Source organism: Actinosynnema sp. NPDC037264 (assembly GCF_055603705.1).
The window spans coordinates 1-40,996 of the sequence record NZ_JBVJVK010000068.1 but is presented as its reverse complement, the minus strand read 5'-3'; the positions used below and the strand labels follow the sequence as shown (position 1 = coordinate 40,996).

The 40,996-nt window shown below is 71.0% G+C and carries 42 protein-coding genes, 2 tRNA genes, 1 rRNA gene, 1 other RNA gene and 1 pseudogene; 19 read left to right on the top strand and 28 right to left on the bottom strand.

Annotated elements, in window-relative coordinates; translation table 11 throughout:
• The 3 genes from ACZ7GX_RS39465 to ACZ7GX_RS39455 form a co-directional block, all read left to right on the top strand.
• Positions 1-1,142 (top strand): ATP-dependent helicase C-terminal domain-containing protein (locus ACZ7GX_RS39465; RefSeq protein WP_498784808.1); only part of this gene is annotated, 1,142 nt, incomplete at its 5' end.
• 55 nt (positions 1,143-1,197) lie between these two features.
• Positions 1,198-1,623 (top strand): hypothetical protein, encoded by a 426-nt coding sequence (locus ACZ7GX_RS39460; protein WP_498784806.1) that lies wholly within the window; start codon positions 1,198-1,200, stop codon positions 1,621-1,623.
• Complete coding sequence (locus ACZ7GX_RS39455) at positions 1,620-2,231, top strand: alpha/beta fold hydrolase (protein ID WP_498784804.1); 612 nt, start codon at positions 1,620-1,622, stop codon at positions 2,229-2,231. Before ACZ7GX_RS39460 ends, ACZ7GX_RS39455 begins: the two co-directional genes overlap by 4 nt.
• Before the next feature lie 132 nt (positions 2,232-2,363).
• On the opposite strand, the gene ssrA is transcribed toward ACZ7GX_RS39455, so the two are convergent.
• Positions 2,364-2,736, bottom strand: a transfer-messenger RNA (tmRNA) gene (ssrA, locus tag ACZ7GX_RS39450).
• A gap of 167 nt (positions 2,737-2,903) precedes the next feature.
• Here ssrA and ACZ7GX_RS39445 point away from each other — a divergent pair.
• Positions 2,904-4,151, top strand: coding sequence for a sensor histidine kinase (locus tag ACZ7GX_RS39445; RefSeq protein WP_498784802.1), 1,248 nt, complete (start codon positions 2,904-2,906; stop codon positions 4,149-4,151).
• The gene (locus ACZ7GX_RS39440) at positions 4,139-4,783 is read left to right on the top strand and encodes a response regulator transcription factor (RefSeq protein WP_498784800.1); all 645 of its coding nucleotides are present in this window, start codon (positions 4,139-4,141) and stop codon (positions 4,781-4,783) included. The genes ACZ7GX_RS39445 and ACZ7GX_RS39440 overlap by 13 nt, the downstream gene beginning before the upstream one ends.
• Here ACZ7GX_RS39440 and ACZ7GX_RS39435 read toward each other — a convergent pair.
• The 6 genes and pseudogenes from ACZ7GX_RS39435 to ACZ7GX_RS39410 form a co-directional block, all read right to left on the bottom strand.
• Positions 4,770-5,583: pseudogene (locus ACZ7GX_RS39435) on the bottom strand (amidohydrolase family protein). The gene ACZ7GX_RS39440 and the pseudogene ACZ7GX_RS39435 overlap by 14 nt on opposite strands.
• Positions 5,584-5,624: 41 nt before the next feature.
• Positions 5,625-6,101 (bottom strand): SsrA-binding protein SmpB, encoded by a 477-nt coding sequence (gene smpB, locus ACZ7GX_RS39430; protein ID WP_498784798.1) that lies wholly within the window; start codon positions 6,099-6,101, stop codon positions 5,625-5,627.
• Between the two features lie 30 nt (positions 6,102-6,131).
• On the bottom strand, positions 6,132-7,034 hold the full coding sequence (ftsX, locus tag ACZ7GX_RS39425) for a permease-like cell division protein FtsX (protein ID WP_123743905.1): 903 nt from the start codon (positions 7,032-7,034) through the stop codon (positions 6,132-6,134).
• Positions 7,035-7,087: 53 nt separating this feature from the next.
• The gene (gene ftsE / locus ACZ7GX_RS39420) at positions 7,088-7,777 is read right to left on the bottom strand and encodes a cell division ATP-binding protein FtsE (protein WP_230572826.1); all 690 of its coding nucleotides are present in this window, start codon (positions 7,775-7,777) and stop codon (positions 7,088-7,090) included.
• A gap of 67 nt (positions 7,778-7,844) precedes the next feature.
• Complete coding sequence (prfB, locus tag ACZ7GX_RS39415) at positions 7,845-8,945, bottom strand: peptide chain release factor 2 (protein WP_498784796.1); 1,101 nt, start codon at positions 8,943-8,945, stop codon at positions 7,845-7,847.
• A gap of 51 nt (positions 8,946-8,996) precedes the next feature.
• Positions 8,997-9,497, bottom strand: a complete 501-nt coding sequence (locus tag ACZ7GX_RS39410) for a PadR family transcriptional regulator (RefSeq protein WP_077004179.1) — start codon at positions 9,495-9,497, stop codon at positions 8,997-8,999.
• A 378-nt stretch (positions 9,498-9,875) separates the two neighbouring features.
• On the opposite strand from ACZ7GX_RS39410, the gene ACZ7GX_RS39405 reads away from it, so the two are divergent.
• A complete protein-coding gene (locus tag ACZ7GX_RS39405; protein ID WP_053717392.1) occupies positions 9,876-10,073 on the top strand; it encodes a hypothetical protein in 198 nt (65 codons plus the stop codon).
• Between the two features lie 54 nt (positions 10,074-10,127).
• Here the strand turns inward: ACZ7GX_RS39405 and ACZ7GX_RS39400 are convergent.
• The 3 genes from ACZ7GX_RS39400 to ACZ7GX_RS39390 form a co-directional block, all read right to left on the bottom strand.
• Positions 10,128-10,201, bottom strand: a tRNA-Met gene (locus ACZ7GX_RS39400).
• 272 nt (positions 10,202-10,473) lie between these two features.
• Positions 10,474-10,547, bottom strand: a tRNA-Met gene (locus ACZ7GX_RS39395).
• Between the two features lie 94 nt (positions 10,548-10,641).
• Positions 10,642-13,623, bottom strand: a complete 2,982-nt coding sequence (locus ACZ7GX_RS39390; RefSeq protein WP_498784793.1) for a UPF0182 family protein — start codon at positions 13,621-13,623, stop codon at positions 10,642-10,644.
• A gap of 105 nt (positions 13,624-13,728) precedes the next feature.
• Between ACZ7GX_RS39390 and ACZ7GX_RS39385 the strand changes: the two genes are divergently transcribed.
• Positions 13,729-14,271, top strand: a complete 543-nt coding sequence (locus tag ACZ7GX_RS39385) for a PPA1309 family protein (protein WP_498784791.1) — start codon at positions 13,729-13,731, stop codon at positions 14,269-14,271.
• Positions 14,272-14,472: 201 nt separating this feature from the next.
• Here ACZ7GX_RS39385 and ACZ7GX_RS39380 read toward each other — a convergent pair whose 3' ends face one another.
• Positions 14,473-15,558: a YlbL family protein gene (locus ACZ7GX_RS39380; RefSeq protein ID WP_498784789.1), complete on the bottom strand. Its 1,086-nt coding sequence runs from the start codon at positions 15,556-15,558 to the stop codon at positions 14,473-14,475.
• An 81-nt stretch (positions 15,559-15,639) separates the two neighbouring features.
• On the opposite strand from ACZ7GX_RS39380, the gene ACZ7GX_RS39375 reads away from it, so the two are divergent.
• Complete coding sequence (locus ACZ7GX_RS39375) at positions 15,640-16,986, top strand: zinc-dependent metalloprotease (protein ID WP_498784787.1); 1,347 nt, start codon at positions 15,640-15,642, stop codon at positions 16,984-16,986.
• A gap of 58 nt (positions 16,987-17,044) precedes the next feature.
• Here ACZ7GX_RS39375 and ACZ7GX_RS39370 read toward each other — a convergent pair whose 3' ends face one another.
• Entirely contained in the window at positions 17,045-17,572 is a 528-nt protein-coding gene (locus tag ACZ7GX_RS39370) for a M48 metallopeptidase family protein (RefSeq protein ID WP_230572832.1), read from the bottom strand.
• Positions 17,573-17,775: 203 nt separating this feature from the next.
• Between ACZ7GX_RS39370 and ACZ7GX_RS39365 the strand changes: the two genes are divergently transcribed.
• From ACZ7GX_RS39365 to ACZ7GX_RS39350, 4 genes are all read left to right on the top strand, one after another.
• Complete coding sequence (locus tag ACZ7GX_RS39365) at positions 17,776-17,931, top strand: DUF5679 domain-containing protein (protein ID WP_015098458.1); 156 nt, start codon at positions 17,776-17,778, stop codon at positions 17,929-17,931.
• 131 nt (positions 17,932-18,062) lie between these two features.
• On the top strand, positions 18,063-19,073 hold the full coding sequence (locus ACZ7GX_RS39360; RefSeq protein WP_498784784.1) for a thiamine biosynthesis protein ThiF: 1,011 nt from the start codon (positions 18,063-18,065) through the stop codon (positions 19,071-19,073).
• Between the two features lie 86 nt (positions 19,074-19,159).
• On the top strand, positions 19,160-20,470 hold the full coding sequence (locus tag ACZ7GX_RS39355) for an ABC1 kinase family protein (protein WP_498784782.1): 1,311 nt from the start codon (positions 19,160-19,162) through the stop codon (positions 20,468-20,470).
• 81 nt (positions 20,471-20,551) lie between these two features.
• The gene (locus ACZ7GX_RS39350; protein ID WP_498784780.1) at positions 20,552-21,106 is read left to right on the top strand and encodes a hypothetical protein; all 555 of its coding nucleotides are present in this window, start codon (positions 20,552-20,554) and stop codon (positions 21,104-21,106) included.
• Between the two features lie 656 nt (positions 21,107-21,762).
• Here the strand turns inward: ACZ7GX_RS39350 and ACZ7GX_RS39345 are convergent.
• From ACZ7GX_RS39345 to ACZ7GX_RS39325, 5 genes are all read right to left on the bottom strand, one after another.
• Positions 21,763-21,945, bottom strand: coding sequence for a hypothetical protein (locus ACZ7GX_RS39345; RefSeq protein ID WP_498784778.1), 183 nt, complete (start codon positions 21,943-21,945; stop codon positions 21,763-21,765).
• Positions 21,942-22,865, bottom strand: a complete 924-nt coding sequence (locus ACZ7GX_RS39340) for a class I SAM-dependent methyltransferase (protein ID WP_498784776.1) — start codon at positions 22,863-22,865, stop codon at positions 21,942-21,944. The genes ACZ7GX_RS39345 and ACZ7GX_RS39340 overlap by 4 nt, the downstream gene beginning before the upstream one ends.
• Before the next feature lie 291 nt (positions 22,866-23,156).
• A complete protein-coding gene (locus ACZ7GX_RS39335; protein WP_498784774.1) occupies positions 23,157-23,381 on the bottom strand; it encodes a hypothetical protein in 225 nt (74 codons plus the stop codon).
• Positions 23,378-23,776 carry a WhiB family transcriptional regulator gene (locus ACZ7GX_RS39330; RefSeq protein ID WP_498784772.1) on the bottom strand — a complete coding sequence of 133 codons (399 nt, stop codon included), beginning with the start codon at positions 23,774-23,776 and terminating at the stop codon, positions 23,378-23,380. The genes ACZ7GX_RS39335 and ACZ7GX_RS39330 overlap by 4 nt, the downstream gene beginning before the upstream one ends.
• Positions 23,777-24,488: 712 nt before the next feature.
• Positions 24,489-26,546, bottom strand: a complete 2,058-nt coding sequence (locus tag ACZ7GX_RS39325) for an ATP-dependent DNA helicase UvrD2 (protein ID WP_498784770.1) — start codon at positions 26,544-26,546, stop codon at positions 24,489-24,491.
• A 72-nt stretch (positions 26,547-26,618) separates the two neighbouring features.
• On the opposite strand from ACZ7GX_RS39325, the gene ACZ7GX_RS39320 reads away from it, so the two are divergent.
• Positions 26,619-27,359 (top strand): DUF4191 domain-containing protein, encoded by a 741-nt coding sequence (locus tag ACZ7GX_RS39320; protein ID WP_498784768.1) that lies wholly within the window; start codon positions 26,619-26,621, stop codon positions 27,357-27,359.
• 134 nt (positions 27,360-27,493) lie between these two features.
• On the opposite strand, the gene ACZ7GX_RS39315 is transcribed toward ACZ7GX_RS39320, so the two are convergent.
• Complete coding sequence (locus ACZ7GX_RS39315) at positions 27,494-27,967, bottom strand: RDD family protein (RefSeq protein WP_498784766.1); 474 nt, start codon at positions 27,965-27,967, stop codon at positions 27,494-27,496.
• A 194-nt stretch (positions 27,968-28,161) separates the two neighbouring features.
• On the opposite strand from ACZ7GX_RS39315, the gene glnA reads away from it, so the two are divergent.
• The gene (gene glnA / locus ACZ7GX_RS39310; protein ID WP_498784764.1) at positions 28,162-29,586 is read left to right on the top strand and encodes a type I glutamate--ammonia ligase; all 1,425 of its coding nucleotides are present in this window, start codon (positions 28,162-28,164) and stop codon (positions 29,584-29,586) included.
• 280 nt (positions 29,587-29,866) lie between these two features.
• Here the strand turns inward: glnA and ACZ7GX_RS39305 are convergent, their stop codons facing one another.
• Together ACZ7GX_RS39305 and ACZ7GX_RS39300 are read right to left on the bottom strand one after the other, a co-directional pair.
• Positions 29,867-30,280 carry a YkvA family protein gene (locus tag ACZ7GX_RS39305; protein ID WP_498784761.1) on the bottom strand — a complete coding sequence of 138 codons (414 nt, stop codon included), beginning with the start codon at positions 30,278-30,280 and terminating at the stop codon, positions 29,867-29,869.
• A complete protein-coding gene (locus ACZ7GX_RS39300; protein WP_498784759.1) occupies positions 30,281-30,910 on the bottom strand; it encodes a hypothetical protein in 630 nt (209 codons plus the stop codon). It abuts the gene before it with no gap.
• Between the two features lie 189 nt (positions 30,911-31,099).
• Between ACZ7GX_RS39300 and ACZ7GX_RS39295 the strand changes: the two genes are divergently transcribed.
• The gene (locus ACZ7GX_RS39295; protein WP_053717413.1) at positions 31,100-31,315 is read left to right on the top strand and encodes a hypothetical protein; all 216 of its coding nucleotides are present in this window, start codon (positions 31,100-31,102) and stop codon (positions 31,313-31,315) included.
• Positions 31,316-31,360: 45 nt separating this feature from the next.
• On the opposite strand, the gene ACZ7GX_RS39290 is transcribed toward ACZ7GX_RS39295, so the two are convergent.
• The 6 genes from ACZ7GX_RS39290 to ACZ7GX_RS39265 all read right to left on the bottom strand — a co-directional run bounded on the left by ACZ7GX_RS39290 (position 31,361) and on the right by ACZ7GX_RS39265 (position 37,995).
• Positions 31,361-32,290, bottom strand: a complete 930-nt coding sequence (locus ACZ7GX_RS39290) for an NADP-dependent oxidoreductase (protein WP_498784757.1) — start codon at positions 32,288-32,290, stop codon at positions 31,361-31,363.
• A gap of 12 nt (positions 32,291-32,302) precedes the next feature.
• Positions 32,303-35,245 (bottom strand): bifunctional [glutamine synthetase] adenylyltransferase/[glutamine synthetase]-adenylyl-L-tyrosine phosphorylase, encoded by a 2,943-nt coding sequence (locus ACZ7GX_RS39285; RefSeq protein WP_498784755.1) that lies wholly within the window; start codon positions 35,243-35,245, stop codon positions 32,303-32,305.
• Positions 35,246-35,284: 39 nt separating this feature from the next.
• A complete protein-coding gene (locus ACZ7GX_RS39280) occupies positions 35,285-35,509 on the bottom strand; it encodes a hypothetical protein (RefSeq protein WP_498784753.1) in 225 nt (74 codons plus the stop codon).
• Positions 35,506-36,639, bottom strand: coding sequence for an inorganic phosphate transporter (locus ACZ7GX_RS39275; RefSeq protein ID WP_498784751.1), 1,134 nt, complete (start codon positions 36,637-36,639; stop codon positions 35,506-35,508). The genes ACZ7GX_RS39280 and ACZ7GX_RS39275 overlap by 4 nt, the downstream gene beginning before the upstream one ends.
• Positions 36,640-36,765: 126 nt before the next feature.
• Positions 36,766-37,503, bottom strand: a complete 738-nt coding sequence (locus tag ACZ7GX_RS39270; protein ID WP_498784749.1) for a type 1 glutamine amidotransferase — start codon at positions 37,501-37,503, stop codon at positions 36,766-36,768.
• Positions 37,504-37,518: 15 nt separating this feature from the next.
• Positions 37,519-37,995 carry a rhodanese-like domain-containing protein gene (locus ACZ7GX_RS39265; RefSeq protein WP_498784747.1) on the bottom strand — a complete coding sequence of 159 codons (477 nt, stop codon included), beginning with the start codon at positions 37,993-37,995 and terminating at the stop codon, positions 37,519-37,521.
• 79 nt (positions 37,996-38,074) lie between these two features.
• Here ACZ7GX_RS39265 and ACZ7GX_RS39260 point away from each other — a divergent pair, with 79 nt between their 5' ends.
• From ACZ7GX_RS39260 to ACZ7GX_RS39245, 4 genes are read left to right on the top strand one after another with little or no spacing between them, the layout of a single operon-like run.
• The gene (locus tag ACZ7GX_RS39260) at positions 38,075-38,539 is read left to right on the top strand and encodes an Lrp/AsnC family transcriptional regulator (RefSeq protein WP_053717420.1); all 465 of its coding nucleotides are present in this window, start codon (positions 38,075-38,077) and stop codon (positions 38,537-38,539) included.
• Positions 38,540-38,569: 30 nt separating this feature from the next.
• Positions 38,570-39,172 (top strand): hypothetical protein, encoded by a 603-nt coding sequence (locus ACZ7GX_RS39255; protein WP_498784745.1) that lies wholly within the window; start codon positions 38,570-38,572, stop codon positions 39,170-39,172.
• Between the two features lie 2 nt (positions 39,173-39,174).
• Positions 39,175-39,783, top strand: a complete 609-nt coding sequence (locus tag ACZ7GX_RS39250) for a hypothetical protein (protein WP_498784743.1) — start codon at positions 39,175-39,177, stop codon at positions 39,781-39,783.
• On the top strand, positions 39,780-39,986 hold the full coding sequence (locus ACZ7GX_RS39245; RefSeq protein ID WP_053717423.1) for a helix-turn-helix domain-containing protein: 207 nt from the start codon (positions 39,780-39,782) through the stop codon (positions 39,984-39,986). The genes ACZ7GX_RS39250 and ACZ7GX_RS39245 overlap by 4 nt, the downstream gene beginning before the upstream one ends.
• On the opposite strand, the gene ACZ7GX_RS39240 is transcribed toward ACZ7GX_RS39245, so the two are convergent.
• Positions 39,967-40,830 carry a GNAT family N-acetyltransferase gene (locus ACZ7GX_RS39240; RefSeq protein WP_498784741.1) on the bottom strand — a complete coding sequence of 288 codons (864 nt, stop codon included), beginning with the start codon at positions 40,828-40,830 and terminating at the stop codon, positions 39,967-39,969. The two genes, ACZ7GX_RS39245 and ACZ7GX_RS39240, sit on opposite strands and share 20 nt — an antisense overlap.
• A 69-nt stretch (positions 40,831-40,899) precedes the next feature.
• Positions 40,900-40,996: ribosomal RNA gene (rrf, locus tag ACZ7GX_RS39235) — 5S ribosomal RNA — on the bottom strand; the annotation flags it as partial.

The window sequence follows — 40,996 nt, the reverse complement described above, 5'->3', positions numbered from 1 at the left end:
ACCGGGGCCGCCGGATGGCCGACCTCGGCCTGCACCCCCGGCTGGCGCGGGCGTTGCTGGACGGCGCGGCGGCCGTGGGCGCGCGCAAGGCCGCCGAGGTGGTGGCGCTGCTGGACGACGACCGCGCGAGCTCCGGGGTCGAGCTGGCCACCCGTGACGCCGACCCGCGCGAGGTCCGCCGCCTGGCCGCGATGGTCGGCGGCACGGGCTCCGGTCCGGGCGACCCGGCCCTGGTGGTCGCCCTCGCCTACCCGGAACGGCTGGCGCGCAGGCGTTCCCCCGGCTCGCCGGTGTACCTGATGGCCGGCGGCACGGCCGCGGAGCTGCCGCCGGGCAGCGGGTTGGCCGACGCCGAGTGGCTCGCCGTGGCCGTCGCCGACCGCGAGGCCGGCCGCGCGCACGGCCGCATCCGGTTGGCCGCGCGGGCGGACGAGGAGCTCGCCGTGACCGCCGCGTCGGCCCTGCTGAGGACCGAGGACGACGTCCGGTGGGACGGCGACGTGGTGGCGAACCGGCTGCGCAAGCTGGGCGGGATCACGTTGTCCAGCAAGCCGTTGCACGACCGTGAGGCGATCCGCGCCGCCCTCCTGGAAGGCCTGCGCACGGAGGGCGTCGGCCTGCTGAGGTGGGACGCGGACGGTCTGCGCACGCGGGAGCGGATGGCCTTCCTGCACCGCGTGATCGGCGACCCGTGGCCCTCGGTGGACGACGAGGCGCTGCTCGCCGTGGTCGACGTGGGCGACGCGCGCCGCAAGGCGGACCTGGCCCGCATCAGCGGCGAGCAGGTCGTGCGGCAACTCCTGCCCTGGCCCGCCGCCGCGCGGTTCGACGACCTCGCCCCGGACCGGCTCGAAGTGCCTTCGGGTTCACGCATCCGGGTGGACTACTCCGCGTCCGGGCCGGTGCTGCCGGTGAAGGTGCAGGAGGTGTTCGGCTGGACCGAGACGCCCCGCCTGGCCGACGGCCGCGTGCCGGTCGTCCTGCACCTGCTCTCCCCCGCCGGTCGCCCGACCGCCGTGACCGGCGACCTGGCGTCGTTCTGGCGGACCGGCTACCCGCAGGTCAGGTCGGAGCTGCGGGGTCGATACCCGAAGCACCGCTGGCCGGAGGACCCGATGACCGCCCGCCCGGCCCGCCGCTAGCTACTTGACGGCGCGCGTCAAGTACTTGACGATGGTCGTCAAGGAGGTGACGCGAGTGCTCGCAGAACAGCTCGCCACGATCATCCGCACGCGGTTGCTCGACCCGTTGGAGATCCTCTTCGACGACGTCGGCGACCTGCCGTCGCGCGCCGACGAGGTGGCACGGCGGATGGCCGCGACCATGCAGGGCGACGACGACTCCGCGGCCGTGCACGCCATCGCACGGCTCATCGGCGCGCTGTACCCCGGCGACGCGCCGTTCGACCCGCCCGCCGACTGGTGGCGCACGCCGCTCGGCCAGGTCGTGGCACGTCGGATGGGGCACCCGGCCGCGCGAGCGGTCTCGTACTCGGTGGCCGGCGCGATGCTCGGCGTCACCAAGCAGGGCGTCCACGACCTGGTGCGACGCGGGAAGTTGACCCGGAACACGGACGGCGGCGGCGTGACCGTCGCCTCGGTACGAGCGAGGTTGAACGCATGAAGGTACTGGCCCTGCACGGCGCGGGCGGTTCACCGGCCGACTGGGACGAGGTGATCGCGGCCATGGGTGGTGAGCACGAGGTCGTCGCCTTACCGCTGACCGGCCCGTGGGGCTGGGACTCGGTCCTGGACCGGATCGAACCACACGCCACCGACAACCCCGCCGTGCTGGGGACGTCCCTGGGCGGCATGATCGCCGCGCTCTGGGGACGGCGGCACCCCGAGTGCCCGGCTCTGATCAACATCGACGGCCACGGCGTGCCGACCCAGGCCCAGCGCTACCTGGACCCCACCGCCGTCGCACCGAAGATCGCAGCGCTCCGCGAGCAGTTCCGCGCCTTCGGCCAACCCGAACTGCAACAGGCCCTGGAGGACCTCGACTGCTTCGACGTCTTCCGCGACCTCCGCTGCCCGATGCTGCTGGCCGTTGCCACCAAACCGCTGCCCGGACACCCCCTGTTCGAGGAGTACCAGGAGGGCCTGACCCGGGACCTCGCGACCCTGCCGCCGAACGTCGAGGTGGTCCGCGTGGACGCCGCGCACTCCGTCGTCGCCGACGACCCGGCCCTCGTCGCCACCCTGGTGAACGACTACCTGGCCACCCGCTGACCAACCCGACCAACCCGAGCACCACGGATGGGGGTCCGGGGGCAACGCCCGCCGGGCGGGGCCCGGGGGTTGCACCCCCGGAAAAAAATACGGAGCGAGGTGGTCCGCGTGTTCCGCGGACACACCTCGCCCGAGTGGAGGTGCCGGGAATCGAACCCGGGTCCTCTGCCGGCTCATCAAGGCTTCTCCGTGCGCAGTCCGCTACATCTCTACTCGGCCCCGGTGATCACGCGGACAAGTCACCGTGATGAGCCCAGCCACTGTGGGTGTCCCGACCGTTCCCCGTGGCCGGGAACGGTGGTGAGCCTCCTAGCTGATGCCGGCGACCGGGGCGGAGGCGCCCCCGGGCCGACAGCGTCGCTCCTAGCCTCAGGCGGCGAGGGCGAACGCGCGCTGGTCGTTAGACTCGGCGCTTATTGGTTTGCGATGACGCTTGCGGTGGTCTCTCGCCTGCACCGGCACGCTTCCCTTGAATCAACGCACAAAGTCGAAACCGTTCACCCCCGTGTCGTGGGTCCTGCTCCGCACAGCATAACGCGCCGCCGACCCGGGTTCATTCCCATTACGTTGGTAGGGCTGTCCCCACCCCACGCCGGCCGGCGGACCTGATGGTCCCAGCCACCCGATCGAGCGATGCTGGTCGGGGCAACATCCGGCGTGAAGGTGGGAAACATGACGACGCGGGTCAACCCGAACATCGGCCGGGTCAGCGGGTACTTCCTGCTGAACCTGGTCACAGGGCTCTTCTGGTTCGTCCTGCTGGTGACGCTGGGCGCGGTGAGCATCGGCACCGCGGTGATCTGGGTCGGCGTGCCGCTGGGCGTGCTGACGCTGGTCCTGGCGCGCGGCGCGGCGTCGGCCGAACGGGCCTGGTTGCGGGTGACCCTCGGCGTGGACATCCCCCGGCCGTACCGGGAGCTGCCGGTCGGCGCCACCGCCCGGGCGAAGGCCATCGCGAGGGACCCGGCGACGTGGCGCGACCTGTCCTACTGGCTGCTCATGCTGCCGCTGGGCGCGGTCGAGTTCGCCCTCACGGTGGCGCTGTGGTCGGCCGTGGCGGGCGCCGTGTTCCTGCCCTTCTACCAGCACTGGCTCCCGGTGACGTGGGAGGTCACGTTCAGCGAGGGCAACGTGTGGCTGATCGACTCGTTCGCCAAGGCGCTCCCGGTGAGCGTCCTCGGCCTGGTGCTCGGCTACCTGGTGTACCGGCTGCTCAAGGCCCTGGGCCGGGGTCACGCGCTGCTCGCCCAGTCCCTGCTCGGCCCCTCCCGCTACGGCGTGCTGTCGGCCAAGGCGGAGCAGCTGTCCGCCAGCCGGGCCCGCGGCGTGGAAGCCGCCGAGGCGGAACGCCGGCGCATCGAGCGCGACCTGCACGACGGCGCGCAGCAACGCCTGGTCGCCGTGGCCATGGGCCTCGGCCGGGCCCGCAGCAAGATGGAGTCCGACCCGGACGGCGCGCGCGAGCTCATCGCCGAGGCGCACGCCGACGCCAAGCTCGCCATCTCCGAGCTGCGCGACCTGGCCCGCGGCATCTACCCGTCGGTGCTGGGCGACCGCGGGCTGGACCCGGCGCTGTCGTCGCTGGCCGCCCGGTCCCCGATCCCGGTCGACGTGGAGGTGGACGTCGAGCCGCGCCCGCCGACGGCCGTGGAGAGCGCCGCCTACTTCACCGTCGCCGAGACGCTGACCAACGTCGCCAAGCACTCGGGCGCGACCCGGGCGCACGTGAAGGTGTCCCGCACCGAGAACTCCGTGGTCGTGGAGGTCACCGACAACGGGCACGGCGGCGCGGAGATCCGTCCGGGTGGTGGGCTCGCCGGGCTCGCGGACCGTGCTGCGACGATTGACGGCGTGGTCGTCGTGGTGAGCCCGATCGGCGGGCCGACCGTGATCCGGACGGAGCTGCCGTGCGCGTGGTGATCGCGGAGGACTCGGTCCTCCTGCGGGTCGGGGTGGAACGCCTGCTGGCCGACGAGGGCATCGAGACGGTCGCGGCGGTGGAGGACGGCGACGCGCTGCTCGCCGCGATCGACGAGCACCGCCCCGACCTGGCCCTGGTGGACGTGCGGATGCCGCCGACGTTCACCGACGAGGGCCTGCGGGCGGCGATCGAGGCGCGCAAGCGCATCCCCAACCTGCCGGTGCTGGTCCTCTCGCAGTACGTGGAGGAGCGGTACGCGGTGGAGCTGCTGGCCGGCGGCGCGAACGGCGTCGGCTACCTGCTCAAGGAGCGCGTGGCGGACGTGTCGGAGTTCGTGTCCGCGCTCCGCCGGGTGGCCGACGGCGGCACGAGCATCGACCACGAGGTCATCACCCAGCTGATGGTCCGGTCCAAGCGCAACCCGGTCGACTCGCTCACCCAGCGTGAGCGCGAGGTGCTCGCGCTGATGGCGCAGGGCCTGTCGAACGCCGCCATCGCGGCCTCGCTGGTCGTCTCCGACGGCGCGGTGGAGAAGCACGTGGGCAACATCTTCGCCAAGCTCGGCCTGGAGCCCAGCACGAGCGAGCACCGCCGCGTGCGCGCCGTGCTCGCCTACCTCAACCTGGGCTGAGGCCGAGCAGCCTGGCGCCGTTGTCGTGCAGCACGGCCCGCAGGAACGGCTCGCCGAGCCGGTCGTCGGCCGCGGCCCAGCCCTCGATCGCGTCCAGCTGCGCCGAGTAGTCGTACGGGATGTTCGGGAAGTCCGAGCCGAGCACGACCCGATCGGCCACGTCGACCAGCCGCGCCGCCCAGTCGCGCGGCAGCGCCGCCATCACCTCGGTGAACGGCACGCCGACCATCGTGGTGTCCAGGTGCACCCCGTCGTACCGGTGGACCAGGTCCAACGCGCCCAGGTAGTCGGGCATCCCGGCGTGCGCCAGCACCGCCACCAGCGACGGGTGCCTGCGCAGCACGTCCTCGAACACGTCCAGCCCGGTGTGCGCGCCCGGCGCCGGCCCGTGCCCGCAGTGCACCACCACGGGCACCCGCGCCTCGGCCAGCAGGCCCCCACGCGCCGTCGAGCGAACGCGGGTCGTAGTCGCCCACCTGCACGTGCGCCTTGAAGCACCGCGCACCGGCCGTCAACGCCCGCGTCACGTACGCCTCGACGCCCGGCTCCGGGTACAGCGTCGCGGTCGGCACGGCGCCGTCCACGCGCGAGCCGAAGTCCAGCGCCCAGTCCGTCAGCCACTCGCCCATGCCGGGCTTGTGCGGGTACACCAGGGGCGCGAACCCGACCACGCCGAACGACCGCAGCACGGCCAGCCGCTCCGCCTCCGGCAGCCGGTACCGGATCGACCAGTCGACGCCGTAGTGCCGCGACGCCTCGTCGAAGAACGCCCACACCTTGTCCAGCACGCGCTGCGGCATGAAGTGCACGTGCACGTCGACCAGGCCGGGCACGGCGGCGTTCAGTAGCGGCCCTTCAACGCGCGGCCGTGCGCCTTCTGGATCTCCCGCTCGGCGTCCCGCTTGGCCAGGTCCTGCCGCTTGTCGTAGGACTTCTTGCCGCGCGCCAGCGCGAGCTCGACCTTGACGTACCCGTCCTTGAAGTACATCGACAGCGGGATCAGCGACAGACCGCTCTCCTTGGTCTTGCCGATCAGCCGCTCGATCTCGCCCTTGTGCAGCAGGAGCTTGCGCTTGCGCCGCACCTCGTGGTTGGTCCAGGTGCCCGCCACGTACTCCGGGATGTGCAGCGCGTGCAGCCAGATCTCGCCGTCGTCCACCTGGGCGAAGGCGTCCACGAGGGACGCCCGGCCCATGCGGAGGCTCTTCACCTCGGTGCCGACGAGCACGACACCGGCTTCGTAGGTGTCGAGGATGGTGTAGTCGTGCCGAGCCTTGCGGTTCGACGCGATCACCTTCTGACCGCGTTCCTTGACCATGACGGAAACCTTACGTGAGCACGCCAGCGGTTATAGGCGCACGTAGAGGCGCAGCGTGACGTAGCCGGTCAGCGCCGAGATCGCGATGGCCACGCCGACCAGGATCGGCGAGAGGAAGAGGATCTCCACCATGCTCACCTCCGGGATGATGTTGGCCGCGAACAGCTCGCCGAGCACCCGGTTGAGCAGGAAGAGCTTCGTCACCACGAGCAACCCGATCGAGGCGACGGCGCCGATGACGCCCGCGACCACCGCCTCGATGAGGAACGGCAGCTGGGTGTACCAGCGGGTGGCGCCGACCAGCCGCATGATGCCGACCTCCGTGCGCCGGGTGAACGCCGACACCTGGATCGTGTTGGAGATCAACATCAGCGCCGCGAACGCCTGGAGCAGCGCCAGCGCCAGCGCCGCGTCGCGCACGCCGTTGAGGAAGCCGAACAGCCGGTCCAGGTCCTCGCGCTGGTCGTCGACCTTCTTGACGCCCGCCTTGCCGGTGAACGCCTGCACGATCACGTCGGACCGCTGCGCGTCCTCCAGCTTGACCCGGAACATCGCCGGGATCGCCTCGGGACGGGCCAGCTTCGCCAGCTCCGGCTGCGACTCGAAGACCTTCTTGAACCGCTCGAAGCCCTTGTCGCGGTTCTCGTAGACGACCGTCTCGACCCCGGACGTGGTCTCCAGCTGGCTGCGCAGGCTCGAGCAGGGCTGCTGCGTGCAGTCCTTGTCGTTCACGCTGATGTCGTTGGTGAGCATGACCGCCACCTCGAGCTGGCCGAGGTAGTCGTCCTGCATCTTGCCCACCATGTTGACGACCAGCAGGCCGACACCGAGCAGGAAGAGCGAGATCGCGGTCGTGAGGATCATCGCGATGGTCATCGTGACGTTCCGGCGCAGGCCGGTGACGACCTCGCTGAACACGAAGCTGGTACGCATCGGGGGGAACGTTCCTCAGGGTCGGGGGATGAGGGGGTCCGGCGTCCTCGGGCTCAGCGGCCCACGCCGTAAACACCCCGTGCGTCGTCGCGGATGATGCGGCCGTTGTCCAGCTCGACCACCCGGCGGCGCATGGAGTCGACGATGGAGTGGTCGTGGGTGGCCATCAGCACCGTCGTGCCGGTGCGGTTGATCCGCTCCAGCAGCAACATGATGTCCTGGCTGGTGTCGGGGTCCAGGTTCCCGGTCGGCTCGTCGGCCAGCAGCACCAGCGGCCGGTTGACGAACGCGCGGGCGATCGCCACCCGCTGCTGCTCGCCGCCGGACAGCTCGTGCGGCATCCGGTCGGCCTTGCCGTCGAGGCCGACCAGCTGGAGCACCTCGGGCACCACCTTGACGATGGTGTTGCGCGGCTTGCCGATCACCTCCAACGCGAACGCGACGTTCTCCGCCACGGTCTTGTTGGTCAGCAGCCGGAAGTCCTGGAACACGCAGCCGATGGACTGGCGCAGGCGGGGGACCCTGCGCCGGGACATCTTGGCCACGTCGAAGTTCGACACGTACACGCGGCCCTTGCTGGGCACTTCCTCCCGCAGCAGGAGCCGCAGGAACGTGGACTTCCCGGAACCGGAAGGCCCGATGAGGAACACGAACTCACCCTTGTCCATCTCGACCGATACGTTGTCGAGAGCGGGACGCGCGGAGCTCTTGTAGACCTTGGACACGTGTTCGAGGCGAATCACGAGGCGCGAGTGTACTCGTGGCCTGGGTAAAGCCCTCGTCTCGCCCGTCGCACGGCGGCTTGACCGATCAGGACTGGTGCTGCTTGCGCCAGCGGATGCCCGCTTCCAGGAAGTCGTCGATCTCGCCGTCGAGCACCGCGGACGGGTTGCCGACCTCGTGCTCCGTGCGCAGGTCCTTGACCATCTGGTACGGGTGCAGCACGTAGGAGCGCATCTGGTTGCCCCAGCTCGACCCGGTGTCCTTGAGGGCGTCCATCTTCGCCTGCTCCTCCTGCCGCTGCCGCTCCAGCAGCTTGGCCTGGAGCACGGCCATCGCGGTGGCCTTGTTCTGCAGCTGGGAGCGCTCGTTCTGGCAGGAGACCACGATGCCGGTCGGGATGTGCGTCAGGCGCACCGCCGAGTCGGTCGTGTTGACGCCCTGGCCACCGGGGCCGGACGAGCGGTAGACGTCGACCCTCAGGTCCTTCTCGTCGATGTCGACGTGGTCGGTCTGCTCGACCACGGGCACCACCTCGACGCCCGCGAACGACGTCTGCCGGCGGCCCTGGTTGTCGAACGGCGAGATGCGCACGAGGCGGTGCGTGCCCTGTTCGACACTGAGCGTGCCGTAGGCGTACGGGGCCGTGACGCGGAACGTGGCGGACTTGATGCCCGCCTCCTCGGCGTAGGACGTGTCGAACACGTCGACGCCGTAGCCGTGCCGCTCGGCCCACCGCGAGTACATCCGCAGGAGCATCTCGGCGAAGTCGGCCGCGTCGATGCCGCCCGCCTCTGCGCGGATGGTGACCAGCGCGTTGCGCTCGTCGTACTCGCCGGACAGCAGCGTGCGGACCTCGAGGGAGGAGATCTCCTCGCGGAGCTTCGCGCGCTCGGTGTCGGCCTCGGCGAGACTGCCCGCGTCACCCTCGTCCTCGGCCAGCTCGTACATGATCGACAGGTCGTCGAGGCGCTCGCGCAGGGTCGTGATGCGGCGCAGCTCGCCCTGCTTGTGCGAGAGCTGGCTGGTGACCTTCTGCGCCTTCTCCTGGTCGTCCCAGAGGTCGGGCCGGGCCGCCGCCTGCTCCAGCTCCGCGACCTGGGCGCGCAGCGCATCGAGGTCCATCACCGCCTCGATGCTCGTGAGCGTGGCGGAGAGGTCCTTGATGTCTGCTTCGACGTCGGGATTCACGTCCCAAGATTACGCCGGCACCGGTCGCGGAGTGCGACCGGTGGGCGCGACTCAGGCCGTCGGGATGGCGTCGAGCAGCTTGAGCACGGCCTTGGCGTGCGCCAAGCCGAACTCGGCGACCGCCTTGGCGTAGGCGTCCTCGGCGGTTTTCACCGCCGTCTTGGCGGCCTCCTGCTCGGCGCCGTAGCTCGCGCGGGCGGAGTCCACGAGCCCCTGCCGCTGCTTGGCGGTCAGGGAGCCCGCGTGCACCAGCCGCAGGATCAACGGGCTGCGCAGGTGGTCCGGCCCCGGCTCGGAGAGCAGCCAGTTCTTGAACGCCTTCTTGCCCGCCGCGGTCAGCACGTACTGCTGGCTGGAACGCGGGCCCTGCTTGCCGAGGCGCAGCAGGCCTGCGTCCGCCAACGCGGGCAGCTCGCGGTAGACCTGGCTGCGGGTGACGCTGAAGAACGCGCCGAAGCGCTCTCCGGCCTCAGCCACGAGCTGGCCACCGGTCTTGGGTCCGTCGTGCAGCAGCCCGAGCAGGGCCGCCGCCGTCGCATTCAGGTCCGACACACCACCAACGGTGCCACGCTCACCGGTCGCTGTCCACAATGGTCAGCCGTTCTGTCCACTGTGGCTGATCACGGGCTAGTGGAGTTGGGCCAAGCGGAGCAACGCAAACATCGCTGCGTAACCGCCCGCTGATCAACGCCACGCGTTCGGCCTCTTGACCCGGCCTGTCCACGCGAAGTGGAAATCCATTGAGGCGCAAGGGAAACCGCACTTTTGCGTTCACTCGAACGGCAGCGCGGCGTCACGCGCCGCTGCCACCCCGCCCCGGCGGCCCCATCGGGCGATAGCACAACCCGGTGATGTCCGGCTCTCGACGTGGCAAACACGTCGGGTGGTGGGACCATTACCACGGGTGTTCGTACGACTGGGAGGTCAGCTGTGGGCATCAAATGGACGACGGGAACGAAGGTAGTCCGCAACGCCCGCGCCTGGGCGTCCGGCACGATCCCGGAGCAGGCGGGCAAGGACGAGTGCATGGTGTGCGGCAAGCAGATCCGCAGGCACCGCACGGTCAGCGGCGAAGGCCGGGTGTGCTCCCTCACGTGCGCCCAGTACTGGGCCGAGAACATGACCTGAGCACGCGCAAGCGAAAGGCCCCCGGAGTCGTGACTCCGGGGGCCTTTCACGTAGTAGCGGGGACAGGATTTGAACCTGCGACCTCTGGGTTATGAGCCCAGCGAGCTACCGAGCTGCTCCACCCCGCGCTGCTAAGTACAACTATACACGCCCCGAAAACCCCTTTTCACCGGGGCCCCTTAACCCACATATCCCCAGGTCCCGACCGGTTCTCACGCTCGCGACCCACTCGAACGCCACCACCCGCACTACCGGCACCGCCGGGGGGTCCAGGGGCAACGCCCCCGGTCGGGGGTGCAGGGGGCGAAGCCCTCCTGCCCGGGGTCCGGGGGCCGGGCCCCCGGTATAAATGCGAAAAAGCCGCGTTCACGTTCTCCGTGAACACGGCTTTCCCACTTTGTAGCGGGGACAGGATTTGAACCTGCGACCTCTGGGTTATGAGCCCAGCGAGCTACCGAGCTGCTCCACCCCGCGCTGCATTTAGAACTGTACGCCTGGGGTTAACCGGAATGCAAATCGGGTGGCCCGGAACGTGTCCCAGGCCACCCGATGGCGATATCAGTGCAGGTCAGCCGGTCGGTGTCGGTGACGGCTGGGTCGTCGACGGCTGGGTCGTCGACGTGCCCGCGGCCGTGTTGAACCTCTTCGTCGCGTCGTCGAGCGCCTTGTAGGCGTTGCCGAGCTCGACGAAGTCACCGCTGGACTGCGCCGCCTTGATGCGCGACAGGGCCGACTGGATGTCCCGCACGGCCTGCTGCAGCTCCGTGCCGCCCTGACCGTCGTTCGGCGCCGTCGGCGTCGTGGTCGGGGTGGAGGTCGGCGGCTGGCCGTTCGGGTCCGTGGGCGGCACCTGGGCCGACGAGCCGGACAGGACCTCCTCCATCGCCTCGGCCAACGTCGGCGCGTAGCCCACCTTGTCGCCGAAGCTCACCAGGACCTTGAACAACTGCGGGAACTGGGTGTTCTGACTGGCCCGTTCGATGTAGATGGGCTCCACGTAGAGCAGGCCGCCGCCCACCGGAAGGGTCAGCAGGTTGCCGTAGACGACCTTCGTCTGCCGCTGGGCGAGCAGGTTCAGCTCACCGCTGACCTCGCCGTTGGTCAGGAAGGTGGTCTGGATCTGCTGCGGGCCCTTGACCTCGTTGTTCAACGTCAGGACGCTCATCTTGCCGTAGTTGTCCGGGTCTGATCTGACCGTCACGTACGACGCCATGAACTCCCGGTTCAACCGCACCAGGGCGCTGGTCAGCTGGAAGCTCACCTTGTTCGCGTCGCCGGTCGGGTCGCCCGCCAGCACGTAGAACGGCGGCTGCCGGTCCCGCTGCTGCTGCACGCCCTGCTGCTGCGCCTCGACGGTGGTGGCGTTGTCGATGGTCGGGTCGGACGGCACGTCCCAGAACGAGACGCCGGAGTAGAAGTCGCGCGGGTTGTCCACGTGGTACTCCGACAGCATCTCCCGCTGGACCTTGAACAGGTCCTCGGGGTAGCGCAGGTGCTCCTTCAGCGACTGCGACATCTCGCTGTTGGCCTTCACCGTGCCCGGGAAGACGCCCATCCAGGCCTTCAGCACCGGGTCCTGCGCGTCCATCTCGTACAGCGTCACCGTGCCGTCGTAGGCGTCCACAGTGGCCTTGACCGAGTTGCGGATGTAGCTGATCTCCCGGTTCGGCTGCTGCGCGACGCCCGGCAGCGAGTCGTTCGTGGCGTCGCCCAGCGCCGTGCGGCGCGCGTACGGGTAGTTGTCGAGCGTGGTGTAGCCGTCGACGATCCACGTGATGCGGCCGTCCACCACGGCCGGGTACGGGTCGCCGTCCACGGTCAGCCACGGCGCCACGGCCTCGACGCGGTCGCGCGGGTGGCGGTTGAAGATGATCCGCGAGTCGTCGCCGATGGCCGAGTTGAACAGGATGTTCCGCTCGCCGTAGGCGGCGGCGAAGACCATCTTGTTGAACAGGCCGCCGATGCGGACGCCGCCCTTCCCGGTGTAGGTGTAGGACGAGCCGTCGGTGTCGTACTCGCCGGGCGCGCCCTCGCCGCGGCCGCCGACGATGGCGTAGTCGGCCGGGCTGCCCAGCTCACCGAAGTAGGTGCGCGGCTGCTCGACGCCGAACGGGCCGGGCTGGACCTTGCCGTCCTGGCCGACCTGCGCCACCTCGAACACCGGGTAGCCGCCGTCACCGTCGTCGTCCGCGGTCGAGTTCACCTTGCTGGCCTCGGCGAACACCATGCCGTTGCCGTGGGTGTAGATGAGGTGCTGGTTGATCCAGTCGCGCTGGCCCTGCGGGATGCCCGCGGTGTTGAGCTCGCGGACCGCGACGATGTAGTCCTGGAGCTGCTGGTCCTTTGTGTACCGGTCGACGTCCAGCTTCTCCGGGAACGCGTAGAACGGCCGCAGCTGCTGGAACTGGGTGAACGTCTTGGAGATGACGGCCGGGTCGAGCAGCCGCACGTTGCCCACCGTCGCCTGGTCGTTCTTCAGCTCGTCCAGCGAGACGTTCTGCTTGCCCGCGTACGGCTTGCTCTCCACCTTGTCCGCGGTCAACCCGAAGGCCTGCCGGGTGGCTTCGATGTTGCGGCCGATGGGTTCGGCTTCCTTCTCGATGGCGTTCGGCCGCACCGAGAACTGCTCCAGCACGGCGGGCCACGCAGCGCCGACCAGGATGGAGGACAGCACCAGCAGCACGGTCGCGATCGCCGGCAGCTGGAGGTTGCGCAACACCGCGCCCGCGAAGAACGCGATGGCGCAGAAGACCGCGATGAACAGCAGGATCAGCTTGGCGGGCAGCACCGCGTTGAGGTCGGTGTAGCTCGCGCCGTCGAACTTGTCGTTGCGGTCGGAGAACAGCAGCGTGTACCGGTCGAAGAAGTACGCGACCGCCTTGAGCAGGATGAACACGCCGGCCACGATGGCCAGGTGGGTCCGCGCGGGCCCGGAGAGCTGGCCGCCGCGGCCCGCCAGCCGGATGCCGCCGAACAGGTAGTGCGCCACGACCGCGGCCACGAACGCGACCGCCGTGGCGATGAACAGCCACGACAGCACCCACGTGTAGAACGGCAGCTCGAACGCGTAGAAGCCGATGTCGTGGCCGAACTCGGGGTCGTTCACGCCGAACGAGGTGGCGTTGAGGAACAGCTGGAGCTCTTGCCAGTTGCCCTGCGCCGAGGTGCCGGCGATGAGGCCGACCAGCACCGGCAGGCCGATGGCGAACAGCTTCATCCGCCTGCTGACGACGGCGCGGTAGCGGGCCACCGGGTCGTCGGGCCCGGACACCGGCACGAAGACCGGCCGGGACCGGTAGGCGATGATCAGGTTGATCGCGACGAGACCGCCGACCAGCAGACCCACGGCGAAGAACAACCCGAACCGGGTCGCGAGCACCGTGCCGTAGACGCTGCGGAAGCCGACCTCGCCGAACCAGAGCCAGTTGACGTAGGTGCCGAGCAGCCTTGAGCCGGTGATCAGACCGACCAGGACCACCGCACCGACGATGAGCAGAATCCGGCTGCGACGGGACAGCCTGGGCAGTCCGACCGGGGGCCGTGTGGCCACGGGGCACGCTCCTGGATCGCGGTAGTGGCGTTCGTACGTTCTGTCCAACTCTACGGAGGCCGCCCGGGGTTCCCCGTTCGGTCTTGTCTTTACCCAGATGCGACCATGGCGCACGTGTCAGCCAGTGAAACGCCACCCGTGGTGCTGCCCGAGGTCGCCCGCGAGGTCGAGGAGTTCGTGTCCACCGCCGGGTGGAACCAGCCGACCCAGCTGTTCGCGCTGGTACCGACGGCCGAGCTGCTGGTGCGGCAGCCGGAGCTGGCGGGCCAGCTCGACCCCGACGCCTCGCCGTTGACGCCGATCGCGCAGGACTCGCTGCCCGACGACGAGCTGGACCGGGCGCTGGCGGGCATCGTGTGGCCCGACGTCGTGCACGGGTGCGCGTTGGCGCAGGAGATCGTCGTGCTGCCGCCGGACGCCGAGGCCCAGCTGACCGAGCAGGAGCTGGACGACGAGCAGGCGCGCAAGTTCGCCGCCGAGCACCCCCAGCGGCGGGAGGCGCGACTGGTGGCGGCGGTGCTGCGGGACGGCTCGGCGGCTTGCGTGCTGCGGCTCCGGGGCAGCGTGGAGGTGCCCGAGGAGGTCGTGGCCCACCCCGAACTGGCCCCGAACCTGACCCGCGCCCTCCTCGAGACCCTCCGGCAGTGACATGGCCGCTGCTCGAAACGCTCAGGGATTGACGTTGCCGCTGCTCGTAGGCCTGCACCCCTGACCCGCGAGGTCGCGTCGGTCGTTCGCGACTCATTTCCCGGCGATCACGCTTTTCGATCGTCGGGAAATCAGGCGCGAGCGGTCGACTTCCAGGCGACCTCGCCCGCCGTCTGCGGAGCAGCGGCAATCCAACACCGCCTAACAACTGGGCGCGTCGCCGCCCTTGCTCAGCGATTCGAGCGACCGCACGGCGTCGTCCAGCTTCTCGACCTTGACCAGCCGCAGGCCCTCCGGGGCGTGCTGCTTCGCCTCGTCGCAGTTGCCCGCGGGCACGAGGAACACGGTGGCGCCGCCTTCGCGGGCGGCGACCATCTTGAACCCGATGCCGCCGATGCGGCCGACCTCGCCCCGGTCGTTGATCTCGCCGGTGCCCGCGACGGACTTGCCGCCGTTCAGCTCGCCCGGCGTGAGCTTGTCGACGATCGACAGCGCGAACAGCAGGCCCGCGGACGGTCCGCCGACGTCGGACAGGCTGATCTTGATCTCGAACGGCACGTCCGCGCGGTCCAGCGGCAGCACGCCGAGGAAGCCGGTCTCACGGCCCTCCGTGCGGCCGAGGGTGACGGTGGCGGTCTTGCGCTCGGACCCGCGTTCGAAGGTCAGCGTGATCCGGTCGCCCGGCTTGGTGCTCTCCAGCGCCGCGCGCACGTCGTCGGCGCTGGAGACCTGCTTGCCGTTGACCTCCAGCAGCCGGTCGTTCGGCTCCAGCACGGTGGCGGCCGCGGTGTCGTTGGTGATCTCGGCGGCGACGACCTTCATCGGGTAGTCCAGGTAGCTCAGCGCGGCCACCTCGGCGCTGCTCTGCGAGTCCTGGAACGCCTTCACGTTCTGGTCGCGGACCTGCTGCTCGGACTCGCCGGGCCGGAAGAACTCCTCGCGCGGCGCCAGCGCGTACCGGCCGCTGATCCACAGGCCGAGCGCGCCGAACAGCGACACGTCGTCGGTGAGCGACACCGTGGTCATGGTGAGGTTGCCGCCGGTCGGGAAGGTCTCCTGACCTTCGACCGACACCACGTCACCCCCGTTGACCTGGCCCAACGTGTCGTAGGTCGGTCCGGGGCCGAGGGCGACGTACGGCACGCGGGCGAATCCGCCGAGCAGGCCGAGCGCCAGCACGACCGTGAGGCTGACCACGAGGGTCCACGTCCGCCGGGTCAGGCCGCGCCGCGGCGCGTGCGGTGGGGGTGGTGCCTGGTCCACGACGGTGTCGGTGCCTTCGGTCACGCCAGACAGGGTACGACCACGGCGTCACGCTGCCGGCGAACCGGTCCCACGCGGGGCTGCCGTGCCGCGTACCGTGGACCCATGAGTGACCTGCCCTTCGGGTTCAGCCCGCAGGACCCCGACGACCGCAACCGCAAACCCGGGGACCAAGGGGAGAACCCCTTCGACTTCAACCAGCTCGGCGCGATGCTGAGCCAGCTCGGTGCGATGTTCAGCAACGCGGGCACGTCGTCCGGGCCGGTCAACTACGACCTCGCGAAGCAGATCGCGCTCCAGCAGCTCGCCGGCAAGGGCGGCACCGGCTTCGGCCCCGACCAGAGCGGCGCGGTGGCCGACGCCGTGCACCTGGCGGAGATGTGGCTCGACCCCGTGACGTCGCTGCCCGCGGGCGCGCGCACGTCCCAGAGCTGGAGCGCGCGCGACTGGGTGGAGCGCACGTTGCCGACGTGGCAGCGGCTGTGCGACCCGGTGGCCCAACGCGTGTCCGGCGCCTGGGTCGACGCGATGCCGGCCGAGGCCAAGGAGGCGGCCGGACCGCTGCTGTCGATGCTCGGCCAGATGGGCGGCATGGCGTTCGGCTCGCAGCTGGGCGGCGCGCTGGCGCAGCTCGGCGCCGAGGTGCTGACGTCGACCGACGTGGGGCTGCCGCTCGGGCCGGAGGGCACGGCGGCGCTGCTGCCGGACAACATCGAGAAGTTCACCGAGGGCCTGGAGCGGCCGACCAGCGAGGTGCTGGTGTTCCTGGCCGCGCGCGAGGCGGCGCACCAGCGGCTGTTCAGCCACGTGCCGTGGTTGCGGCAGCGGCTGCTGGACACGGTGGAGGAGTTCGCCCGCGGCATCACCGTCGACACCTCGGCGCTGGAGCAGCTGGCCGGCCAGATCGACCCGGCGAACCCGGCGAGCATCGAAGAGGCGATGAAGTCGGGGATGCTCGAACCCCAGACCACGCCCGAGCAGAAGGCCGCGCTGACCCGCCTGGAGACGTTGCTGGCCCTGGTCGAGGGCTGGGTGGACGTGGTGGTGAACGAGGCGGTCGGCGAGCGGCTGCCCGGCGCCGACGCGCTGCGGGAGACGCTGCGCAGGCGGCGGGCGTCCGGCGGGCCGGCGGAGCAGACGTTCGCCACGCTGGTCGGCCTGGAGCTGCGGCCACGCCGGCACCGCTCGGCGGCGGCGCTGTGGAAGCTGCTCACCGACCAGCACGGCGTCGAGCAGCGCGACAGCGTCTGGGAGCACCCCGACCTGGTGCCGACGGCCGAGGACCTGGACGACCCGATGGAGTTCGCCGAGCGGTTCGGCCAGACGCGCAAGGCGCTGGAGGACCCGATGGCGGAGCTGGAGCGCACCCTGCGCGACGAGGGCGCGTCCGGTGAGCAGGCCAAGGGCGACGACGCGCCCGAGGACGACCAGGACAAGCCCAAGGACGCCTGACAGCCGGTCTCCCCGCGAGGTCGCGCCCGTCGACGACCTCGCCGGGTCCGGCCGGGTCTCAATCCTCCTCGGTGATGCCCAGCCCGGCCGCGGCCGAGAGGCCCTCCAGGTACCCGATGGCGCGTTCCGCCTTCGGGTACCTGTGCACGAGCAGCCAGAAGTCCTTGCCGTGCCCCGGCACCTCCAGGTGCGCCAGCTCGTGCACCAGCACGTAGTCGAGCACCCACGCGGGCACGTCCCGCAGCCGTTCGCTGATCCTGATCGTGCCCTCGCTCGGCGTGCACGACGCCCACCTCGTGCGCATCGGCGGCACCCACCGCACGCTGCTCGGCTGCACGCCGTCCAGGTACCTGTCCGCCAGCTCCTCGCACCGGGCCAGCAGGGCGGCGTCCGACGTGCGCGTCGGCGAGCGCCTGCGGGTCTCGCTGCGCTGCAGGCGGCTGAGCATCTCCGCCACCCAGTGCTTCTCCTCGCTCTTGCTCATGCGAGCCGGCAGCAGGACCACGACCGTGTCCCCCTCGCGGTACGCGCTCACCATGCGACGGCGCCGGGCGCTGCGCCGCACCTCCACCTGCGGTTCGGGCATGGCGTTCACGGTAAGGCCAGGGACCGACAATCCGCGGCGGCCAAGCGGCGGTCTGTGGAAGGACGGACCAGCAGGTTCCACCGAAAGGCGGCTGGACACGCTCGACGCGGCGTGCAGCGGAGGGGCGTTCCCGGAGGTAGCGTTCAGCGCAACCCCCGAGTGTGGCGCAGATCGCTCCGCACTCTCGAAGCGAGGAGGAAGCCGTGGCCGAGACCTACAACGGCTACTGCGTCAAGTGCCGTGAGAAGCGCGACTTCACGGGCGAGGTGCACGAGAGCAACAACCGCAGGATGGCCAAGGGCAAGTGCCCGGTCTGCGGAACCACGGTGACCCGGATCCTCGGCAAGGCGAAGGTCTGATCGAGGACGGGCGGCCGGGCCCCTCGCGGGCGTCCGGCCGCTCGTCAAGGCCATTCACGGCCTCTGTGGACAACCGGCAAGCCTGTGGACAGGCGTTTTGCCGGACCGGCCGTCACGGGCAGGCTGCCGGTGTGGATCTCCCCAACCGCCCCAGGGTCCTGCCCGGCCTGCCGCTGCTGCGCCGCCGGGACGACGTGGTGCAGATCGGCACGGACCCGCGGCACGCCATGCTGGTCGAGGACGTGCCGGAGCCGATGGCCTCCCTCCTGCTCGGCCTCAACGGTCGACACACCCTCACCGACCTGCGGGAACGCCTCGCCGGTCACGGTCGGCAGGCAGCCGAGTTCGCCGGCGTGCTGCACGGCCTGGCGCAGGCCGGGCTGGTCGAGGACACCGTGCCCGTGCCGCACCCGCGGCTGGCCGCCGAGGTGACCGGGTGGGCGCTGCGGACCCGTCGTCGTGCCGTTCGACTGCCCGCCGACCGGGCCGCCCGATCCGTCGTGGTGCACGGCGAGGGACGGCTCGCGGTCACCGTCGCCGCGCTTCTGGGCGCCTCCGGAGTGGCACACGTTCGGGTGGTCGCGCGGGGTCGGGTCGGGCCGGAGGACACCGGATCGGGGTACGTCGAGGCGGACGTCGGCCGACCGCGTGCCGAGGCCGCCCAGGACGCCGTGCGGCGGGCGTGCGGGACCGTGCGCCCGGTGGGGCGCGCCGTGGACCTCGTGGTGCTGGCCGACGCGTTGGTGCCCGCCCCGGAGGTGCTGCACCGGCTCGTCGCGGACGGCACGCCGCACCTGGCCGTGCGGGTCCGGGAAGGGCTCGGCGTGGTCGGACCGCTGGTCGTGCCGGGTCGCAGCAGCTGCCTGAGGTGCGCGGACCGGCACGCGGCCGACGAGGACCCGGCGTGGCCGATGATCGCCGCGCAGCTGGTCGACCGCGCCCAGCACGCCGACCTGGCCACCGTCACGGCGACCGCCGGGGTGGCGGTCGGGCAGGCGCTGCTGGCGCTCGACCGGACCGAGCCGGCCGCGACCAGGCCGCCCACCTGGGACGCGACCCTGGAGGTGGACGCGTTCGCCGGGGCGGTCGAGCACCGGATCGCGCCGGTGCACCCGCGCTGCGAGTGCCGTTCCGCGACGTGATCCACCCTCAGGTAGGGCTGTGTAGGTTTTGTGGCAGGGGCGTGCACCACTGCGACCACGTGAACGGGCGGGAGGAGAATCACCGGGTGAGCGAGATCCCGCGCAAGGCCGTGCAGCGCACCGCCAAGCTGGCCAGCCTCCCGCTCGGGGTGGCGGGCCGGGTGGTGGGCGGCTGGGGCAAGCGCCTGGCAGGCCGCAGCTCCGAGGAGGTCAGCGCCGAGGTGTCCGCGAAGACCGCGGAGCAGGTGTTCGCCGTGCTCGGGCAGCTCAAGGGCGGCGCGATGAAGTTCGGCCAGGCCCTGAGCGTGTTCGAGGCGGCGGTGCCGGACGAGCTGGCCGAGCCGTACCGCGAGGCGTTGACCAAGTTGCAGACGGCCGCGCCGCCGATGCCCGCGCGCACCGTGCACCGCGTGCTGGCCGAGCAGCTCGGCGCGGGGTGGGCGAAGCGGTTCACGTCGTTCGACGACTCGCCCGCGGCGTCGGCGAGCATCGGTCAGGTGCACCGGGCGGTGTGGCACGACGGCCGCGACGTGGCGGTGAAGGTGCAGTACCCGGGGGCGGACGAGGCGTTGCAGAGCGACCTCAGCACGTTGCTGCGGTTCAGCCGGGTGTTGCAGGCGGTGATGCCCGGCGCCGAGGTCAAGCCGCTGTTGGAGGAGCTGCGGGACCGGTACCTGGAGGAGTTGGACTACCGGACCGAGGCGGACAACCAGCGGGTCTTCGCGAAGGCGTTCGACGGCGACGACCGCGTGCTCGTGCCGCGGGTGGTGGCCAGCTCGCCGAAGGTGATGGTCACCGAGTGGACCGAGGGCACGCCGCTGTCGAAGATCATCCGTGAGGGTGAGCGCGACGAGCGCGACCTGGCCGGGCAGCTGCTGTCGGAGTTCCACTTCTCCGCGCCGAGCCGGTCCGGGCTGCTGCACGCCGACCCGCACCCCGGCAACTTCATGCTGGGCGCGGACGGCCGGTTGCGCGTGCTCGACTTCGGCGCGGTGGCGCGGCTGCCCGACGGGTTGCCCAAGACGTTGGGCCTGATGACCAGGCTGGCGCTGGACGGGCGGTCGGCGGACCTGGTGGAGCTGCTGCGGTCGGAGCGGTTCATCCGTCCCGGGACCGAACTGCACGCCGAGGACGTGCTGAACTATTTGGGGCCGTTCGTCGAGCCGCTGCGGACGGAGACGTTCCACTTCACCCGGCGGTGGTTGCAGCAGCAGGCGGAGCGCGTCGGCGACCTCCGCAGCCCGGATTCGCAGACGGGACGGTCCCTGAACCTCCCGCCGCAGTACCTACTTATCCACAGGGTGACGCTGGGCGCGACCGGCATCCTCTGCCAGCTGGACGCGAACGTGCAGGCCAGAGCCATCGTCGCCCAGTGGCAGCCGGGCTTCGACGACTGAGTTGTCCACAGGTCTCCGACTTATCCACAGATCACGAACACCCCGTGGCAAGCCCTCCGGAACCACCGGAAGATCGACCCCATGGACCAAGTGATCAAGGCAGCGGACCTGCGAGCAGCCGGCGTGCCGGGCTACGTCATCGACCTCAAGTGCCGCCCCGGCGGGCCGTGGCAGCGCATCCTGCCGGGAGTGGTGCTGCTCGGCGCGAGCCCACCGACCCGTGCCCAGCGACTGCAGGCCGCGCTGGCTTACGCCGGGCCGAAGGCCGTGGTCACCGGCTTCGACGCCCTGCACGCCCACGGCCTGCACACCCTGCCTCCCCCACCCCGCATACACCTGCTGCAACCAGCCACCACCCGCCGCTCGTGCGCCGACCACGTGCTGCTGGAACGCACCACCCGCCCACCGAAGGTGGTGGTGGAAGCCGGCCTGCCCGTCGCCGAGCCGACGAGAGCCGTCCTGGACGCCGCCCGCCACGAACCGGACCCCCTGCGCCAACACCACCTACTGGCCACCGCCGTCCGCTCCGGGATGTGCACGCTCACCGGCCTGACCAGGGAACTGGACGCGGGCAGCAAACGCGGCACCGCCACCCCCAGAGCCACCCTGAAACTCCTCTCCACCCTCCTCCGCTAACCACCCACCACCCACCAACCACCCCTTCCCTTCCCCGCCGTTCCCGCGCACCACCCACCGCGCACCACCTACCGCACCTCACCCACTCCCCACACCTGTCACCAAGCACGCCGCTCTACCGAGCCGCAGCAACCAGCCTGGGCCGCCCCACCCCCGCAGCCCAAAATCGTGCGACGACCCGTCCTCCCCTGCTCTTCCCTCGCACCCCACACCCCACACCGCACACCCCGCACCGCGCACCCGCACCGCGCACCTCACCCGGTGCCCGCACCCGCCACCAAGCACACCGCCCCACCTACCGGCAGCGACCAACCTGAGCCGCCCCACCCCACAGCCCAGCAACCGTGCGACGACCCACCCCTCCCCGCCCTGCTCTTCCCCGCCTGCTCCTCCTCCACTCCGCACCCCGCACCCCGCACCGCGCACCCCGCACCGCCCACCGCGCACCTCACCCGCCACCAAGCACACCGCCTACCTAGCGGCAGCAACCACCCTGAGCCGCCCCACCCCCCGGCCCAGCACCGAACCCACGCCGACCAACTCCAATCCCGACCACTCGATGCACCGATCGCACCCCGGCCCCTACCGCCGCAGCAGCACGCCGCCGACCCAGCGGAGGCAGCCGGGCTCCGACCGCCGCCGCCCTACCCGGTGCCCTACCCGACGCCCCAGTAGTCGGACGGGAGCTTGCCTTCGATGTCCCGGACGTGCGTCCGCGCACAGGCGTGGCACAACCACTGGTCGACGCCGCGCTCCCGCTCCCGCACCCACGCCAAGAGCTGGGCCGGGTCCGTGACCGACGAACGCGTCCGTCCACAGCGGGCGCACGTGTCGGTCACGGCTTGCGGCCCAGGTACACGGTGTTGGCGATCAGCAGGAACACGTCGTCGCGCAGCCCTAGGAACGCGGGGTCCTGAGGGTCGAGCAGTTGCTTCACCGTGCGGCGGTCGGCGGGGTGGAGCGCGTCGCCGGCGACCTCGTTGAACCACGCCAGCTGGTTGACCGCCCAATCGCGCACCGCCTGCTTGGGCGGCGCCGGGTGGTCGATCAGGTAGCTGAACGCGGTCACGTCCACCAGACCGGCCTCGGAGAGCACGAGGTTCCAGCCACCGTGCATGCGAACGGCGCCCGCCGTGTTCTCCCGCATCCGCACGAACCACTGGTCGCGCGCGGCGGTCAGTCGTTCCTGCAAGCCCGGCTCACCGATGCCCAAGTCGAACGGGAGGAACTTGCCACTCAACCCACCCTCGGCGAGCGCCAACCACCCACCGGGCGCGACCGCCTCGATCAACCCCACCACAGCCGCGCGCTGATCAGGGAGGTGATGCACGACGTTCGAAGCCCACACCAACTGCGCGGGCCCGGCGATCTCCACCGGCCGTTCGGTGGCCAGGTCGGCGAGCACCGGCCGGACGCGCACCGTCGCCGTGGTCGTGTCGGTCTCGTAGTTGGCCGCCGACCGGGCAGCGCTGGTGGCCGCGTCCAGCAGTTCGGGCACGGCGTCGACCAGCACGACCGTCCCGCCGCCACGCGCCGACAGGGCCTCGACCAGCGCCACGCTCATCCCGCCCGCGCCGGACCCGACATCCAGGACGGTCGGCTTGTCGGGCAGCGTGCGGACGAGTCTGCGCGCGACGACGCGCCGCGCCTCGGCGTCCAACTCGTCGGCCTGCCGCAGGAAGTTCAACCGGGACGACCAGTCGATCCCGTCGTGAGTGTGGGCATGGGAACGGGCATGGTTGTGAGAGTGAGCTGCCACACGTCGAACGGTACCGACGCCGAGCCGAACCCTCCTATCGAAAATCCCCTCCGCGCGGTCGGAGGCCTGGACTCGCGGTCACCGGGCCCATGGTCGCCGGGCCCATGGTCGCCGGGCCCATGGTCGCCGGGCCCGTGGTCGCCGGGGCGGCGAGGAGGTGGTCTGTGGCTCGGTCTCGAAGTACTCCCTTCCGGGTCCGAGCGCGGGTGCGGGGCCGGGTGCGGGTGCGGGTGCGGATGCGGCGAGGCCCGCCCCCCGTCGCACGACGGGTAGGGCGGGCCTCTCCGAGCATCAGATCGCGCGGGCCTTCATGGCAGCCCTGCGCTGGGCCCAACCGGCCAGTCGCCCCCACCTGCGGGCGGCGACGAGACGGTGGGCCAGCCGATGCTGTCGCGCGAATATCTCCGCGTCATGCATTCGGGATCTGGCGAGATTTTCTTCGAGCAGCATGGGGTTCCCCTTGGGATTGACCTCGATCAGCATGGATTCGTCTGCGGTGGATCGGTACGTGGTCACGCGGCGGCCTCCTGGTCGTTAGCCCCCCGGACAACGGTCGCGGCGGGTGCCGCGGGTACAACAGGTGCCGCGTCCTTGCGGGGGCGCCCACGGGGGCGCTTCCGCGCGATCACGGTTCCGCGCTCGAAGATCTCGCCGCCCCAGACCCCCCAGGGCTCGTGACGAGCAAGCGCACCGGCCAGGCACTCCGCGATGACGGGGCAGGTGGCGCAGAACCTCTTCGCCTCCTCCAGCTCCGCCGGCGCGTCGGCGAACCACAGGTCGGGGTTGTTGGTACGGCAAGGAAGTTCCAAGCCGGCGTCCGGCGCGGTGTCGATCAAGTTGGCGACACCCGCCCCGGAGAGCTCCGGCTCGGTGGACAACGTCCCGTTTATGGGGACGGTCGCGGTCAACATCAGGTGGACTCCTGTCAAGGGTCTTGCATGGGGTTTGTTTGTCGTTCGAACCGCAAAACGGGTCGGGACAGCACGAAGGCCGCGGATCCGGTTACGGGTCCGCGGCCTTCGTGAGCTTGGTGGCCTGACTACAAGGTGGTCAGGTACTTCGCTCGTGCGCGGACGGCGCAACGTTCTGAGTCGGGATAACGGTCGACGCGTGCGGCGTCGGCACCTGGATCAGCTGAACTCGCTCAGCGCCCCACTTGAGGGCGTGGCGATCGCGGGCAGACTTCTCCCCCGCGACACGAGCAGCGCCTGAAGCCAAGACCACCCCGGTCATCAGGTAACCGGGCGTCTCGAAGCACGTGGGAGTGTTCACGACCGGTCACCTCCTCGGGTGGCTCGTACTCGACTGCTAGCTCTTGAATCCCCAGCGGGCGCTTCGCGCCCGGCCTGAGCAGGTTATGACCCCGCGCAGGACGCGTGCAACAGGTTTTTCCAAATACCTGTCGATTGAGTGAAAATTCAGCGTTTGCCCTGCACAGAGCGCTAGCGGCCGACCACCCGTACGGACCAGACCGCCCGCAGGCGGGCCTGGCGCGGTCACCGGCCGCGGATCATCGCGAGATCAACGCCAGCTCGACGACGGGCCGACGACGGGTCGGCACGGCCTCGACCCGGCCACGGCGGCGAGCGCAGCGAAGAGGTCGACGCGGGACGAACGCGAAGGTCAACGCCCGCCGCGCACGAGGGCCAGCACGTCGTCACCGAACCGGTCGAGCTTGGCCGCGCCGATGCCCGAGATCGACACCAGCCCGGCGACGTCCTCGGGCCTCTGCTCGGCGATCGCGACCAGCGTCGCGTCGGTGAACACCACGTAAGCGGGCACCTTGAGCTCACGGGCCCGGTCCGCCCGCCACGCCCGCAGCTTGGCCAGCAGCTCCTCGTCCAGGTCGGACGGGCACGAGGCGCAGCGGCTCAGCTTGATCGCCCGCGCGTCCACCAACGCCGACCCGCACACCCGGCACTGCGGCTTGGGCCGCTTCTGCAGCGGCTCCCGCTTCACGGCCGTGCGCGACGCCGGGTGGTCCTCCGGCACGAGCCCGTAGAGGAACCGGCTGCGCCGCCGGTACCGACGCCCGCCCGCGGCCCGCGCCAACGCCCACGACAGCCACAGGTGCTCACGGGCCCGCGTCACGCCCACGTACAGCAGCCGGCGCTCTTCCTCGATCGCCGCGTCGTCACCGTCGGCGTGCTGGATCGGCAACGTGCCCTCGACCAGCCCGACCAGGAACACCGCGTCCCACTCCAGGCCCTTCGCCGCGTGCAGGGACGCCAGCGTCACGCCCTCCACGGTCGGCGGGTGCTGGGCCTCGGCCCGCAGCTCCAACTCGGCCACGAACTTCGGCAGGTCCGCCGAGTCCACCGCGGTGACCAGCTCCTCGGCCAGTTCGACCAGCGCGAGCAGCGACTCCCACTTCTCCCGCGCCGTCCCGCCGGCGGGCGGCTCGTCGGTCAGGCCGATGCCGGCCAGCACCTCGCGCACGACCTTCGGCAGCTCGCCGGTCGGCTCGTGCGCCGCCGCCGAGCGCAACGCCACCATCGCCTGCCGCACCTCGGCGCGCTGGAAGAACCGCTCTCCGCCACGCACCTGATAAGGCACGCCGACCTCGGCCAACGCCTGCTCGAAGACCTCCGACTGGGCGTTGACGCGGTAGAGGACGGCGATCTCGCTGGCCGCCACGCCCTCGTCCAGCAGCGCCTTCACCCGCCGCGCGACGGCCGCGGCCTCCAGCGTCTCGTCGTCGAACTCGGTGAACGTCGGCTTCGGCCCGTCCGGGCGCTGCCCGATCAGCCGCAGCCTCGACCCGGAGGGGCGGTCGCGCGCCCACTTGATCACTTCGTTGGCCAGGCCAACGACCTGTGGGGTCGACCGGTAGTCGCGCTCCAGCCGCACCACGACGGCCTCGGGGAACCGGCGCGGGAAGTCCAGCAGCGGACGCGGCGAGGCGCCCGCGAACGAGTAGATGGTCTGGTTCGCGTCACCGACCACGGTCAGGTCGTCGCGCTGACCGAGCCACGCGTCGAGCACGCGCTGCTGCAACGGCGTGACGTCCTGGTACTCGTCCACCACGAAGCACCGGTACCGGTCGCGGAACTCCTCGGCGACCTCGCCGTGCTCCTCCAGCGCCGCCGCGGTGTGCAGCAGGAGGTCGTCGAAGTCGAGCAGCTGCGCCTGGTTCTTCAGCTCTTCGTAGGTCCGGTAGACCTGCGCGACCTGCTCGGCGGGCGCGGGCGTGTCGCGGCTCGTGCGGCCGGCGGCGTTCGGGTAGCCGTCGGGCGCGACCAGCGACGCCTTGGCCCACTCGATCTCGCCCGCGAGGTCGCGCAGCGAGTCCGACTCGGTGGACAGGCCGACGCGGTTGGCGGCCTGCGCGACCAGCCGCAGCTTGTTGCGGTCGATCAGCTGCCACTGCTCGCCGCCGACCACGCGCGGCCAGAAGTAGCGGAGCTGGCGCAGGGCGGCGGCGTGGAACGTGCGCGCCTGCGCGCCGTGCACGCCGAGCGCGCGCAACCGGGTCCGCATCTCGCCCGCGGCACGTGCGGTGAACGTGACGGCGAGGACTTGACCGGCGGAAACGTGCCCGCGCTGGACAAGGTGGGCGATGCGGTGCGTGATGGTGCGGGTCTTGCCGGTGCCGGCGCCCGCGAGCACGCAGACCGGACCGCGCGGAGCTTCCACCGCGGCGCGCTGTTCCGGGTCGAGTCCCTCCAGCAGCCCGTCCATGCGCTGCATCCTCGCAGAGGTCAGCGAGTACTCCCGTCATGGGGCGCGGCGGCGCGCCGTATCCTGGTGGGTATGGCTGGTAAGCAGGACAAGGCGGCTGCCAAGGCGGCCTCCAAGGAAGCGGCGAAGGCTCGGCGCGCGGCATCGAAGGCGAAGCGCAGCCAGATCTTCGAGGCGTTCAAGATGCAGCGCCGCGAGGACAAGGCGCTCGTGCCGTTGATGCTGGCGTGCCTGCTCGGCGCGACGGCCGCGGCGTTCCTGATCGGCCTCATCTGGGACATGCAGTGGGTGCTGCTGCCCATGGGCATCGCGGTGGGCGCGCTGCTCGCGGTCATCGTGTTCGGCCGCCGGGTGCAGCGCACCGTGTACGCGAAGGCGGACGGCCAGCCGGGCGCGGCGGCGTGGGCGCTGGACAACCTGCGCGGCAAGTGGCGCGTCACGCAGGCCGTGGCGGGCACCACGAGCGGCGACATGGTGCACCGGGTGCTCGGCCGGCCGGGCGTGGTGCTGGTCGCCGAGGGCGCGCCGCACCGGGTCAAGAACCTGCTCGCCCAGGAGAAGAAGCGGGTGGCGCGGGTGATCGGCGAGACGCCGATCTACGACGTCGTCGTGGGCACCGAGGACGGCCAGGTGCCGCTGCGCAAGCTGCAGAGCCACCTGATGAAGCTGCCGCGCAACATCTCGACCGCCCAGGTCGACACGATCGACAACCGGCTGGCCGCGCTGGCCAGCCGCGGCGCGGCGCTGCCCAAGGGCCCGATGCCCCAGGGCGCCAAGATGCGCAACGTGCAGCGCGCCATGCGTCGTCGCTGAGCCGCCACCGACGCGCGTTTCCGCAGCTCAGGCCCGTTCCGGCAGTCGTCCGGGACGGGCCTGCCGCATGAGCGGCCCCCTTCGCGCCCGGTAACGCGAACCGGCACCCGACCGCCGTCGGGCCCTCTCAACGGTCAGCGGGCCCTGAGGACGACGGTGCCCGCGGCCTTGTCGTGCAGGCCCCGGCCGTCGGCGTCCCACACCACCGCCGGGATGATGGGGAAGATCAACACCGTCCGCAGCGCGGCCCGCGGCAGGCCGACGCTCTGCGTGCCGTCCATCCGCACGACCCGCAGCCCGAACAGCGCGTGACCAGGGGTGAAGCCGAAGAGGCCGACCGCGACGACGGTGATGGCGAACCAGGCCAGCAGGCTCCAGTTCTGCGGCAGGTCGGGCATGGTGAACAGGCCCGCCACGCCGCCCGAGAGGGCGAAGTCGACCAGGATGGCAATCGCGCGGCGGCCCGTGGACGCGACGGAGCCCGGACCGGACTGGGGCAGGCCGAGGCGTTCACCCCGCCACCGCTGCCCGGTACCGTCTCCGGAGTCGGCGCCGGGTTCCAGCGCCGAGCGGGGTCCTGACAGCCACGAACCGGTCCACTTGCTCACCCCACCAGAGTAAGGCCGTGCTCAGCGGGTGAGGAGCGGCGGTCGGGTTGCCCGACCTGGGAGGCCCGTTAACACTGGCGAAACACGCGGGTGACGGCTGGGCAACACCACGGTCTTAGTTTCGCCACGATGGCAGGCCGCACCACGCAGCGGCGTACAACCACGCCCCCACCGCAGCAGAGGAGTCGACGAGGGTGTTCAAGAATCCCGACGAGGTCCTGAAGTTCATCTCCGACGAGGGCGTGAAGTTCGTCGACGTCCGCTTCAGCGACCTGCCCGGCGTGATGCAGCACTTCACGCTCCCGGCCAGCGCGTTCGACGCCGACGCCATCGCCGAGGGCCTCGCGTTCGACGGCTCGTCGGTGCGCGGCTTCCAGTCGATCCACGAGTCGGACATGCTGCTGCTGCCCGACCTCTACACCGCGCGCCTCGACCCGTTCCGGATCGAGAAGACGCTGATCGTCAACTTCTTCGTGCACGACCCGTTCACGCGTGAGGCCTACAGCCGCGACCCGCGCAACATCGCGCGCAAGGCCGAGCAGTACATCACCGAGTCGGGCATCGCGGACACCGCGTACTTCGGCGCCGAGGCGGAGTTCTACATCTTCGACTCGATCCGCTTCGACACCACCGCGAACGCCTCCTTCCACGAGATCGACTCGATCTCCGGCGCCTGGAACACCGGCCGTGAGGAAGAGGGCGGCAACCGCGGCTACAAGGTCAAGTACAAGGGCGGCTACTTCCCCGTCTCGCCGACCGACCACTACGCGGACCTGCGCGACAAGATGGTCCTCAACATGCAGGCCCAGGGCTTCTCCGTCGAGCGCGCGCACCACGAGGTGGGCACCGCCGGGCAGTCCGAGATCAACTACAAGTTCAACACGCTGCTGCACGCCGCGGACGACCTGATGCTGTTCAAGTACATCATCAAGAACACCGCGTGGCAGGCCGGCAAGACCGTGACGTTCATGCCGAAGCCGCTGTTCGGCGACAACGGCTCGGGCATGCACACCCACCAGTCGCTGTGGAAGGACGGCCAGCCGCTGTTCCACGACGAGTCCGGCTACGCGGGCCTGTCGGACACGGCGCGGCACTACATCGGCGGCATCCTGCACCACGCGCCGTCGCTGCTGGCGTTCACCAACCCGACGGTGAACTCCTACCACCGCCTGGTCCCGGGCTACGAGGCCCCGGTGTCGCTGGTCTACTCCCAGCGCAACCGGTCGGCGTGCGTGCGCATCCCGATCACCGGCAACAACCCCAAGGCCAAGCGCATCGAGTTCCGCTGCCCCGACTCGTCGGGCAACCCGTACCTGGCCTTCTCGGCCATGGTCATGGCCGGCCTGGACGGCGTGAAGAACAAGATCGAGCCGCCGGCCCCGATCGACAAGGACCTCTACGAGCTGCCGCCCGAGGAGGCCCGCGACGTCAAGCAGGTGCCGGCGTCCCTGGACGCGGTGCTGGACAGCCTCGAGGCGGACCACGAGTTCCTCCTGGAGGGCGGCGTCTTCACGCCGGACGTCATCGACACCTGGATCTCGTTCAAGCGGGAGCAGGAGATCGACCCGCTGCGCCTGCGCCCGAACCCCTACGAGTTCGCGCTCTACTACGACGTGTGATCGACGCGGGGCTCTGACCAGCAGTTCTACCGGTTGAAGCCCCACTCACACCTCCACAGGCCGAAGGCCCGGTGACCACCACGGTCACCGGGCCTTCGGCCTTCCACGAGCAGGTCAGGTCGAGGACGGCGTGGACGAGCGGGGCCGCACCAGGGGCGGCTCACTCGCCTCGGAGTCGAGGTGCCTGAACGGCCCTCCGCTCGCCGGCATCGGACTCTCAGCCTCGTCCCGTCGTACGGTCACCGGTCGGCACGGAAAGTCGCGCAGCGTACCGACCGCGTTACCCCCTGCTCGCCCCGCCCGGCCCGACGCCGGCCAACCGGCGCACCACCGCCAGCCCGTCCGCGGTACCGGGCCAGTGGGCTTCCACCAGGTCGAACGCGGTCGCACGGATCACCGAACGCAGCACCCAGCACACCACGATCGCGTCGTCCGCGTACCCCAGCACCGGGATGAAGTCGGGCACCAGGTCGAACGGCAGCGCCAGGTACCCCAGCAGCAGCCACAGCCGCACGCGCGCCGACCGCGGCACCCGCGGGTCACGGGCCAGGCGCGTCACCAACCGCAGCACGTCCGGCAGCAGCCGCAGGACCAACCGCAGCGCCACGCCGCGGGGCCGGACCAGGAACAGACCGAGGAGCAGCACCAGCCACAGGCCGACCAGCCCGACCAGCACACCGACGAGGACGTCCACCTACTCGGGGATCGGGATCCCGGTCACGGTCACCGCACCGCCGGTCGGCGCGAGCTGGCCGATGATCCCCGCGAACGTCAGCGAGAACGACGTGCTGTCGGCGCCGGCCTTCCGGTCCAGCTCCAGGTACCCGTTGATGCTGGAGTTCTTCGCGATCGACACCGGCCACCGGCTGGTGGACACCGACGCGGCGTAGTCGCGCTGCGCGTCGTCGACCGCGGAGATGGACGCGAGGGGCAGGTCCATCTTCGCGTTGCTGGCGTTGATCGCGGTGGCGAACACCTTGAGGCGGCCACCGGAGTTCTCCACCTTCGTGATCTCCACGGTGAGCAGGCCGCGCGCCTGCTTCCACGACCCCGTGAGCACCTTGGTGTCCACGCTGGGCGGCGCTTCTTCCTCCGAGGTCGTGCCCACCGCGCCGTCCAGGCCGCCGACGGTGTCCTCCGAGGTGGGAGAGGTGGAGGTGGGCGTGGTCGAAGAAGTTTCGCGCAGGGTGACGCTCAACGCGCCGACGCCGACCGTGCCGGCGGTGACCGCCTGGATCACCCCGAGCAGGACCAGCACGCCGAGCATGACCAAGCTGATCTTCAAAGCCGCGCTGCTCTTCTTGCGGTGGGTCTCGTCGTCCATGACGTCCTTCGTCCGGGCGCACGCGTGCGAACGTGAATCTCCCCCAGGAGTGTCGCTAGTCTCGACATAAGGAACACCAATAGTCAATGCGTGGCGGCCCTAGATCGACGGTGCGTAGCCCCCGATCAACACGCCGTCGACACCAGGGCTGCTCCTACCCCGATCGGGGAGGGCGGTTAAGGTCGCGCCGTGTCTGATGACGTCGCAACCCCCGCCCAGGTGCTGTCCACCAACATCTTCGACTCCGCCGCCGAGGCGATCGAGGCGATCGGCGCCGCCGACGTGCTCGGTCTCGGCGTCCGGGTGTCGAACCGCCTCGTCCAGGACGAGGAATCCGACGACACGCTCGTCGAGGAGTGGATCGTCGAACTGCTCACCACGGTCCCGACCGTCGACGAGGAGTAGGCAGCCGGAGGGCCCCCGCCCTCGACGGGGGCCCTCCACCACACGTCACACCGTCAGCACGACCTTGCCGCGCACGTGCTTGCCCTCCAGCAGCCGGTGCGCCTCGGCGGCCTGCGCCAGCGGGAACGTCTGCTGCACCTCCACCTTCAGCGCGCCCGAGCCCGCCTGCCCGGCCAGCCAGTCCAGGTCCTCCCGCACGGGCTTGGCGTAGGAGTACCGGCCGCCGAGCTCCAGCACGTTGGTATCCACAATGGACACGATCCGGGCCGGGTCGCGCACCAGCGCGGGCGAGTCGTTGAGCGCCGCGCCGCCGACGCAGTCGAACGCCACGTCGACCAGCCCGTCGCCGCCGACGAGCTCGGCCACGTTGTCCACGAGCGCGTCCCCGTAGGCCACCGGCTCCGCGCCCAACGACCGCAGGAACCCGTGGTTGCGCGGCGACGCCGTGCCGATCACCCTTGCCGCGCCGAGGATCCGCGCCACCTGCACGGCCAGGTGCCCGACACCGCCCGCGGCGGCGTGCACGAGCACCGTGTCACCCGACGACACCCCGACCTTGCGCAACGACTGCAACGCCGTGAGCCCGGTGAGCGAGAGCGCGCCCGCCTCCACGAACGACAGCGACGCCGGTTTGTGCGCCAACCCGCGCTCGGTGGCGGCGATCAGCTCCGCGTACGTCCCGTGCTGCACGTGGTCCTTGCGCTGGTAGCCGAACACCTCGTCGCCGACGGCGAACCCGTCCACCGCGGGCCCGACGGCGCGCACCACCCCGGCCATGTCCCAGCCCGGCACGAGGGGGAAGTGGCACGGCGTCGAACTCGCCACGTACCCCATGCGCACCAGCCGGTCGACCGGGTTCACCCCGGCGGCACGCACCTCGACCAGCACCTGGTCCAGCGCGATCGGCGGGTCAGGCAGCTCCCGCACCACGAGGACTTCGGCATCTCCGAATTCGGTCTGCGCGATCGCTTTCACGAACCCCAGTGTTCAGGAACCGTAGAAGATGCGCTCGATCACGGCCCGCGCGCGACGCGTCGTGCGCCGGTAGGAGTCCAGGAACCCGCCCGGGTCGCCCGCGTGCCCCATCGCCGACGCCACCGCGGCCAGGTCGCGCCCGGCCGTGGGCAGCTGGTCACCGGCCTTGCCCTTCACCAGCACGACGGCGTTGCGCGCCTCGGTCGCCATCACCCACGCGTCCATCAGGGCCGACGAGTCGTCCTCCGACACCAGGCCCGCCTCGGTCGCCGCACGCAGCCCGCGCACCGTCGACGGCGTGCGCAGGCCGGGCACCTCGCACGCGTGCTGCAACTGGAGCAGCTGCACGGTCCACTCGACGTCCGCGAGCCCGCCCCGCCCCAGCTTGGTGTGCGTGGACGGGTCGGCGCCGCGCGGCAGCCGCTCGGCCTCGACGCGTGCCTTGATGCGCCGGATCTCCCGCACCGCGGCGGCGTCCAGCCCGTGCTCGGGGTAGCGCACCGGGTCGATCATCTCGATGAACCGCGCGCCGAGGTCCGCGTCGCCGCCGATGAACCGCGCTCGCAGCAGCGCCTGCGCCTCCCACAGCTCGGCCCACTGCGCGTAGTAGGCCCGGTAGGAGTCGAGCGTGCGCACCAGGGGCCCCTGCCTGCCCTCCGGCCGCAGGTCGGTGTCCACCTGCAACGGCGGGTCCTGGCTGGGCGCGCTGAGCAGCCGCCGCACCTGCTCCACCACCGACGACGCGTACCGGGCGGCGTCGGGGTCGCTCACGCCCTCGGCGGGCTCGCACACGAACAGCACGTCGGCGTCCGAGCCGTACCCCAGCTCGCGCCCGCCGAGCCGGCCCATGCCGATGACCGCGATCGACGCCAACCGCTCACCGGCCGACCGCACCACCGCGTCCAACGCCCCCTGCAACACCGCCACCCACACCTCGGACAGCGACACGCACACCGTCCGCAGCGGCACCAGCCCGAGCAGGTCCGCCGACGCCACCCGCAGCAGCTCCTGGCGGCGCAGGGACCGGGCGGCGGTGACCGCGCGTCCCAGGTCGCTGTACCGGGACACGGCGCTGCGCAGCGGGTTGCCGATGGTCATCGGGTCGCGGCCGACGAGCGCGTCGGTGTCGGCCAGCAGCGGCAGCACCTCGGGCGCGCGCACCAGCAGGTCCGGCACGAGCTTCGACGTGCCCAGCAGCGCGGCCAGCCGGTCGACCACCGTGCCCTCGTCTCGCAGCAGCCGCAGGTACCAGGGCGTCTCGGCCAACGCCTCCGACACCTTCCGGTACGCCAGCAGCCCGCGGTCGGGGTCCGGGGTGGTGGCGAACAGGTCCAGCAGCACCGGCAGCAGCGCCGTCTGGATCCGCGCCCGCCGGGAAACGCCCCTGGTCAGCGCCTCGATGTGCTTCAACGCGCCGTCCGGCGCGGCATACCCCAGAGCGGCCAGTCGCGCCGCGGCCTGCGACGTGGTCAACCGCAGCCCCTCGGTCGGCACCTTCGCGACGGCCTCCAGCAGCGGCCGGTAGAACAGCTTCTCGTGCAGCCGGCGCACCTGGTTGGCGCGCTTGCGGAACTCGGCGAGCAGCACCTGGCTCTCCGACAGCCCGCCCTCGGCCTGCAACCCCGACGCACGCGCCAGCCAGCGCAGCGCGGCCACGTCGTCGTCGGCCGGGAACAGGTGCGTGCGCAGCAGCCGCTGCAGCTGCAACCGGTGCTCCAACGTGCGCAGGAACCGGTAGGCGCGGCCGAAGTCGGCGGCGTCCGCGCGGCCGACGTACCCGCCGCGCCCCAACGCCGTCAACGCCTGGGTGGTCGTGGTGATGCGCAGCTCCTCGTCACCGCGACCGTGCACGAGTTGCAGCAGCTGCACGGCGAACTCGACGTCACGCAGCCCGCCGCGGCCCAGCTTCAGCTCCCGGTCGGTCAGGCTCGCCGGCACGTGGTCCTCCACGCGGCGGCGCATGGCCTGCACGTCGGGCACGAAGTTCTCCCGTTCGGCGGCCGTCCACACCAGGGGCCGCACCACGTCCATGTACCGCAGGCCCAGCTCCTCGTCGCCGGCCACCGGCCTGGCCTTGAGCAGCGCCTGGAACTCCCACGTCCGCGCCCACCGCTGGTAGTAGGTGGCGTGGCCGTCCAGCGTGCGCACCAGCGCGCCCGCCTTGCCCTCCGGCCGCAGCGCCGCGTCCACCTCGAAGCACGCCTGGCCCGCGACCTGCATCACGGCGCCGGCCAACCGGGTCGCCACGGCCAGGTCGCCCTCGCCGACGAACACCACGTCGACATCGCTGACGTAGTTCAGCTCACGCGCGCCGCACTTGCCCATCGCGATCACCGCGAGCCGGCACTCGTCCGACCGCGGCACCTGCCGCTCGGCGACGTCCAGCGCGGCCCGCAACGCGGCCACCGCCAGGTCCGACAGCAGGCTGGCCACGTCGTCGTAGTTGACGTACGGCTGGTCGGGCTCGACCACGTGCGCCAGGTCGTCGGCGGCGATCCGGCACAGCAGCGCCCGGTAGCCGAGCCGCAGCGCGCGCACCGCGTCCGCGCCGGTCAGCCCTTCGACCGCGGCGAGGAGGGCGGGCACGAACGACCCCGCGTCCACCGGCTCGGCGTCTACCAGGTCGTGCCAGCGGTCCGGGTTGGCGACCAGGAAGTCCGACAGCGCGGTGGACGAGCCCAGCACCGCGAGCAGCCGCCCGCGCAACGCCTCGACGTCCCGCAGCGCCTGGTCCAGCTCGGGCCACCGGTCACCGAGCGCGACGCGCAGCCGGTCGACCCCGAGCAACGCCAGGTCCGGGTCCGGGCTGCGGGACAACGCCACCAGGATCGGCTCGTTGCCCTCGCTCGGCCGCCGCCCCTCCCACCACCCGGCGGCGCGCAGGTGCTCACCGCCGCGCGCCTCGGTCAGGCCGAACCGCGCGGGGGACGTGGGCAGGCGGGCTGGATCGGTCATCGACGAACACCGTAGCCCGCCGGGACGCCGAAAAAAGCGTCAGCCCGCCACGATCAAGTAGATGCCGAACAACACTACGGTCACGCACGCCAGCAGGCACGCCACCGCCACGACCGTCGGCGCCGCCGTGGACGCCTGCCGCTCCTGCGCCGCCTCCCGCGCCGACAGCGCGCGCAGCCCGCCGGAGAACAGCAGGACCAGCCCCAGCACCACCGCGAGGCTCACCCCGAACACGGCGCCCAACGCCGCCCAGTCGATCTTCACGCCGCCACCTTGTGCGTCTCGGCCTGTGCCGCGATCTCGTCCACCACGTGCTCGGGCCGCACCGGCTCGCGGCGCGACAGCAGCCAGATCACCAGCGCCACGCCCATGCCGACCACCGCCACGGCCACCACGCCCGCCGTGCCGAGCGACGCGACCTTGCCCGCGAGCGCGCCGACCAGGCCCGCCGCCGGCAGCGTCAGCCCCCAGGCCGCCGCCATCCGACCCGCCACGCCCCACCGCACGCCGTCGCGCTGGCGGCCCAGGCCGGAGCCCATGATGCCGCCGGACGCGACGTGCGTCGTGGACAGCGCGAACCCGAGGTGCGAGGACGCCATGATCACGGTCGCCGCGCTGGTCTGCGCGGCGAAGCCCTGCGGCGCCTCGATCGTGGTCAGGCCCGAGCCGAGGGTCTTCGTGATCCGCCAACCGCCCAGGTAGGTGCCCAGCGCGATGGCGATCGCCGCGCTCAGGATCACCCAGAGGGGCGGTTCCGAACCCGGCGCGAGCGTCCCGGCGGTGATCAGCGTGAGCGTGATGATGCCCATCGTCTTCTGCGCGTCGTTAGTGCCGTGCGCCAGCGACATGAGCGCGGCCGACGCGATCTGGCCCGCCTTGAAACCCCGGTCCGTCACGGACTTCCGCGCCCGCTTGGTCAGCCGGTAGGTCAGGTAGGTCGCCACCAGCGCCACGATCCCCGCCACCAGCGGCGCGGCGATCGCGGGCGCGACGACCTTGTCCACGACCTTCGCGAAGTGCACCGCGTCCGCGCCCGAGGCGACCCAGGCCGCGCCGATCAGGCCGCCGAACAGGGCGTGCGACGAGCTCGACGGCAGCCCGACGTACCAGGTCACGAGGTTCCACATGATCGCGCCGATCAGCCCGCCGAAGACGATCGCAGGGGTGATTCTGGCGTCGTCGACGATCCCGCCGGAGATCGTCTTGGCCACCTCGACCGACAACAGCGCTCCCACCAGGTTCAACACCGCGGAGAAGGCGACGGCCGTGCGTGGCCGCAGCGCGCCGGTGGCGATGGAGGTCGCCATCGAGTTCGCGGTGTCGTGGAAGCCGTTGGTGAAGTCGAAGACCAGAGCCGTGATGACCACGATGATGACGAGGAGCGAGGCATCCACGCTGATTCCTCCAACTGAATCGACACAGTCGAAGGTAAACGCTACCCGTCTGGCCGATGAACACTCACGACGACGAGGTGAACGCTACCTGTCCGAACGATGAACGCTCACATCGGTGGAGGTTCATCACACCAGCGGCAGGCTCCGGTGGATCGTCAGCTCACCGGCGGCCAGGCGCACGAATCGTTCGGCAAACGGTTGCCACACCTCCTGAATGTCCTCGTGACCGGCCGCGAGACGGTCCGGGTCGAGCACCTCCGGCCGCACGTTCGCCACCGCCTCGGGGTACCCCTCGGCCCAACCCAGAACCATGTCCGGCGTGGTCTCGATGTGGAACTGCACGCCGTAGGCGCGGTCACCGACCCGGAACGCCTCGTTCGCGCACTTCGGGGAGGACGCGAGCAACAACGCCGTCGGCGGCAGCAGGCCGACCTCGTCCTCGTGGAACTGGAGCACGTCCGGCGTCCACGGCAGCTCGTCGAACAACGGGTCGCCGCTCGCCGCGTCCCGCTTGGCCACCAGCCGCACGCCGACGTCGTGCCCCTGCGGGCTGCGCCGCACCTGCCCGCCGGTGGCCGCGGCCAGCAGCTGCGCGCCGAGGCAGATCGCGAGCAGCGGCACCCGCTTCGACACCGCGTGGGACAGCAGCTTGCGCACGTCCGCGAGCCACGGGTGCGCGACGTCGTCCAGCGCGCCCATCGCGCCGCCCAGGCAGACCACGCCCTGGTAGCCGTCGAGCGTCTCCGGCACCGGTTCCTCGTACGGTTTCACCACGTCCAGCACCGCCCCGGCGGTGGTCAGCCACTCGCCGAGGCGGGCGGGCGGGTCGTCGCGGTCGGGTTGCAGCACGAGCAGGCGCGTCACCCGTCCGAGGGTAGATCAGCAGTCGCAGGAGATTCCGTGCAGGCTCGTGCCGCCGTCACCCGCCGCAGCGCCGGCCCCGACCGCGTCACCCTCGACCGCGTCACCTTCCACCGGGTAGCCCGACGCGTGCCAGGTCGTGATGCCGCCGGCCAGTCGCTTCACCTTGAACCCGAGCCGCGACAGCTTGAGCGCGCCCTTGGTGGCGGCGTTGCACTCGAAGCTCTCGCAGTAGCAGACGTAGACGAGGTCGCGGTCCCAGTCGGCGGTGGTCGTCTCGTCCACGTCCCAGTGCGGGAGGTTGATCGCGCCGGGGATGCGGACCCGGGCGAACGCCTCGGGACTGCGGGTCTCGACGAGCTGGAAGCCCTCGGTCGTGCCTGCCTTCAGGTCCCGGACCACGTCGTCCGGGTCGGCCTCGAAGGCCAGTTCCGCGGCGAAGAACGCGGCGGCGGCAGCGGGGTCGGCGGCGGGGAAGCGGAGCGTGTTGGTCATGGGTAAATCGTGGCTGACCAGCGTGTTCTGTCCCATGCGGAACTCCAGGCGTGGCGCGGGTTCCGCTTACGATTCCACGGTGGAACTGGACGATCTGGATTGGAAGTTGTTGGACCTGCTCCAGCGGGACGGCCGGATGACGTTCACCGAGCTGGCCAAGCGGGTCTCCCTGTCCGCGCCCGCGACGACCGAGCGCGTGCGCCGGCTGGAGCAGGCCGGGATCGTCACCGGGTACGTCGCGGTGGTCGACCCGCAGCGGCTCGGGCTGCCGATCGAGGCCATCGTGCGGGTGCGGGTGCGCAGCCTGGACACGCCCCGGTTCCGGGAACGGGTGGTGACGCTCGCGCAGGTGCGCGACGCCGACCACGTGACCGGTGACGACTGCTGGCTGCTGCGCGTGGTGTGCCGGTCGATGGTGGAGCTCGAGGAGTTCGTGGAGCAGGCCCAGCGGTACGGCGACACGACCACGTCCCTGGTGTTCTCCTCCCACGCCCGCAACCGGCCCGTGACGCGGGACGTGCTGGAGGGTATCGTTTCTCGATAACATCGATAAACGATATGCGGGGGGCATCTCATGTCGAGGGGGAACGCGTTAGAGCCGTTGACCGGCGTGGTGTCCGCGGTGTTCGCGCTGAGTCTGGGGGCGTTCGGCCTCACCACCGCGATCCGGCTGACGATCGGCTTGTTCGACCCGGTGTGCTTCACCGCCAAGTACTGGCCGCACGACGCGGAGGGCCGCGACCTGGTCGCGGGAGTCCGGCTGGACGACGTCGACCGGGTCACGCTGTGCGTGGACGACCCCGTGCCGTGGCAGCACGTGCTCGACTTCCTGTCCGAGGCGCCGACCGCCGTCACCAGGGTCGGCGCGCTCCTGCTGCTCCTGTTGCTGCTGCGGCGTGCCGCGCTCCACGGCATCTACACCCCGGCCACGGCGGCCGACGTGCGGCGCTTCGGCCACTACCTGCTGTGGGTGCTGCCGGCGGCGGCGATGGTCGAGTCGATCGCGCGGACCACGCTCGTGCACGCCGCCGTGACGTTCGACGCGGGCTTCGCGTCGTTCTTCGGCGAGTGGGAGGCGCCGTGGTTCGCGGTCATCACGGGCATCGCGCTGCTGTCGCTGGCGAAGATCGTGCGGGACGGCGCGGAGATGCGCGCGGACCTCGAAGGGACGGTCTGATCGTGGAGCAGGACGTGCTGAGGCCGTTCACCAAGGTCGTGCGCCTCATGTGGTCGGTCGCCGCGGTGGGCTTCCTGCTCGGGGTGACGACCGAGATCGGCAACACCGTCCGCGACCTGTGCTTCTCCTCGGCCGCGATCGCCGGCGGGTTCGGCGCGCGGTACCTGGGTGAAGGAGCGCTGCGCGAGGGTGTGGCCAACTACCCGTCGGAGCTTCGCTACTGCCTGCACGACCCCGGCCTTCCCGAGCGGGTGCTCGGTGTCCTCGACGGCGCCCTGACGTGGTTCGCCTACGCTGTGCTGTTCTTCCTGCTGATGAGGCTGCTGGAACGCGCGGCGTCCGAGGGCGTCCACACGGCGGCGACCGCGGCCCGGCTGCGCCGACTCGGGTGGTTCACGCTCGTGGCCATGCCGGTCGTGACGTCGGCCGAAGCCGTCGTGCGCCTGCTGTTGCTGAGGCAGGCCGTCACGTTCGACGTGCCCCTGGTCGAGTTCCTGTTCGACTGGTCCGTGCCGTGGTGGGCGGTGGTCACCGGCGTGGGTCTGCTGACGCTTGGCAAGATCATGCGCACGAGCGCGGAGATGCGCGCGGACCTGGAGGGAACCGTGTGAGCATCCAGGTGCACCTCGACCGGCTGCTGGCCGAGCGCGGGATGACCTTGACCGAGTTGGCGGACCGAGTCGGCGTGACCGTGGTCAACCTGTCGATCCTCAAGAACGGCCGGGCCAGGGCGATCCGGTTCAGCACGCTGACCGCCCTGTGCGAGGCGTTGGACTGCCAGCCGGGCGACCTGCTCAGTCACCGGCCGGGGTGAACACGAACTCCGCCGAGTCGACCACCGGCCGGAACCCGATCCGCTGGTAGATCGAGTTCGACGTCGGGTTCGCCAGGTCTGTGTAGAGGACCACGTGCTCGGCGCCGTTCTCCCGCGCCCACGACGCGCAGGCGGCCGTGACCGCCGCGCCGTAACCGTGCCTGCGGTGCTCGGGCGGGGTGTAGACGGGGCCGATGCGGGACATGCCGGACGCCGGCGCGTTCGCCGCCGCCCACGCCACCGGGGTGTCGCCGACGTGCCAGATCAGGTGACCGTGCCCGGCCGCCAGGCTGACGCGCAGCATCAACCGGGAGCGGTCCTCGCTCCCCTCGTCCCGGGCCTGCTCGGTCGCCTCGACGGCGAACTCCGTGCGCCAGTGGCTGAGCAGTTCGAGGTCGTCCAGGGTCGCCAGGCGCGCGGCGCCGGGGACCTCGGGCGTGACCAGGTCGCCCAGCTCGTACAGGCGCAGCGCCATGTGCTCCCGCGCGTTGCAGCCCGTGCGGGCGGCCCAGGCGACGACGAAGGCCTCCACCGACTCCCGCGGCCCGTTGACGCCGGGCAGCTCCACGTCGCCGGCCAGCGCGTCCGCGACGACCTCCGCCCACTCCGGCGCCACACCGCTCAAGGTCAGCGGCCACGGCGGCGTGCGCAGTGCCGCGGCCACCAGGACGCCGTCCTCGGAAACGCTGACCAGCAGCGGTGGCTCGTCCTCCGGGTCGGCGTGGTTGAGCCTGCGGTCGACCGCCGCGATCGGGATCGTGTGGAACACCGGGTCGGCGTTGAAGAAGTCGCCCGTCAACGCCCAGAACTCCGCCAGGTCGTCGTGTCTCGTCACCTCGGCCACGAAACGGACGGTAACGCAAAAAACCCTCAGGGGCACTCGAGTAAACGAGTGCCCCTGAGGGTGAAGTATGCTCGGCGGCGTCCTACTCTCCCACACCCTCACGAGTGCAGTACCATCGGCGCTGGAAGGCTTAACTACCGGGTTCGGAATGGGACCGGGTGTTCCC

Bases quoted from the DNA above. Each gene is read 5' to 3' on its own strand.
- ACZ7GX_RS39370 (WP_230572832.1), bottom strand. From the start codon at position 17,572: ATGCCCGAACCGCAGGTGGAGGTGCGGCGCAGCGCCCGGCGCCGTCGC.
- ACZ7GX_RS39350 (WP_498784780.1), top strand. From the start codon at position 20,552: ATGGACCAAGTGATCAAGGCAGCGGACCTGCGAGCAGCCGGCGTGCCG.
- ftsX (WP_123743905.1), bottom strand. From the start codon at position 7,034: ATGCGTACCAGCTTCGTGTTCAGCGAGGTCGTCACCGGCCTGCGCCGG.
- ACZ7GX_RS39375 (WP_498784787.1), top strand. From the start codon at position 15,640: ATGAGTGACCTGCCCTTCGGGTTCAGCCCGCAGGACCCCGACGACCGC.
- ACZ7GX_RS39455 (WP_498784804.1), top strand. From the start codon at position 1,620: ATGAAGGTACTGGCCCTGCACGGCGCGGGCGGTTCACCGGCCGACTGG.
- ACZ7GX_RS39325 (WP_498784770.1), bottom strand. From the start codon at position 26,546: ATGGACGGGCTGCTGGAGGGACTCGACCCGGAACAGCGCGCCGCGGTG.
- smpB (WP_498784798.1), bottom strand. From the start codon at position 6,101: ATGGTCAAGGAACGCGGTCAGAAGGTGATCGCGTCGAACCGCAAGGCT.
- ACZ7GX_RS39330 (WP_498784772.1), bottom strand. From the start codon at position 23,776: ATGTTGACCGCGACCGTCCCCATAAACGGGACGTTGTCCACCGAGCCG.
- ACZ7GX_RS39300 (WP_498784759.1), bottom strand. From the start codon at position 30,910: ATGGACGACGAGACCCACCGCAAGAAGAGCAGCGCGGCTTTGAAGATC.
- ACZ7GX_RS39285 (WP_498784755.1), bottom strand. From the start codon at position 35,245: ATGACCGATCCAGCCCGCCTGCCCACGTCCCCCGCGCGGTTCGGCCTG.
- ACZ7GX_RS39320 (WP_498784768.1), top strand. From the start codon at position 26,619: ATGGCTGGTAAGCAGGACAAGGCGGCTGCCAAGGCGGCCTCCAAGGAA.
- ACZ7GX_RS39255 (WP_498784745.1), top strand. From the start codon at position 38,570: ATGTCGAGGGGGAACGCGTTAGAGCCGTTGACCGGCGTGGTGTCCGCG.
- ACZ7GX_RS39445 (WP_498784802.1), top strand. From the start codon at position 2,904: ATGACGACGCGGGTCAACCCGAACATCGGCCGGGTCAGCGGGTACTTC.
- ACZ7GX_RS39385 (WP_498784791.1), top strand. From the start codon at position 13,729: ATGGCGCACGTGTCAGCCAGTGAAACGCCACCCGTGGTGCTGCCCGAG.
- ACZ7GX_RS39265 (WP_498784747.1), bottom strand. From the start codon at position 37,995: ATGACCAACACGCTCCGCTTCCCCGCCGCCGACCCCGCTGCCGCCGCC.